The sequence below is a fragment of the Comamonas sp. GCA5 genome, from assembly GCF_036541385.1.
GTDB lineage: Bacteria > Pseudomonadota > Gammaproteobacteria > Burkholderiales > Burkholderiaceae_C > Comamonas > Comamonas aquatica.
In genome coordinates this window covers 1-55,986 of record NZ_JAZHFR010000015.1, presented here as the reverse complement: position 1 = coordinate 55,986, position 55,986 = coordinate 1, and the positions used below count along the sequence as shown (strand labels likewise).

Annotated in this window: 48 protein-coding genes and 5 pseudogenes; 29 read left to right on the top strand and 24 right to left on the bottom strand. The window is 66.6% G+C overall.

Annotated elements, in window-relative coordinates; all coding sequences use genetic code 11:
- Positions 1 to 980: GGDEF domain-containing protein (locus SJH88_RS05975; protein ID WP_274753888.1), on the top strand; the 980-nt coding region annotated here is incomplete at its 5' end.
- A gap of 48 nt (positions 981 to 1,028) precedes the next feature.
- On the opposite strand, the gene xdhB is transcribed toward SJH88_RS05975, so the two are convergent.
- On the bottom strand, positions 1,029 to 3,356 hold the full coding sequence (gene xdhB / locus SJH88_RS05970) for a xanthine dehydrogenase molybdopterin binding subunit (protein WP_274753887.1): 2,328 nt from the start codon (positions 3,354 to 3,356) through the stop codon (positions 1,029 to 1,031).
- Positions 3,353 to 4,858: a xanthine dehydrogenase small subunit gene (gene xdhA, locus SJH88_RS05965; protein ID WP_274753886.1), complete on the bottom strand. Its 1,506-nt coding sequence runs from the start codon at positions 4,856 to 4,858 to the stop codon at positions 3,353 to 3,355. The genes xdhB and xdhA overlap by 4 nt, the downstream gene beginning before the upstream one ends.
- Before the next feature lie 243 nt (positions 4,859 to 5,101).
- Here xdhA and SJH88_RS05960 point away from each other — a divergent pair, with 243 nt between their 5' ends.
- The 9 genes and pseudogenes from SJH88_RS05960 (at position 5,102) to SJH88_RS05920 (ending at position 15,453) form a co-directional block, all read left to right on the top strand.
- A complete protein-coding gene (locus SJH88_RS05960) occupies positions 5,102 to 5,896 on the top strand; it encodes a hypothetical protein (protein ID WP_274753885.1) in 795 nt (264 codons plus the stop codon).
- A gap of 78 nt (positions 5,897 to 5,974) precedes the next feature.
- Positions 5,975 to 6,898 (top strand): LysR family transcriptional regulator, encoded by a 924-nt coding sequence (locus tag SJH88_RS05955; protein WP_042414104.1) that lies wholly within the window; start codon positions 5,975 to 5,977, stop codon positions 6,896 to 6,898.
- A gap of 84 nt (positions 6,899 to 6,982) precedes the next feature.
- Complete coding sequence (locus tag SJH88_RS05950; protein WP_274753884.1) at positions 6,983 to 8,578, top strand: ABC transporter ATP-binding protein; 1,596 nt, start codon at positions 6,983 to 6,985, stop codon at positions 8,576 to 8,578.
- Positions 8,571 to 9,656, top strand: a complete 1,086-nt coding sequence (locus SJH88_RS05945) for an ABC transporter permease (RefSeq protein ID WP_043384411.1) — start codon at positions 8,571 to 8,573, stop codon at positions 9,654 to 9,656. The genes SJH88_RS05950 and SJH88_RS05945 overlap by 8 nt, the downstream gene beginning before the upstream one ends.
- Positions 9,656 to 10,576 carry an ABC transporter permease gene (locus tag SJH88_RS05940; RefSeq protein ID WP_042414096.1) on the top strand — a complete coding sequence of 307 codons (921 nt, stop codon included), beginning with the start codon at positions 9,656 to 9,658 and terminating at the stop codon, positions 10,574 to 10,576. The genes SJH88_RS05945 and SJH88_RS05940 overlap by 1 nt, the downstream gene beginning before the upstream one ends.
- Before the next feature lie 112 nt (positions 10,577 to 10,688).
- Positions 10,689 to 11,846, top strand: coding sequence for a BMP family ABC transporter substrate-binding protein (locus tag SJH88_RS05935; RefSeq protein ID WP_274753883.1), 1,158 nt, complete (start codon positions 10,689 to 10,691; stop codon positions 11,844 to 11,846).
- A 314-nt stretch (positions 11,847 to 12,160) separates the two neighbouring features.
- A complete protein-coding gene (locus SJH88_RS05930) occupies positions 12,161 to 13,309 on the top strand; it encodes a BMP family ABC transporter substrate-binding protein (protein WP_043384419.1) in 1,149 nt (382 codons plus the stop codon).
- Positions 13,310 to 13,439: 130 nt separating this feature from the next.
- Positions 13,440 to 14,386: pseudogene (locus SJH88_RS05925) on the top strand (aromatic ring-hydroxylating dioxygenase subunit alpha).
- A 2-nt stretch (positions 14,387 to 14,388) separates the two neighbouring features.
- Positions 14,389 to 15,453 carry an adenosine deaminase gene (locus SJH88_RS05920; protein WP_274753882.1) on the top strand — a complete coding sequence of 355 codons (1,065 nt, stop codon included), beginning with the start codon at positions 14,389 to 14,391 and terminating at the stop codon, positions 15,451 to 15,453.
- A gap of 153 nt (positions 15,454 to 15,606) precedes the next feature.
- On the opposite strand, the gene SJH88_RS05915 is transcribed toward SJH88_RS05920, so the two are convergent.
- A complete protein-coding gene (locus tag SJH88_RS05915; RefSeq protein WP_045267190.1) occupies positions 15,607 to 16,056 on the bottom strand; it encodes an HIT family protein in 450 nt (149 codons plus the stop codon).
- 193 nt (positions 16,057 to 16,249) lie between these two features.
- On the opposite strand from SJH88_RS05915, the gene SJH88_RS05910 reads away from it, so the two are divergent.
- The 3 genes from SJH88_RS05910 to dcd all read left to right on the top strand — a co-directional run bounded on the left by SJH88_RS05910 (position 16,250) and on the right by dcd (position 19,476).
- Positions 16,250 to 17,350: a BMP family ABC transporter substrate-binding protein gene (locus SJH88_RS05910; protein WP_274753881.1), complete on the top strand. Its 1,101-nt coding sequence runs from the start codon at positions 16,250 to 16,252 to the stop codon at positions 17,348 to 17,350.
- Between the two features lie 196 nt (positions 17,351 to 17,546).
- A complete protein-coding gene (guaD, locus tag SJH88_RS05905; RefSeq protein WP_274753880.1) occupies positions 17,547 to 18,845 on the top strand; it encodes a guanine deaminase in 1,299 nt (432 codons plus the stop codon).
- Positions 18,846 to 18,909: 64 nt separating this feature from the next.
- Positions 18,910 to 19,476: a dCTP deaminase gene (dcd, locus tag SJH88_RS05900; protein ID WP_042414074.1), complete on the top strand. Its 567-nt coding sequence runs from the start codon at positions 18,910 to 18,912 to the stop codon at positions 19,474 to 19,476.
- Positions 19,477 to 19,537: 61 nt separating this feature from the next.
- Here the strand turns inward: dcd and SJH88_RS05895 are convergent, their stop codons facing one another.
- Together SJH88_RS05895 and SJH88_RS05890 are read right to left on the bottom strand one after the other, a co-directional pair.
- Positions 19,538 to 20,419, bottom strand: a complete 882-nt coding sequence (locus tag SJH88_RS05895; protein ID WP_274753879.1) for a GGDEF domain-containing protein — start codon at positions 20,417 to 20,419, stop codon at positions 19,538 to 19,540.
- Positions 20,420 to 20,427: 8 nt separating this feature from the next.
- Positions 20,428 to 21,228, bottom strand: a complete 801-nt coding sequence (locus tag SJH88_RS05890; protein WP_274753878.1) for a PDC sensor domain-containing protein — start codon at positions 21,226 to 21,228, stop codon at positions 20,428 to 20,430.
- A 372-nt stretch (positions 21,229 to 21,600) separates the two neighbouring features.
- Between SJH88_RS05890 and ypfJ the strand changes: the two genes are divergently transcribed.
- Positions 21,601 to 22,461, top strand: coding sequence for a KPN_02809 family neutral zinc metallopeptidase (gene ypfJ / locus SJH88_RS05885; protein WP_210929231.1), 861 nt, complete (start codon positions 21,601 to 21,603; stop codon positions 22,459 to 22,461).
- A gap of 224 nt (positions 22,462 to 22,685) precedes the next feature.
- Positions 22,686 to 24,104: a DEAD/DEAH box helicase gene (locus SJH88_RS05880; protein ID WP_274753877.1), complete on the top strand. Its 1,419-nt coding sequence runs from the start codon at positions 22,686 to 22,688 to the stop codon at positions 24,102 to 24,104.
- Between the two features lie 76 nt (positions 24,105 to 24,180).
- On the opposite strand, the gene SJH88_RS05875 is transcribed toward SJH88_RS05880, so the two are convergent.
- On the bottom strand, positions 24,181 to 25,026 hold the full coding sequence (locus SJH88_RS05875; RefSeq protein ID WP_274753876.1) for a symmetrical bis(5'-nucleosyl)-tetraphosphatase: 846 nt from the start codon (positions 25,024 to 25,026) through the stop codon (positions 24,181 to 24,183).
- A 226-nt stretch (positions 25,027 to 25,252) separates the two neighbouring features.
- On the opposite strand from SJH88_RS05875, the gene SJH88_RS05870 reads away from it, so the two are divergent.
- Positions 25,253 to 25,543 (top strand): H-NS histone family protein, encoded by a 291-nt coding sequence (locus SJH88_RS05870; protein ID WP_045268003.1) that lies wholly within the window; start codon positions 25,253 to 25,255, stop codon positions 25,541 to 25,543.
- 223 nt (positions 25,544 to 25,766) lie between these two features.
- Positions 25,767 to 26,977: pseudogene (locus SJH88_RS05865) on the top strand (FAD-dependent monooxygenase).
- Between the two features lie 137 nt (positions 26,978 to 27,114).
- On the opposite strand, the gene SJH88_RS05860 reads toward SJH88_RS05865, so the two are convergent.
- Positions 27,115 to 28,311: an MFS transporter gene (locus SJH88_RS05860; protein ID WP_274753889.1), complete on the bottom strand. Its 1,197-nt coding sequence runs from the start codon at positions 28,309 to 28,311 to the stop codon at positions 27,115 to 27,117.
- Positions 28,312 to 28,477: 166 nt separating this feature from the next.
- Between SJH88_RS05860 and SJH88_RS05855 the strand changes: the two genes are divergently transcribed.
- Positions 28,478 to 29,014, top strand: coding sequence for a methylated-DNA--[protein]-cysteine S-methyltransferase (locus tag SJH88_RS05855; RefSeq protein ID WP_274753875.1), 537 nt, complete (start codon positions 28,478 to 28,480; stop codon positions 29,012 to 29,014).
- A 98-nt stretch (positions 29,015 to 29,112) separates the two neighbouring features.
- On the opposite strand, the gene SJH88_RS05850 is transcribed toward SJH88_RS05855, so the two are convergent.
- The 3 genes from SJH88_RS05850 to SJH88_RS05840 all read right to left on the bottom strand — a co-directional run bounded on the left by SJH88_RS05850 (position 29,113) and on the right by SJH88_RS05840 (position 31,239).
- Complete coding sequence (locus tag SJH88_RS05850; RefSeq protein ID WP_274753874.1) at positions 29,113 to 29,772, bottom strand: 3'-5' exonuclease; 660 nt, start codon at positions 29,770 to 29,772, stop codon at positions 29,113 to 29,115.
- Positions 29,773 to 29,816: 44 nt separating this feature from the next.
- Positions 29,817 to 30,467 (bottom strand): arylformamidase, encoded by a 651-nt coding sequence (kynB, locus tag SJH88_RS05845; RefSeq protein WP_274753873.1) that lies wholly within the window; start codon positions 30,465 to 30,467, stop codon positions 29,817 to 29,819.
- A gap of 154 nt (positions 30,468 to 30,621) precedes the next feature.
- Positions 30,622 to 31,239, bottom strand: coding sequence for a LysE family translocator (locus tag SJH88_RS05840; RefSeq protein WP_274753872.1), 618 nt, complete (start codon positions 31,237 to 31,239; stop codon positions 30,622 to 30,624).
- Between the two features lie 65 nt (positions 31,240 to 31,304).
- On the opposite strand from SJH88_RS05840, the gene SJH88_RS05835 reads away from it, so the two are divergent.
- A complete protein-coding gene (locus SJH88_RS05835; RefSeq protein WP_274753871.1) occupies positions 31,305 to 32,228 on the top strand; it encodes a LysR family transcriptional regulator in 924 nt (307 codons plus the stop codon).
- Between the two features lie 105 nt (positions 32,229 to 32,333).
- Here SJH88_RS05835 and SJH88_RS05830 read toward each other — a convergent pair whose 3' ends face one another.
- The 4 genes from SJH88_RS05830 to SJH88_RS05815 all read right to left on the bottom strand — a co-directional run bounded on the left by SJH88_RS05830 (position 32,334) and on the right by SJH88_RS05815 (position 35,847).
- A complete protein-coding gene (locus SJH88_RS05830; RefSeq protein ID WP_274753870.1) occupies positions 32,334 to 33,695 on the bottom strand; it encodes an amino acid permease in 1,362 nt (453 codons plus the stop codon).
- 103 nt (positions 33,696 to 33,798) lie between these two features.
- The gene (locus tag SJH88_RS05825; RefSeq protein WP_274753869.1) at positions 33,799 to 34,605 is read right to left on the bottom strand and encodes an AraC family transcriptional regulator; all 807 of its coding nucleotides are present in this window, start codon (positions 34,603 to 34,605) and stop codon (positions 33,799 to 33,801) included.
- Positions 34,606 to 34,613: 8 nt separating this feature from the next.
- Positions 34,614 to 34,994 carry a LysE family translocator gene (locus SJH88_RS05820; RefSeq protein WP_274753868.1) on the bottom strand — a complete coding sequence of 127 codons (381 nt, stop codon included), beginning with the start codon at positions 34,992 to 34,994 and terminating at the stop codon, positions 34,614 to 34,616.
- A gap of 532 nt (positions 34,995 to 35,526) precedes the next feature.
- Positions 35,527 to 35,847, bottom strand: coding sequence for a YkgJ family cysteine cluster protein (locus tag SJH88_RS05815; protein ID WP_274753867.1), 321 nt, complete (start codon positions 35,845 to 35,847; stop codon positions 35,527 to 35,529).
- A gap of 170 nt (positions 35,848 to 36,017) precedes the next feature.
- Here SJH88_RS05815 and SJH88_RS05810 point away from each other — a divergent pair, with 170 nt between their 5' ends.
- The 3 genes and pseudogenes from SJH88_RS05810 (at position 36,018) to SJH88_RS05800 (ending at position 38,487) form a co-directional block, all read left to right on the top strand.
- A complete protein-coding gene (locus tag SJH88_RS05810) occupies positions 36,018 to 36,341 on the top strand; it encodes a FeoA family protein (protein WP_274753866.1) in 324 nt (107 codons plus the stop codon).
- Positions 36,338 to 38,269: pseudogene (gene feoB, locus SJH88_RS05805) on the top strand (ferrous iron transporter B). The gene SJH88_RS05810 and the pseudogene feoB overlap by 4 nt, the downstream one beginning before the upstream one ends.
- 17 nt (positions 38,270 to 38,286) lie before the next feature.
- Positions 38,287 to 38,487: a hypothetical protein gene (locus tag SJH88_RS05800; protein ID WP_274753865.1), complete on the top strand. Its 201-nt coding sequence runs from the start codon at positions 38,287 to 38,289 to the stop codon at positions 38,485 to 38,487.
- 115 nt (positions 38,488 to 38,602) lie between these two features.
- On the opposite strand, the gene SJH88_RS05795 is transcribed toward SJH88_RS05800, so the two are convergent.
- The 4 genes from SJH88_RS05795 to SJH88_RS05780 all read right to left on the bottom strand — a co-directional run bounded on the left by SJH88_RS05795 (position 38,603) and on the right by SJH88_RS05780 (position 41,595).
- The gene (locus SJH88_RS05795) at positions 38,603 to 38,953 is read right to left on the bottom strand and encodes a YkgJ family cysteine cluster protein (RefSeq protein ID WP_042414025.1); all 351 of its coding nucleotides are present in this window, start codon (positions 38,951 to 38,953) and stop codon (positions 38,603 to 38,605) included.
- A gap of 166 nt (positions 38,954 to 39,119) precedes the next feature.
- Positions 39,120 to 39,446, bottom strand: coding sequence for a hypothetical protein (locus tag SJH88_RS05790; protein ID WP_156781670.1), 327 nt, complete (start codon positions 39,444 to 39,446; stop codon positions 39,120 to 39,122).
- Between the two features lie 12 nt (positions 39,447 to 39,458).
- Positions 39,459 to 40,382, bottom strand: a complete 924-nt coding sequence (argF, locus tag SJH88_RS05785) for an ornithine carbamoyltransferase (RefSeq protein WP_042414024.1) — start codon at positions 40,380 to 40,382, stop codon at positions 39,459 to 39,461.
- 16 nt (positions 40,383 to 40,398) lie between these two features.
- Complete coding sequence (locus SJH88_RS05780; RefSeq protein ID WP_042414020.1) at positions 40,399 to 41,595, bottom strand: aspartate aminotransferase family protein; 1,197 nt, start codon at positions 41,593 to 41,595, stop codon at positions 40,399 to 40,401.
- A gap of 235 nt (positions 41,596 to 41,830) precedes the next feature.
- Between SJH88_RS05780 and SJH88_RS05775 the strand changes: the two genes are divergently transcribed.
- Positions 41,831 to 42,157, top strand: a complete 327-nt coding sequence (locus SJH88_RS05775) for a DUF3579 domain-containing protein (protein ID WP_043384473.1) — start codon at positions 41,831 to 41,833, stop codon at positions 42,155 to 42,157.
- 81 nt (positions 42,158 to 42,238) lie between these two features.
- Here SJH88_RS05775 and SJH88_RS05770 read toward each other — a convergent pair whose 3' ends face one another.
- From SJH88_RS05770 to rpsT, 3 genes and pseudogenes are all read right to left on the bottom strand, one after another.
- Complete coding sequence (locus tag SJH88_RS05770) at positions 42,239 to 43,615, bottom strand: MATE family efflux transporter (protein ID WP_274753864.1); 1,377 nt, start codon at positions 43,613 to 43,615, stop codon at positions 42,239 to 42,241.
- A gap of 104 nt (positions 43,616 to 43,719) precedes the next feature.
- Positions 43,720 to 45,422: pseudogene (mqo, locus tag SJH88_RS05765) on the bottom strand (malate dehydrogenase (quinone)).
- A 335-nt stretch (positions 45,423 to 45,757) separates the two neighbouring features.
- Positions 45,758 to 46,051 (bottom strand): 30S ribosomal protein S20, encoded by a 294-nt coding sequence (gene rpsT / locus SJH88_RS05760; protein WP_042414209.1) that lies wholly within the window; start codon positions 46,049 to 46,051, stop codon positions 45,758 to 45,760.
- A 243-nt stretch (positions 46,052 to 46,294) separates the two neighbouring features.
- Between rpsT and murJ the strand changes: the two genes are divergently transcribed.
- Both murJ and SJH88_RS05750 read left to right on the top strand, forming a co-directional pair.
- On the top strand, positions 46,295 to 47,857 hold the full coding sequence (gene murJ, locus SJH88_RS05755; protein WP_274753863.1) for a murein biosynthesis integral membrane protein MurJ: 1,563 nt from the start codon (positions 46,295 to 46,297) through the stop codon (positions 47,855 to 47,857).
- Positions 47,858 to 47,914: 57 nt separating this feature from the next.
- Positions 47,915 to 48,763 carry a SirB1 family protein gene (locus tag SJH88_RS05750; RefSeq protein WP_270148486.1) on the top strand — a complete coding sequence of 283 codons (849 nt, stop codon included), beginning with the start codon at positions 47,915 to 47,917 and terminating at the stop codon, positions 48,761 to 48,763.
- Between the two features lie 138 nt (positions 48,764 to 48,901).
- Here SJH88_RS05750 and SJH88_RS05745 read toward each other — a convergent pair.
- Together SJH88_RS05745 and purM are read right to left on the bottom strand one after the other, a co-directional pair.
- A pseudogene (locus SJH88_RS05745) lies at positions 48,902 to 49,962 on the bottom strand (AI-2E family transporter).
- 23 nt (positions 49,963 to 49,985) lie between these two features.
- Entirely contained in the window at positions 49,986 to 51,038 is a 1,053-nt protein-coding gene (purM, locus tag SJH88_RS05740; RefSeq protein WP_274753862.1) for a phosphoribosylformylglycinamidine cyclo-ligase, read from the bottom strand.
- A gap of 374 nt (positions 51,039 to 51,412) precedes the next feature.
- Between purM and hda the strand changes: the two genes are divergently transcribed.
- The 4 genes from hda to folK all read left to right on the top strand — a co-directional run bounded on the left by hda (position 51,413) and on the right by folK (position 54,925).
- On the top strand, positions 51,413 to 52,111 hold the full coding sequence (gene hda / locus SJH88_RS05735; RefSeq protein WP_162858932.1) for a DnaA regulatory inactivator Hda: 699 nt from the start codon (positions 51,413 to 51,415) through the stop codon (positions 52,109 to 52,111).
- 62 nt (positions 52,112 to 52,173) lie between these two features.
- The gene (locus SJH88_RS05730) at positions 52,174 to 52,875 is read left to right on the top strand and encodes a histidinol-phosphatase (protein WP_045267166.1); all 702 of its coding nucleotides are present in this window, start codon (positions 52,174 to 52,176) and stop codon (positions 52,873 to 52,875) included.
- Positions 52,872 to 54,428 carry a polynucleotide adenylyltransferase PcnB gene (pcnB, locus tag SJH88_RS05725; RefSeq protein WP_045267165.1) on the top strand — a complete coding sequence of 519 codons (1,557 nt, stop codon included), beginning with the start codon at positions 52,872 to 52,874 and terminating at the stop codon, positions 54,426 to 54,428. The genes SJH88_RS05730 and pcnB overlap by 4 nt, the downstream gene beginning before the upstream one ends.
- Positions 54,428 to 54,925 carry a 2-amino-4-hydroxy-6-hydroxymethyldihydropteridine diphosphokinase gene (gene folK / locus SJH88_RS05720; RefSeq protein ID WP_274753861.1) on the top strand — a complete coding sequence of 166 codons (498 nt, stop codon included), beginning with the start codon at positions 54,428 to 54,430 and terminating at the stop codon, positions 54,923 to 54,925. Before pcnB ends, folK begins: the two co-directional genes overlap by 1 nt.
- Before the next feature lie 305 nt (positions 54,926 to 55,230).
- Here the strand turns inward: folK and SJH88_RS05715 are convergent, their stop codons facing one another.
- Positions 55,231 to 55,689, bottom strand: coding sequence for a RidA family protein (locus SJH88_RS05715; RefSeq protein ID WP_274753860.1), 459 nt, complete (start codon positions 55,687 to 55,689; stop codon positions 55,231 to 55,233).
- Positions 55,690 to 55,986: the final 297 nt, after the last annotated feature.

Genomic DNA, 55,986 nt, shown 5'->3' with positions numbered 1-55,986 from the left:
CCCACCGCCACGGCGAGCCCGGCGGCGCGGTGGCCGAGGCTGACACCCCGCCCGTGGCCGGCACGCTGGCCATGCTGGACACCGTGCCGGTGGCCATGCTGCTGGAGCAGGACGGGCGGGTCCAGGTGGCGACGCCGCAGGTGGGCGTGATCCTGGGCTATTTCCCCTCGGAAGGGGCGGTGCTGGCGCTGGACCAGCTGTTTGAGAACCCGCAGGCGCTGGCGGCGGTGCGCCATGCCCTGGTCGACCTGGGCGGCTTCGAGGGGCTGGTGCAATTGCGCAAGAAGGACAGCGACTGGGTGTGGGTGGAGGTGCTGGCCTGGACCCCCGATCGCGCCCCGGACAGCACGGTCTGGCGCCTGCGTCTGCCTTGGCGCCAGGGGCGCAGCGTGCCCTCCTGGCCGGTCGAGGCCCATGCCTGGCGCGACGGGCTCACCGGCCTGCCGAACCGCGAGGCCTTCATGTGGAGCCTGCAGTCCTGGGTGACGGACAGCCTGCAGCCGCCCAAAGCCCTGGCCGACAGCGCGGTGGCACGCGTGCCCACCCAGGGCTGTCTGCTGTTTATCGATGTGGACCACCTGGGCATGATGAACGAGGTCACCTCGCGCGACATGGGCAACAAGATGCTGCGCCACATCGGCCGTCTGCTGCACAGCCACGTCCAGCCGCTGGGCGATGTCGCGCGGCTGGGCGGGGATGAGTTTGCCGTGCTGCTGCCGGGTCTGAGCCTGGCCCATGCCCAGGGCGTGGCCCAGGCCCTGTGCGATGCCGTGTGGCGCTGGCAGCCCAGTTGGGGGGGCGAGCGCCACTGGATCAGCGTCAGCGTCGGGGTGGTGGCCGTGGATGCCTTGCGCCATGCCCCGCAGGAGGCGGTGCGCGGGGCCGACATGGCCTGCTACGAGGCCAAGCGCCGCGGTCGCTGCCAGGTGGCCGTGGGGCAGGTCAGCACGCTGCAGGCCGTCAGCCGGCCCGTGGCCTGAGGGCGGCGTCCGCAGCGCACCACGCTGGCTGGGGTGGGCGTGCAGCGTTCAGCGCTGCAGGGCCTGCAGCACATGCTCGGCCGTGGCCGGGGCCTGCAACTGGACCACGCCCCGCTTGCCCTGGCGTTCGCGCGCGCTGGCGATGGCGTGGCGCAGGGCTTCGTAGACGCTGATGGCCAGCATGAACGGCGGCTCGCCCACGGCCTTGCTGCCGCCGACGTTGTCCTCCCGGTTCGGCTCCTGGTAGAGCTGGACCTGGAAGTGCTCTGGAATGTCGCCCGTGGCCGGGATCTTGTAGGTGCTGGGGGCGTGCGTGGTCAGCACGCCCTGGTCGTTCCAGACCAGCTGTTCCGTGGTCAGCCAGCCCATGCCCTGCACGAAGCCGCCTTCGACCTGGCCGATGTCGATGGCCGGGTTGATGCTGCGGCCGGCGTCGTACAGCACGTCGATGGCCAGCACCTTGGATTCGCCGGTCAGCGTGTCGATGGCCACCTCGGCGCAGGCCAGGCCATAGGCGAAGTAATAGAAGGGGCGCCCGGTCAGCGTGGTCTTGTCGTAGTGGATCTTGGGCGTGCGGTAGAAGCCATCGCTCCACAGCTGGATGCGGTTGGCATAGGCCTCCTTGACCACGGCCCGGAAGTCGCGCGCGCCCTGGGGCGTGTGGATCTGGCCGCCCGCAAAACTAACGGCGCCGGCCCCGCAGCCGTCCAGCCCGGCGACGAAGGCCGCCAGGTTGCCGCGCACCTTGCGCGCCGCGTACTGGGCGGCGCGGCCGTTCAGGTCGGTGCCGCTGCTGGCCGCGGTGGCGCTGGCGTTGGGCACCTTGCTGGTGTCGCTGGCGGTGACCTGCACCGCCGACAGGGGCACGCCCAGTTCGTCGGCCACCACCTGGGCCACCTTGGTGTTCAGGCCCTGACCCATCTCGGTGCCACCGTGGTTCACCTGCACGCTGCCGTCGGTGTAGACATGCACCAGCGCCCCGGCCTGGTTGAACAGCGTGGCCGTGAAGCTGATGCCGAATTTGACCGGCGTGATGGCGAGGCCGCGCTGCAGCACCGGGTTCTGGGAATTCCAGGCCGAAATGGCCTCTAGCCTTTGCTGGTAGCGCGCATCCTGCTCCAGTTTTTTGGTCATCGGGTGCAGGATGTTGTCCTCCACCGTCATCTGGTAGTGGGTGACGGCGCGCGGCGAGCTGGCGTCGGCGTCGTAGTAGTTGCGCTGGCGCACGGCCAGCGGGTCCAGGCCCAGGGTGCGGGCGATGTCACCCAGGATGGTCTCGATGACGATCACGCCCTGCGGTCCGCCAAAGCCGCGGAAGGCCGTGTGGCTCTGGGTGTGCAGCTTGCAGCGGTAGGAGCTGATGCGCACGTCCGACAGGAAATAGGCGTTGTCGGCGTGGAAGATGGCGCGGTCGGCCACGGGGCCGGACAGGTCGGCGCTGAAACCGCAGTTGGCGGCCATCTGCAGCTTCAGGCCGGTGATCAGGCCCGTATCGTCAAAGCCCACGTCCCAGTTGTAGGCGAACGGGTGGCGCTTGCCGGTGATCATGAAGTCGTCGTCGCGGTCCAGGCGCAGCTTGATCGGGCAGCCGAACTTGCGCGCCGCCAGGGCCGACCACACGGCCAGGTGCCCGGCCTGGGTTTCCTTGCCGCCAAAGCCCCCGCCCATGCGGCGGCACTGCACGGTGACGGCGTGGTTGCCGATGCCCAGGGCGTGGGCCACCCATTCCTGCACCTCGCCCGGATGCTGGGTGCTGGAGTAGACCCACCACTGGTTCTGTTCCATGGGCAGCACATAGGCGATCTGGCCTTCCAGGTAGAAGTGCTCCTGGCCGCCCACTTCCAGCGTGCCCTGCAGGCGGTGGGGCGCACGCGCCAGGCCGGCATCGGCGTCGCCGCGCGTCACATGCACGGGCGGCAGCACATAGTGTTCGGCCTCCAGCGCCTGCTGCACCGTCAGGATGGTGGGCAGGGGGCTGATGTCCGGCTGGACCTGGCGTGCCGCGCGGCGCGCGGCCATCACGCTGTCGGCCACGACCAGGCCGATCACCTGGCCGACGTACAGCACCTGGTCCCGCGCAAAAATCGGTTCGTCATGGCCGAAGGCGGCCAGGATGGGGTCGCCGGGAATGTCGGCCGCCAGCACCACGCCGCGCACACCGGGCATGGCCAGGGCCGCGCGCGTGTCCACGCCGTGCAGCGTGCCGTGGGCCACCCGGGACAGGATGGGGGCGGCATATAGGGTGCCGCGCACCTCGGGCATGTCGTCCAGGTAGGGCGCCTGGCCCAGCACCTGGGCGCGGGCGCTTTCGTGCAGGTGGGATTGGCCGACCGCGCCCTGCGCGGCCGTGTTCAACAGGGTGTCCGGGGCGTTCATGCGCTCACCTCCACGCGAATGTCTTCCAAAGAGGCGCCGGCCTGGCCCTGGCTTTCCAGCCAGAAGCGCTGCAGCAGGCTGGCCAGCAGGTGCTTGCGGTAGCTGCCGCTGGCCCGCATGTCCGAGATGGGGCTGAACTCCGCCTGCAGCACGGACGCGGCGGTCTGTACGGTGGCGGCAGTCCAGGGCTGGCCGGTCAGGGCGGCCTCGGTCTGCACGGCGCGGGCGGGCACGGCCGCCACGCCGCCGGCGCCGATGCGGGCGCTGGTCACCGCGCCGTGCTCGACGGTCACCTGCAGCACCAGGCAGACGGCGGAGATGTCATCGTCCTGGCGCTTGCTGACCTTGTAGGCGCGCAGGTGGCGGGTTGCGCTGCCGGGCGGCGGCAGCGGCACGTCGATGCGCACCAGCAGCTCGTCCGGGGCCATGACGTTCTGGCGATAGCCGGTGTACAGAGCTTCCAGGGGCAGGCTGCGGCCCCCGCGCACGCTGGCCAGCACCACCTGGGCGCCGAGCGCGATCAGCAGCGGCATGGAGTCGCCGATGGGCGAGCCGTTGGCCACGTTGCCGCCCAGCGTGCCGCTGTTGCGCACGGGCAGGCCGGCAAAGCGCGCGGCAAAGCGGTGCAGTTGGGGCCACTGCGCCTGCAGGGCGGCGAAGGCCTCTTCCAGCGTGGCGGCGGCGCCGATGCGCAGCCAGCCCTCGGTCTGCGTAATGGCCCGCAGCTCGGCGGCGGCGGTCACGTCCAGCACCCGGCTGAAGCGGCGGTGCTGCTTGGTGACCCACAAGCCGACGTCGGTGCAGCCGGCGACGATCTGGGCGTCGGGGTGGTCTGCACGAAGTTGTAGCAGCTCGCGCAGGCTGCTTGGGCGTTGGTAGCTGTTTTCTGCCTCAATCGCAGCATCCTTAAGCGCCAGCTGCTCCAGTTTTTGCAGAACGGCCGGGGCGTCGACCGTGGCCGGGGGCAGTTGTGCCATGTCGCGGGCGGCCTCCAGGATCGGGCGGTAGCCGGTGCAGCGGCACAGGTTGCCGGACAGGGCCTCCTGCGCGCCCTGGCGGTCCAGCGCCGCGCCGCGGGCGTGGTTCTGGTACATGCCGAACAGGCTCATCACAAAGCCCGGGGTGCAAAAGCCGCATTGCGTGCCGTGGCACTGGGCCAGGGCCTGTTGCACGGGGTGCAGCTGCTGGCCAGCCGGCAGCTGGATGTCCGGGTCCTGGGCCAGGTCCTCCACGGTCCACAGGGCCATGCCGTCGACCGAATGCGCCAGGCGGATGCAGCTGTTGATGGCCTTGTAGTGCAGCCGGGGCTGGCCGTCGGCGTCCAGCGTGCGCTCGCCCAGCACCACGGTGCAGGCGCCGCAGTCGCCTTCACCGCAGCCTTCCTTGGTGCCGGTGCAGTGCAGGTCTTCGCGCAGCACCTCCAGCAAGGTGCGGTCCGGCGGGATGTCATGCAGCGTCACGGGCTGGCCGCGACGCAGGAAATGGAGAGGACGTGGAGACATAGTCTTGCAATTTGACGGTGTTTTTGTTCATTAAGCCATCCGGGTCTTGCCGCGACATATAGACTTCCGTATGTAGTCCATGCGATTGCAGCCATAGTGCGCCCGGCCAGGGCCGGTGCACACCGCGGGCCCGATGTGTATACAAAAGTTCCAAGCAATTTCCGTGCAACGAGCTTTGGGCGGCCTGTACACCCCTGCAATTGCTAAACTGCACCACCAATTTTCTGGACCTTTTGCCGCAACATGAATTTTTCTGACTTCTTGCGACGCGCCAAAAGTTCCCTCAAGTTCTGGTCTGCACCTGCACAACCTGAACCTGCCCCCACACAATTTCACATCGACGAAGTTTCCGAGCGGGTCGCCAAGCTCAAGGTCCCCGAGCCCAAAGAGCCGACGCAGTTCCACTCCTTGGTCAAACTGGCCCCCATTCCTGTGCCCCGCGAGGTGCGCTGGGAGAGCCAGGCGATCTATCTGGGGGCATGGGCAGGCACGGCGGCATTGGCTTGGGGGGGCTTTCAGGTGCCCACCGACTGGCTGCTGTGGTATGGCGCCGCGGCCGTGCTGGCGTTTGCTGTGCTGTTCCGCCTGGAAGGCCCGCGCACCCGTGCCGAGCGCCTGCAGCGCGAGGCCGAGGTGCAGCGCTGCCACGAGGTCTATCTGCAGGCCGAGGCGCACCTGAAGGCCGTGCTCAACGAAGGCTTCAACGAACGCATGGAAGAGTTCACGACCGTGCGCGCCGCCTACGATGAAGCCTGCCGGGTGCTGCGCACCGCCGACACCCCGAAGCACAGCAAGCTGATCGCCGCCCTGGCCAATCCCCTGCGGACCGAGAAGACCGCCGAGGAAGAGCTGATGGAGCAGATGTCGCAGATGGAACGCACCATGCTCCAGCTGGTGGATGAGATGGAGGATTACTCCGACACCCACAAGGTGGCCATCGACGCAGCCATCATGGCCCGCCACAACGCCCGGCTGGCGTACTGGCAGGCCAAACTGGACGAAGCAGCCCTGACCGGCGAGGCCGTGCAGCAGCATTGAACACCACCGAATAATCCCTGCCCCCTGGGCGCCACCGCCTTGGCATACTGGGTCGCTTTCGCGGCCCATCGTTCTTTCATGCGAGAAACCACGCCCTTTGAAAAGATTGACCTGCACCTGATCCGCGTGCTGCATACGGTGATTGCCGAACGCAGCGTATCGCGGGCGGCAGTGCGTCTGGGCATGCACCAGCCGGCGGTGTCCACGGCGCTCAAGCGCCTGCGGGACCTGTCGGGTGACCCCATCCTGGTGCGTTCGGGCGGGGGCATGCAGCCCACCGATGCCGCGCTGCGCATGCTGGAGCCTGCGGCCGCCATCCTGCAGTCGGCGGAGCACCTGTTCACGGATGCGCGGGCCTTCGATCCGCGCAGCTCGGCGCGCACCTTCCGCATCGCCGCCAGCGACTACCTGGACCCGCAGTTCCTGCCCAAGCTGGTGGCCCTCCTGAAAAAGCAGGCGCCGCTGTGCGCCGTGGAACTCCAGGCGCTGAGCCAGGGCGTGGACTACAGCGGCCAGCTGGCCCAGGGCGAGGTGGACGTGGTGATCGGCAACTGGCCCCAGCCACCGACCGAGCTGCGCATGGCCCAGCTGTTCTCCGATGAACCCGTGTGCCTGGTCAGCCAGTCGCACCCGGCCGTGCGCCGCGGCTGGACAGCCGAGGAGTGGCTGGACGCCGAACACATCGCCCCGATGCCGACCCACCCCGGGGCCAAGGGCGTGATCGACGAAGCCCTCAATGCCCAGGGGCTGCACCGCAACATCGCGGTGCGCTGCGCCCATTTCGGCCTGATGCCGCAGATGGTGGCATCGAGCTTGCTTGTGCTGACCACCGGGCGCCAGTTCTGCGAGCGCTATGCCGCGCAGCTGCCACTGGCCATCCTGCCGGTGCCAGTGCCCTTGCCGCAGATGCGCTACTACCAGCTGTGGCACGACCGCACGCACCACTCGAGTGCCGGCACCTGGCTGCGTGAGGCCGTGAAGAATACCGCTCTTTTGCTATGAGATAGATAGCTATCAGCCAACGCCAAATCTGCGGTTACGCAGTATTTGTTATTAGGATTTTTTTGAACTGAGACAATCTCGCGCATGACATCCCCTCAATCCCTCCCCACGCCCGGTGACGCGCCACCGCGACTGCAGCTGGTGGGCATCACCAAACGATATCCGGCCGTGGTGGCCAACGATGGGGTATCGCTGACGGTGCAGCCCGGCGAAGTGCACGCGGTGCTGGGTGAAAACGGCGCTGGAAAGTCCACGCTGATGAAGATCATCTACGGCACTGTCAAGCCCGATGAAGGCCAGGTGCTGTTCGACGGCCAGCCGGTCTACATCCGTAATCCGCAGGAAGCGCGCCAGTTGGGCATCGCCATGGTGTTCCAGCACTTCAGCCTGTTCGACACGCTGACCGTGGCCGAGAACGTGTGGCTGGGCCTGGACAAGTCGATGTCCCTGGCCGAGGTGACGCGCCGCATCCAGTCCAAGGGTGCCGAGTACGGCATGGACATCGACCCTTCGCGGCCCGTGCACACCCTGTCGGTGGGCGAGATGCAGCGCGTGGAAATCATCCGTGCCCTGCTGACCGACCCGCGCGTGCTGATCCTGGACGAGCCCACCTCGGTGCTCACGCCCCAGGCGGTGGAAAAGCTGTTTGTGGTGCTCAAGCAGTTGGCCGCTGAAGGCTGCTCCATCCTCTACATCAGCCACAAGCTGCACGAGATCCGCGAGCTGTGCACGGCCTGCACCGTGCTGCGTGGCGGCAAGGTCACGGGCTACTGCAACCCGCAGGAGGAAAGCAATGCCTCGCTGTCGCGCCTGATGATCGGTGCCGAGCCTCCCGCCCTGCAGCACCGCGCGGTGCAGGCCGGCGCCGCCGTGCTGCGCGTGCAGGGCCTGAGCCTGGCCAAGCAGGACCAGTTCGGGGTCGACCTGGTCGACATGCATTTCGAGGTGCGTGCCGGCGAGGTGGTCGGCATTGCCGGGGTCTCGGGCAACGGCCAGCAGGAACTGCTGTACGCCCTGTCCGGCGAGGACACGCGGGCCGAGGCCGGCATGGTCCAGGTGGCCGGCCAGGCGGCTGGGCACATGAACCCACGCCAGCGCCGTGCGCTGGGCCTGCATTTCGTGCCCGAAGAACGCCTGGGGCGCGGCGCCGTGCCGGCCATGGGCCTGGCGCACAACATGCTGCTGACGCGCGATGACGCGGTGGGGCAGGGCGGCTGGCTGAGCATTGCCAAGCTGGAAGCGCATGCGGCCGACATCATCCGCCGCTTCGGCGTCAAGGCCGGCGGCCCGAACGCCCTGGCCAAGTCGCTGTCGGGCGGCAACCTGCAGAAGTTCATCGTTGGTCGCGAGATCGACGCCAAGCCCAAGCTGCTCATCGTCTCGCAGCCGACCTGGGGCGTGGACGTGGGCGCAGCGGCACAAATCCGCGGTGAAATCCTGGCCCTGCGCGATGCGGGCTGCGCCGTGCTGGTGCTCAGCGAGGAGTTGGACGAATTGTTTGAAATCAGCGATCGCCTGCACGTGGTGGCCAAGGGGCAGCTCAGCCCGTCGCTGGACCGTGCGGAGGCCACCTTGCAGTTGGTGGGAGAGTGGATGAGTGGTTTGTGGAATGCCGACGTGCAGCAGCACCTGGCGCAGGTGGAGGCGCAGTCGCGCAATGGAGGGGCCCAGCATGTTTAAGCTCGAACCCCGTCCCCAGGTGTCCAGGTTCTGGACCTATGGCGCGCCGATCCTGGCCTTGCTGATCACGGTGGCTGTCGGCGTGTGCCTGTTCGCAGCCCTGGGCAAGGACCCGGTCAAGGGCCTGCAGGCCTTTTTCTGGGAGCCCATCAAGACCAGCTACGCCCTGGGCGAGCTGGTGATGAAGGCCACCCCCCTGCTGCTGATCGCGCTGGGCCTGGCCGTGTGTTTCCGCTCCAACATCTGGAACATCGGCGCCGAAGGCCAGTTCGTGATCGGTGCGGTCACGGCGGGCGGCGTGGCGCTGCTGGCCGACAAGACCACAGGCCCCTGGATCGTGCCGGCGATTTTGCTGGCCGGTGTGCTGGGCGGCATGGTGTGGGCAGGCATCGTGGCCTTGCTGCGTGACCGCTTTAACGCCAACGAGATCTTGGTCAGCCTGATGCTGGTGTACGTGGGGACCCTGGTGCTGGGCTATCTGGTCTATGGCCCCTGGAAGGACCCCATGGGCTACAACTTCCCGCAGTCCAAGGCCTTCGAGCGCGTCACCCAGATTCCCAAGCTGATTGAGGGCACGCGCGTGCACATCGGCACGCTGCTGGCGCTGGCAGGGGCTGCGGGCCTGTGGGTGTTCCTGTTCCGCACCAAGGCCGGCTTCGCCCAGCAGGTGGGGGGCATGGCCCCGGCCGCGGCACGCTATGCCGGCTTTTCCTCGCGCCGCGCGTTGTGGACGGCGCTGCTGATCTCCGGGGGCGCGGCCGGTCTGGCGGGTGCGCTGGAGGTGGCGGGCCCGATCGGCCAGCTCACGCCCTATGTGCCGGCCGGCTACGGTTTTGCGGCCATCATTGTTGCCTTCGTGGGGCGTTTGCACCCCGTGGGCATGATTTTCTCTGCCATTTTGATGAGCATGTTCTACATCGGCGGTGAGCTGGCGCAGTCGCGCCTGGGCTTGCCCAAATCTCTGACGGGTGTCTTCCAGGGGCTGCTGCTGTTTGCCCTGCTGGCTTGCGACACCCTGATCGCGTACCGCGTGCGCTGGGTCGGTGCCAAGTCGGGCGCAGTGAAGGGAGCCCAGTGATGGATGCCTACGCATTGCTGTTTGCTTCCACCCTCAGTGCGGGCACCGTGCTGGCGCTGGCGGCCCTGGGCCTGCTGATCAACGAAAAGGCCGGGGTGATCAACCTGGGCGCCGAAGGCATGATGCTGTGCGCGGCACTGGCGGGCTTTGCCGCCGTGGTGCACACCGGCAGCACGCTGGTCGGCTTTCTGGCCGGCATGGGGGCCGGGGCCCTGCTGGCGGCCATCTTTGGCGTGCTGGTGATCTGGCTGAACACCAACCAGTCGGCCACCGGGCTGGCCCTGAGCCTGTTTGGCGGCGGCTTCTCTGCATTTGCAGGCCTGAACTATGTGCAGGCCAAGATGCCCGAGACCCCCAAGTTCGCCATCCCCTACCTGGCCGACCTGCCCGTGGTGGGGCCCGCGCTGTTCCGCCACCACCCCCTGGTGTACGGCGCCATCGTGATCGCGGCGCTGCTGGTCTATTTCCTGTACCGCACGCGTGCCGGCCTGGTGCTGCGCTCGGTCGGCGAGTCGCCCGAGTCGGCCCACGCCCTGGGCTACAACGTGCGCATGATCCGCCTGGGTGCGGTGATGGCGGGCGGCGCGCTGTGCGGTCTGGCGGGGGCCTATGTGTCGACCGTCTACACCCCGTTGTGGGTCGAAGGCATGGTGGCCGGCCGCGGCTGGATTGCGCTGGCGCTGACCACGTTTGCCACGTGGAGGCCCGGTCGCATTTTGCTGGGCGCCTACCTGTTTGGCGGCGTGACCATGCTGCAGTTCCACCTGCAGGCTACCGGCGTGCACATCGCCAGCCAGCTGCTGAGCATGCTGCCGTACATCGCCACCATCGTGGTGCTGGTCCTGATTTCACGCAATCCGGCATGGATTCGTGCGAACATGCCGGCTTCGTTGGGCAAGCCTTTTTACCCCGGCTCTTAAACAGGGCCTTACATCAACGACGCTGGTGTCTGCTGCCCTCGGCAGTGGACACGCAAAGCGCGCAGCGGGCTGCTTCAGCCCGCTTTCTACATCAACGTCGAGGAAACACTCCATGTCCAAACTGCACAAACGCACTGTGCTGAAGATGGTGGCACTGTCTGCTGTCTCCGTGGCCACCCTGGCCGCCTGTGGCAAGAAGGAAGAAGCTGCACCAGCTCCTGCCGCCGCACCGGCCGCCCCAGCGCCGGCCAACGCCGAGCCCCTGAAGGTCGGCTTCGTGTATGTGAGCCCGATTGGCGACGGCGGCTGGACATTCCAGCACGACCTGGGCCGCAAGGCCATCCAGGAGAAGTTTGGCGACAAGATCGTCACCAGCTTCGTGGAAAGCGTGGCCGAAGGTCCGGACGCCGAGCGTGTGATGCGCGACATGGCCGCACAGGGCAACAAGCTGGTGTTCGCCACCAGCTTCGGCTACCAGGAGTTTGTGCAGAAGCTGGCCCCCGAGCTGCCCGGCGTGAACTTCCAGCACGCCACGGGCTACAAGCAGGCGGCCAACAGCGCCACCTACGATGCCAAGACCTTCGAAGGCGCCTACATGGCCGGCATCGTGGCCGGTGGCATGACCAAGACCAAGACCATCGGTGTGGTCGCGTCGGTGCCAATTCCTGAAGTGGTGCGCAACATCAACTCCTTTGTGCTGGGTGCGCAAAGCGTCGATCCCTCGATCAAGGCCAAGGTGGTGTGGGTGAACTCCTGGTTCAGCCCACCCCAGGAAGCCGAAGCGGCCACCAGCCTGATCAACGGCGGCGTGGACGTGATGTACCAGAACACCAACTCGCCCGCCGTGCTGAAGACGGCGGAAGAGCGCGGTGTCTACGCCTTCGGCAAGGACGGCGACATGAGCGCCTACGCGCCCAAGGCCCACCTGGGCTCGGCCGTGATCAACTGGGCGCCTTACTACACCAAGGTGGTGCAGGACGCGCTGGACGGCAAGGTGGAGAACGGCCAGAACTTCTGGTGGGGCGTGAAGGAAGGCGCGATGGATCTGGTCAAGATCTCGGACGAGGTGCCCCAGAACATCAAGGACAAGGTGGCTGAAGTGCGCCAGGGTCTGAAAGACGGCACGTTCCAGATCTGGAAGGGCCCGCTGAAGGACAACACCGGCAAGGAACTGCTGGCCGATGGCCAAGTGGCCGACATGCCCTTCATCACCAGCATCAAGTTCTACGTCCATGGCGTGGAAGGTACCGTACCCGGTACCGGCAAGTAAAGCGGCCCACTGCACGGCGATCTGCGCCGTGCAGCAGATACCCAGGCCTCCGTTTGTCGGAGGCTTTTTTGTGGGCGACAGGCGGTGGCATGCATCTTGCGGTGCGCTCTGAATGCAACGCTTGCCGTCTGCGTGCCGGATCGCTGGATGGATTTCGACACACCGGCATTAGGATGTGATGGGCTTTTGAAAAAGTGCACTGGTTTTGTGCAACCATCACGCCCTCAGCAAACGGTGGCATGCCTGCGGGCAAGCCACCGTGCGCTGCAGACGCTGCTGCAGTGGTTTGCTACTCCCCTACATAAGGACGATTCATGACTGACCTGAACAAACGTTCCCTGTTCAAACTGGCCGCCGTGTCGGCGCTGACCGTGACAGCCCTGGCGGCGTGCGGCAAGAAAGAAGAAGCCGCTCCCGCACCTGCGGCAGCCCCTGCGGCCGAAGCGCCTGCCAAGGCCGAGCCCTTGAAGATCGCTTTCGCCTACGTGGGTCCCGTGGGGGATGGCGGCTGGAGCTTCGCGCACGACACCGCCCGCAAGAAGATGCAGGACGCGTTGGGTGACAAGGTTCAGACCAGCTATGTGGAGAGCGTGCCCGAAGGCCCCGACGCCGAGCGCGTGCTGCGTGACCTGGCCAGCCAGGGCAACAAGCTGATCTTCGGCACCACCTTCGGCTACATGGATTCGCTGCAGAAGATCGCCCCCGACTTCAAGGACGTCAAGTTCGAACACGCCACCGGCTACAAGACCGCCGAGAACGTGCGCACCTACGACAGCCGCACCTACGAAGGTGCCTACATGGCCGGTGTGATCGCCGGTGGCATGACCAAGTCCAACACCCTGGGCGTGGTGGCATCGGTGCCAATTCCTGAAGTGATCCGCAACATCAACTCCTTCACCCTGGGCGCGCAGTCGGTCAACCCCAAGATCACCACCAAGGTGGTCTGGGTCAATGAATGGTTCAGCCCACCCAAGGAAACCGAAGCCGCCACCAGCCTGATCAATGGCGGTGCCGACATCCTGTTCCAGAACACCGATTCGCCCGCCGTGCTGAAGACGGCCGAGGAAAAGGGCAAGCGCGCCTTCGGTTGGGATTCGGACATGACCGCCTACGGCCCCAAGGCCCACCTGGGCTCGGCCATCATCGACTGGTCGCCGTACTACATCAAGGCCACCAACGATGCACTCAATGGCACCTGGACCACGGGCAGCAGCTGGTGGGGCGTGAAGGAAGGCGCAATCGACCTGGTCTCCGTGGCCGCCGACGTGCCCGCCGAACTCAAGGCCAAGGTGGACGAAGTCAAGGCCGGCCTGAAGGCAGGCACCTTCCAGATCTGGAAGGGCCCGATCGCTGGCAATGACGGCAAGGAAATCCTGGCCACCGGCGCTGTGGCCGACGACGCTTTCCTGTCCGGCATCAACTTCTACGTCAAGGGCGTGGAAGGCAAGGTGCCCGGTCAGTAAGGACTGGCATTCGGGCCTGGATCGGGCTCGGATATTGCAAAGGCTGCCCACGGGCAGCCTTTTTCTTTGGAAAGATGCCGTCCATGACGATGAATGTGACCCCGATGATGGAAAAAACCAATGGCACCCTGTGGCGCTGTCCCAGGCCGTGACCGATGCGCCGGTGCCCGTGCGCCTGCTGGATGAAGACCTGGTGCTGTGGCGCGATGCCCAAGGCGCTGCCCAGGCGTTTGTGGACCGCTGCCCGCACCGCGGCGCGCGCTTGTCGCTGGGCCGTGTCCAGGGCGGCCAGCTGGAGTGCCCCTACCACGGCTGGCAGTTCGCCAGCAGCGGCCAGTGCGTCAAGGTGCCGGCCGTGCCGGCCTTCACCCCGCCCCCGCAGCACTGCGTGAAATCTTTTGGCGTGCAGGAAGCCCATGGCCTGATCTGGGTGCAGTTGGAGGCGGCCGAGGTGCCGCTGCCGGTGTTCGAGGCCGAGGACGACGCGCGCCTGCGCAAGGTGAACTGCGGGCCCTACGACGTGCAGGCCAGCGCGCCGCGGATTATTGAGAACTTCCTGGACATGTCGCACTTCGGCTTCGTGCACGAGGGCTGGCTGGGCAGCCGCGATGCGACCGAGATGGCGCCGTACCAGGTCGAGAACACCACCTGCGGCGTGAAGGCCACCAACTGCAAGGCCGTGCAGCCGATGTCCAACCTGCACTCCACCAAGCCGGCCGAAGTGCACTACACCTACGAAGTCACCGCGCCCTTTACCGCACTGCTGACCAAGATTCCCGAAGCCGGCAGCAGCAAGGACGGCTGGCGCGAGGCGATCGGCCTGTTCATCTGCCCCGTGAGCCCCACCACCAGCCGTGTGTGGTTCCGCCTGGCCGTGGCAGACTTCGAATCCAGCGATGAACAGCTGCAGGCCTTCCAGCACACCATCTTCACGCAGGACCAGCCGGTGCTGGAGTCGCAGCAGCCCAAGGCGCTGCCACTGGACCCGCGCGCGAGCTGCATTCGGCGGCCGACCGCATGTCGTCCGCCTACCGTCGCTACCTCAAGACCAGCGGCGTGACCTTTGGAGTTTGCTGACCATGAGCTATGCCATTCCCGACGCCGTCCAGCACATGGCTGCGGCCCACGTGCCCGCGCTGCTGCGCACCATGCCCAAGGCCGAGCTGCACATGCACATCGAAGGCTCGCTGGAGCCCGAGCTGATCTTTGCCCTGGCCCAGCGCAACCAGGTGGCGCTGCCGTACGCCAGCGTGGAAGCGCTGCGCGCGGCCTATGCCTTCACCGATCTGCAGAGCTTTCTGGACATCTACTACGCCGGTGCCAGCGTGCTGCTGCAGGAGGTTGATTTCTACGACATGGCGATGGCCTACCTGGCGCGCGCCGCCGCCGACCACGTGGTGCGCACCGAGATCTTCTTCGACCCCCAGACCCACACCGAGCGTGGCGTGCCCATGGCCACCGTGATCCATGGCCTGTCGCGCGCCTGCAAGGACGCCGAGGCGCGCTGGGGCATCAGCGCGGTGCTGATCCTGAGCTTCCTGCGCCACCTGAGCGAGGAGGCCGCCTTCGAGACGCTGGAGGCCGCCCTGCCGTACCGCGAGCACTTCATCGGCATCGGCCTGGACAGCTCGGAGCGCGGCAACCCGCCCGAGAAATTCGAACGCGTGTTTGCCCGCTGCCAGGCACTGGGCCTGCACCTGGTCGCCCACGCGGGCGAGGAGGGGCCACCCGCCTACGTCTGGGGCGCGCTCAACGCCCTGCAGGTGGAGCGCATCGACCACGGCGTGCAGTCCGAGCAGGACCCTGAACTGATGCGCCACCTGGCCGCCACGCGCATGCCGCTGACGGTGTGCCCGCTGTCCAACCAGAAGCTGTGCGTCTTCCCCGACCTGCGCGACCACAACCTGCCACGCCTGCTGGCGGCGGGGCTGAACGTGACCGTCAACTCGGACGATCCAGCCTACTTTGGCGGCTATGTGAACGACAACTACCTGCAGCTGTTTGCCGCCACCGGCATGGGTGCGGTGCAGGCCTACCAGCTGGCCCGCAACAGCCTGGAGGCGACGTTTGCCAGCCCGGCCCAGCAGGCTGCCTGGGTGCAGCAGCTGGACGACTGCGTGGCGCAGCTAGCCCAGGCGTCCTGAGGCGACGCGGCATCGGGCGTGGTCTGCCGTGGCGGCACAGGATCCGCGGTGCGCAGGCCTTGCTGAAAACATAGCGCACAGCGCTTGAAGAACAAGGGGTTGAGGTGCACAAGCACCTCAACCCCTTGATTCATCTGCGCAGCCTGCTATGGCTTATGCAGTGGCCTGCAGGGCCGCCTGCAACTGCGCGGCATAGGTCTGCAACGCCTGGGCGCCCGGTTCCTTGCGCGGCCAGGCCAGGGCCACGCCATCGCCTGTGTGGCGCGGCAGCACATGCAGGTGGAAGTGGAACACCGTCTGCCCGCCGGCGGCACCGTTGGCCTGGAACAGGGTGATGCCATCGGGGGCGAACGCCGCCTCGGCCGCGGCGGCCACGCGCTGCGCGGTCTGCATCACGGCGGCGGCTTCCTCGGGGGTCAGGTCCAGCACCGTCACCGCATGGCGCTTGCTGGCGACCAGCACATGGCCGGGGTTGACCTGGCCGATGTCCATGAAGGCCACGGTCAGCGCGTCCTCATAGACCTTGGCGGCGGGGATGTCGCCGGCCACGATCTTGCAGAAGATGCACTGGCCGGGGGGCGAGGTGTCCACAAACATGGGCATGGCAAGGGGCTCCTGAAAATAGGGAAAAGGGTTCTTGCCGCCATCGTAGCCAGCCCACCCCGGGTGCCGCCAGTGTGGTTAGCCCCCGGCACGCAGGGGTGGGCAATCGGCGCTAGAATCCGCTCCCTTCGCGCACCGCCTTGCTCCAGTGGCGCGTGAATTCATTGCTTCTGGAGCCATGTAGAGGAACACCATGTACAAAAACCTCGCAGCCACGCTCGTGGCCGCCTGCGTTATCGCCCCGTCTCTGGCGCAACCCGCCGCCACCCCTGCCACCCCCAGCACCGCGCCCCTGAAAGCCGCCTTTGTCTACGTCACGCCTGTGCTGGACGCCGGCTGGACGCGCCAGCACGAAAACGGCCGCCTGGAAATGCAAAAGGCCCTGGCCGGCAAGGTGCAGTCCACCGCCGTGGCGAACGTGCCCGAAGGCCCGGATGCCGAGCGCGTGATCCGCGACTTGGCGGCCAACGGCCACCAAATGATCTTTACCACCAGCTTTGGTTACATGGACCCGACGCTGCGGGTCGCCAAGGAATTCCCCCAGGTCAAGTTCGAGAACGTGACCGGCTACAAGCTGGCGGACAACGTGGCCACCGGCAACGCGCGCAACTACGAAGGGCGCTATTTGTCCGGCATCGCTGCCGGCCGCATGAGCAAGACCGGCGTGGCCGGCTTTGTGGCGGGCTTCCCCATCCCCGAAGTGCTGCAGGGCATCAACGCCTTCACGCTGGGCATGCGCAGCGTCAACCCCAAGGCCCAGGTCAAGGTGGTGTGGCTGAACGCCTGGTTCGACCCACCGCGCGAGCGCGACGCCGCCATGACGCTGATGGACCAGGGCGCCGACGTGCTGTCCTTCCAGGTGGCGACCACGGCCGTGATGGCCGCCGCGCAGGAGCGCGGCAAGATGGCGATCGCCTTCCACTCCGACATGCGCAAGGACGGGCCGGACGCACAGTTGCTGGCCGTCACCCACCAGTGGGGCGGCTACTACACCCAGCGCGCCAAGGCCGCGCTGGAGGGCCGCTGGAAAAGCGCCGACACCTGGGGCGGCGTGAAGGAGGGCATGGTGCGCGTCGAGGCCTTCGGCCCCAAGCTGCCCGCTGCCGTGCGCGACGAGGTGCTGGCACGCCAGCAGCAGATGGCCCAGGGCAAGCTGCAGCCGTTTGCCGCACTCCAGGCCGACGTGAAGGACAACCAGGGGCAGGTCCGCATTCCCAAGGGCGCGCAGCTGACCGACACCCAGCTGCGCCAGATGGACTGGCTGGTGGACGGCGTGCAGGGCAGCGTGCGCTGAACGCGGCGGGCCTGCCATACTGGGGCGGGCCGCGGCGGTGGGTGGCAAATCCCTATGCCGCGGGCCCCAGGTTTGCTTGAAAATAAGGAGCATCTGGCGCGCTTTCCATATAGGGTTTGGCATGTTTCATGCATGAATTCCTGGGAAGCCCCGCGCTGACCGCCCCTGAACCCGTTTGTTGCCCCGCTCCGTGCCCATGCCCACCCAGATCTACCGCAGTGCCTTGCTCCGCTTTGCCGACGACGGCAGCCCCCTGTACGACAGCGATGGCCTGCTGGCCGTGGCGCCGGATGCCCAGGGGCAGCAGCGGGTGCTGGCAGCCGGCAGCTGGCAGGCGCTGCAGGCGCAGTTCGTGGGGCTGCCGGGTACGCAGGTGGTCCACCTGCCCGGCAAGCTGCTGGCCCCGGGCTTTGTGGACATGCACATCCACTACCCGCAGACCGATGTGATCGGTGCGCCGGCCGATGGCCTGCTGCCCTGGCTGGAGCACTACACCTTCCCGCACGAGGCGCGCTTCCACGACCGGGCCTATGCCGACGGCGTGGCGCAATTTTTCCTGGATGAGCTGCTGCGCAACGGCGTGACCACGGCGCTGACCTTTGCCACCTCGCACCCCGCATCGGTGGATGCCATCCTGACGGCCGCGCAGCAGCGCGGCATGCGCATGATCGCCGGTAAGGTGCTGCAGGACCGCCACAGCCCCGATGGCGTGCGCGACGACACCGAGCAGGGCCTGATCGACACCGACACCCTGATCCAGCGCTGGCACGGCGTGGACCGCCTGGGCTACGCCATCACGCCGCGCTTTGCGCCCACCAGCAGTGAGGCCCAGCTGCGCGGCGCGGGCGCGCTGGCCGCCCAATACCCGGACGTGTGGGTGCATTCGCACGTCTCCGAAAACCTGGACGAAATCCGCTGGGTGCGCGAGCTGTACCCGCAGGCGCGCAGCTACCTGGACGTCTACCACGGCTTCGGCTTGATGCGCGAGCGCGCCGTCTACGCGCACTGCATCTGGCTGGATGCCGCCGACCGCGCCCTGCTGCGCGAGACCGGCACGGCCGCTGCCATCAGCCCCACCAGCAACCTGTTTCTGTCCAGCGGTTACTTCGACTACTTGCAGGCCGATGCCGCCGGTTTCAGGTACGGGCTGGCCAGTGACGTGGGCGGGGGCATGAGCTTTTCGCCCTTCCGCACCATGCAGGCTGCCTATGTGGTGGGGCGCGAGCAGCACAGCAAGCAGGGCCTGAGCCTCAAGCCCGGCCAGCTGTGGTGGCAGCACACCGCTGGCGCGGCGCGTGCCCTGGGGCTGGAGGGGGTGATCGGCAACCTGCAGCCCGGTTGCGAGGCCGACTTCGTGGTCCTCAATCCGGCCTGCACGCCCCTGTTGGCGCGCAAGACGCAGCAGGCGCAGTCGCTGGACGAACTGCTTTTTGCCATGATCGTGCTCGGGGATGACCGGCTGATTGAGCAAACCATTGTTTCTCAAGCAAAATAGGGACCTTGCGCTGGTTGTATAGCCGCATGGCGCTATCAAAAAACAAGCGAACAGGATTTTTCCAATGAGCATCAAGAGCGACAAATGGATCCGCCAGATGGCGGAGCAGCACGGCATGATCGAGCCCTTCGAGCCCGGCCAGGTGCGCCAGGTCGACGGCAAGAAGGTCATCAGCTACGGCACGTCCAGCTACGGTTACGACATCCGCTGCGCGCGTGAATTCAAGGTCTTCACCAACATCCACAGCACCGTGGTGGACCCCAAGAACTTCGACGAGAAGAGCTTTGTCGATATGGAAGGCGACTACTGCATCATCCCGCCCAACAGCTTTGCGCTGGCCCGCACGGTGGAGTATTTCCGCATCCCCCGCGATGTGCTGACCGTGTGCCTGGGCAAGAGCACCTACGCGCGCTGCGGCATCATCGTCAACGTGACACCCTTCGAGCCCGAGTGGGAAGGCTATGTGACGCTGGAGTTCTCCAACACCACGCCGCTGCCGGCCAAGATCTACGCCGGTGAAGGCTGCGCCCAGGTGCTGTTCTTCCAGGGCGACGAGCAGTGCGAGATGAGCTACAAGGACCGCAACGGCAAGTACCAGGGCCAGCACGGCGTGACCCTGCCGCGCACCTGAGCCGGCCGCACACGGCCTGCCCCCGCCCAGCCGACCTCTGGTCGGCTTTTTTGCGCCTGCGCTAGTCCTGGCGGCAGGCGCGGTTGCGGCCGGTGCGCTTGGCCTGGTACAGGGCATCGTCGGCGCGGCGCAGCATGTCGGTCAGGCCGTCGGCGTCGCCCGCTTGCAGGCTGCTGACCCCGGCGCTGGCGGTGATGTGCCCGACCTGCGGAATCGGCGTTTCCTCGATGGTCTGCAGCAGGCTGTGGCCCGTGCGCAGCGCATCCTCGCCATCGGTGTCGGGCAGCAGCACCACAAACTCCTCGCCCCCGAAGCGCGCCACGATGTCCGCCTGGCGCAGGCGTTTGCGCAGCAGGTGGGCCAGGCTGGTCAGCACCAGATCGCCGGCATCGTGGCCGAACTGGTCGTTGATGTGCTTGAAGAAGTCGATGTCCAGGGTCAGCACGCTCAGCGGGCGGCCACTGCGGATGGCCAGTGCCAGCGCCACCTGGGCCTGGGTCTCGAAGCCGCGGCGGTTGAGCAGACCCGTCAGCGGGTCGGTGCTGGCCTGGCATTCCAGCTCGGCATTCGCCTGCTGCAGCTCCAGGGTGCGGATGCGCACCTGCTCCTGCATTTCCTCGTTGGCCCGCAGCAGCTTGTGCGTCATCTCGGACAGCGCCTGAGACAGCTGGTGCACTTCCCGATTGCTGCGCAGCAAAGGGATGCTCTTCATGTCGTGCGTGGTCGGCACATGGGTGGCGGCCAGGGCCAATTGTTTCAGGTCGTCGCTGACATGGCGGGCCAAGCGCCAGGCAATCCAGGCGGTGAGCAGGCCAGTCACCAGGCCCAGGGCCAAGGCGATCCGCAGCACACGGTTGGCATCGGCGTATGCCGTTTCCATCGGCTGGCGCGCCACGATCCACCAGCCCAGGTCGTTCTCATCGCTGGGGGGCTGCAGGCGCAAGGCCGCCGTCAGATAGGGTTGGGGGCGGTCTTTCCAGGTGACCAGTTGGGGACGTGGGCTTGTATGGTCCAGGGCTTGTGGGTAGGTCTGCCCCAGCGCCAGGTAGGGTGCGATCGCCCGCCGGGGGCATAAATGAGGGCGCCCGTGCGGTCAAAGATGAAGATGGACTGCTGGCTATGTTTGGCCGGTCCCTGCAGCAAGCGGTCCATCGCGCCCTGCACCCAGTCCCAGTTGGCGTGGATGCCGAGCACCCCCAGGCGTTTGCCGCTGTCGGATTGGTAGATCGGGGTGACGAAATCTACAAGACGCAGGGGCTCCCCGGTCGCGCTGCGGGGCAGCAGGTTCTGCAGCAGCTTGGCCGGGTGCACGTCACTGATGTAGGGGCCCCGCAAGGCTTCCTGAAACCAGGGGCGTTCGCTGACATTGGTGCCCTGCAGCAGGCCGCCCGTAGCGTTCTGTACCTGGCCATGGATGTCGGTGACACCAATCCACACGTTGTAGGGGTTCAAATGCTGCATGCGTTGCAGCAACTGCGCCACGGAGGGTGAGTCCAGCCCCTCTTCCCACAGCTCGGGAGAGCTGGCCAGCACCTGCGCCCTGCGGATTTGCTGCTGCAGGTCCTGCTGCAGCAGGTTGCCCGCGTTGTGGGCCACGATGCCCAGTGCGGTGCCCGCCTGGTGCTGTAACCGGATCTTGAGGACCTCGCCCGCCAGGAAACACACGACCATGGCCAGGGCTGCAGAGAAACTGCCGAAGACCAAGGCAATCTGGGTGCGCAGGCTGCGGATCGGGAGGGGGGGCTCTACCATTGTCTGTGGCGGAACAAGCGGGAGAGTAGGGATGGCTCGGTTATACCGGTCCCGCTCCAGAAAATAAATGCAAACAGCGGTGAACTGTGCGTGAAAGCGGGATTACCCGGGGTCAGTCTGGCAGCAACCGCCTACACGCCATAGGGGGAATCGCAGTCTGTCTGTCCGCACTGTGCTTTCCTGGCATAGCCTGCGATCCGGGTTCGCAGGCCGATGCAGACCATGCTGGCCGTGGCACAGATGGCATGGTGGCCGTGGCAAGGTTGCTGATTGACAGAGGGGGCGCCGGCCCGCACGGGCCTGTACCACCAGGGAAGCCGTGCCGGGTATGCTGCGTACGGGATAGCCCGCAGACGATGAGAGGAACAGCCAATGAAATGGGAAGGCAATCGCCAGTCCGACAACGTGGAAGATCGCCGCGGCGACGGTGCGCCAATGCTGGGAGGGCGCAGCATCGGGATTGGCACCATCGTGGTGGCCTTGATCGGCGGCTGGGTGCTGGGCATCAATCCGCTGACCTTGCTGGGCGTACTGAGTGGCGGGGGCAGCGTAGTACAGGCACCGGCGCCAGCCCAGGCGCCGCCGGCCCATGACACCATGGCCCAGTTCGTGTCCACGGTGCTGGCTGACACGGAAGACGTTTGGGGGCCGATTTTTCAGCAAGGCGGCGGGGCCTACCGCGAGCCGCGGCTGGTGCTGTTCCGCGGTGCCGTGCCCACCGCCTGCGGCACCGGGCAGGCAGCCATGGGGCCTTTTTACTGCCCTGGTGACCAGAAGGTCTACATCGACCTGTCTTTTTACGACCAGCTCAAGAACCAATTGGGCGCGCCGGGCGATTTTGCCCAGGCCTATGTGATTGCCCACGAGGTGGGCCACCATGTGCAGCATTTGCTGGGCATCAGCGGCCAGGTGGAGCAGATGCGTGGCCGTGTCAGCCAGGTGGCCTACAACCGCCTGTCGGTGAAGCTGGAGCTGCAGGCCGATTGCCTGGCCGGGGTCTGGGCCCACCATGCCGACCAGCAGCGCCAGATTCTGGAGCAGGGCGACATCGAGGAGGCCATGAACGCGGCGGCCAAGATCGGTGATGATGCGCTGCAACGTGCGCAGACCGGGCAGGTGGTGCCTGACAGCTTCACCCATGGCACTAGTGTGCAACGCCAGCGCTGGTTCCGCACCGGTTTGCAGTCGGGCTCAGTGCAGGCCTGTGATACCTTCTCCGCGGCCAGCTTGTAGTGCTCACTTGCTGTGGCAGCCATGCCTGCATGGTGGCGGCGATTCTGGGTCATGCGCGTATTCAGCCATCGACCTTTGCCATGGAGACGGCCCGTGTGCACCGGGCGCAACGGCTCCAATCCTGTGATCCTTGAGGTTGAAAACTGACGGAATCCGCGAGATCACGCTGGATTTAATGACCTCACAAGGTGGTTTCTGTACTCGGTGCGACAATAGCAGGCTCAATGACAAGCTCTTTTTCCTCTTTACTCTTGGCGGAGCCTCTGGCACGCGCCGTGGCCGAAATGGGCTACGAGTCCATGACCCCCATCCAGGCCCAGGCAATTCCGGTGGTTTTGACCGGCAAGGATGTGATGGGAGCAGCGCAAACCGGCACCGGCAAGACCGCTGCCTTTTCGCTGCCGCTGCTGCAGCGCTTGATGCGGCACGAGAACAGCTCGGCCTCGCCAGCGCGCCATCCCGTGCGTGCCCTGGTGCTGTTGCCTACGCGCGAACTGGCTGACCAGGTGGCGCAGCAGATTGCGCTGTATGCCAAGCACACCAAGCTGCGCAGCACCGTGGTGTTTGGTGGCATGGACATGAAGCCCCAGACCCTGGAGCTGAAAAAAGGCGTCGAGGTGCTGGTGGCCACGCCGGGGCGTCTGCTGGACCACATCGAAGCCAAGAACGTGGTGCTCAACCAGGTCGAGTACGTGGTGCTGGATGAAGCCGACCGCATGCTGGACATCGGTTTCCTGCCTGATCTGCAACGCATCCTGAGCCACTTGCCCAAGGCACGTACCACTCTGTTGTTCAGCGCGACCTTCTCGCCAGAGATCAAGCGCCTGGCCGGCAGCTACCTGCAAGATCCCGTGACCATCGAGGTGGCGCGTCCCAACGAGACAGCGTCCACGGTGGAGCAGCGTTTTTACAGCGCCAACGACGACGACAAGCGCCGTGCGATTTGCACCGTCCTCAAGGACCGCGGGATTCGCCAGGCGTTCATCTTCTCCAACAGCAAGCTGGGCTGTGCGCGCCTGACGCGCGCCCTGGAGCGCGATGGCTATCGCGCTGCGGCCCTGCACGGTGACAAGAGCCAGGACGAGCGTCTGAAGGCCCTGGAAGCCTTCAAGCAAGGGGAAGTCGATCTGCTGGTCTGTACCGATGTGGCGGCGCGTGGCCTGGACATCAAGGATGTGCCGGCCGTGTTCAACTACGACGTGCCGTTCAACGCCGAGGATTACGTGCACCGGATTGGCCGCACGGGCCGTGCCGGGGCTTCTGGCCTGGCCGTGACCATGGTCAGCAGTTCGGACACCCGGTTGGTGGCCGACATCGAGAAGCTGATCAAGAAGAAGATCAACGTCGAAGCGATTGAGTTGCCCGATGCGCGCCGCTTCCGCGAGCGCGATCCACGCCGGGATGTGGCTGGACGCGAAGAGGTGCAGCGCAGCGCCTCCATGCCCAGCACACGCCCGATGCGCGGTGCTCGCCCTGTGCGGAGTGCACCGGCCGATCCTTTCTTTGACAAGCCCTACGAGGCCAGCGACGCCCACACGCCATCCTGGGATGCCGCCGGCAGCACAGGCCCCAAGGCGGTGACCCCTGGCCTGAAGACCAAGCGCAAAGTGGCCGCCCTGTTCAAGCCTGCGGGCAGCTACTAACGCTGCCGTTGGCAGCAGAATGAAAAAGCCACGCTTTTTAGCGTGGCTTTTTTGTGGGTGAACGTTTGCCCGTGGCTCACCCAGGTTGCTGCGCTTGATCGCAGTGCACCTGGTGCAGATGGCGCTCGGTGAAATCATGGCCGATTTCCATGGCGCTGAGACAGCCGCCCCAGACGCAGCCGGTATCCAGTGCCATCAGGTTGGGGCGGTTGATCAATCCCAGGGTCGACCAATGGCCGAATGCGACCATGACATCGCGTGTCCGGCGGTCCGGGCATTCAAACCAGGGCACCAGGCCGACCGGTGCCGCTTCGGCCGATTCCGAACTTTCAAAATCCATGGCACCACCGGGTGTGCAAAACCGGATGCGGGTCAAGGCATTCACAATCACGCGCAGCCGGTCATGGCCTGTCAGCGTGGCATGCCATTGATTCGGCGTATTGCCATACATGTGCTGCAGAAACTCCGGCAATCCCTCGCTGCGAATATGGTCGTGGACTTCCTGCGCCAGGGCCATCACGTCTTTCAGGCTCCATTGCGGCAAAACCCCGGCGTGGACCATTAACAGCTGCTGCCCCTGGGGATTTTCCAGGCACCGGGCCAAAGGTTGTTGCGCCACCCACTCCAGTAAATCCTGGCGGTCATTGGCATCCAGAATGCTTTGCAAAGTATCGCGCCGCCCGGGTTTGCGCACCCCATGCGCACTGGCCAGCAAATGCAGGTCGTGATTGCCCAGCAGGGGTTTCACCGCATCGCCATATTCCATGCAGCGGCGCAGAACGTCGGCGGAAGCCGGGCCTCGATTGATCAGGTCGCCCAGCAGGTACAGGGTGTCGCGGCTCGGGGAAAAATCGATGTGTTGCAGCAGGCGGATCAAGGCGCTGTCGCAGCCCTGGATATCGCCAATCAAGTAAGTAGACACTTTTTAATCCGAAAAATATGGAATGCCAGCGGCCGTTCAGTGACAGATGGCATCAATCTTATGGTGCTAGAGACTCACCGGGGGTGAATATGCCGTGAATCCAAACGTGAATGTGGTAAATACGTAGTTGTGAATGCGCTTCAGTCGCTGTTGCAGGCTGCAGAAATGCATTCAATCATTTTTTGGGTATCTATAATCATTTTCATCAACGAAAGGATGCATGCAAATGACCTCTTACCAAGACCTGTTGAAGCAACGTGACGAACTGGAAAAACAAATCCAGGATGCCCGCAAGCGCGAGCTGATGGACGCTGTGGCCAAAGTGCGGTCGCTGGTGGCTGAATATGGGTTGACGGCCGAAGATGTTTTCCCCCCTGCGCGTGCTGCACGCAGCGGTGGTGCTGGCAGCAAGGTCCCGCCCAAATATCGCCATCCTGAAACTGGGGAAACCTGGACCGGCCGTGGCAAGCCTCCAAAATGGATTCAAGATCAGGACCGCAGCAAGTTTGAAATTTGATTCAAGCCCGCATCAGCGGGCTTTATTGATTTTAAATATTCCATAGATTTTTTATTTAATGCGGTTGGGGTATTTTCAACCCCGTGCCTTGCGGACGCCACTAAATCTGGGGTGTGGTGCCTGCGCTGCGTTCCGCATGAATTGTGGTGTCGGTTTGCTGGACGTCAGAGATTGCCGCGCCGGCTCGCCCGCTGCGCACGGTTTCGGCGCCACAATTTAGCGCATGAGAAAACAAGTATTGATTGCTGGTGGCGGCATCGCAGGGATGGCTGCCGCTCTGGGCGCATCGCACGCGGGTTGGGACGCACGCTTGTTTGAGCGGGCACAGGAATTCTCCGAGGTGGGTGCCGGCGTGCAGTTGGGGCCCAACGTGGTGCGCCGCCTCCAGGCCTGGGGGCTGCAAAAGGCCCTGCACGCCGTGGCGTCCGTGCCCCAGCAACTGGTGGCCCGCTGCGGCCGCAGCGGCAAGGTGCTGGCGGGCGCGCCGCTGGGGCAGAGCATGGTGGACCGCTATGGTGCGGCCTATGTCACCATCCACCGCGCCGACCTGCACAGCCTGCTGTGGTATGCCGCCAGCGAGCGCGCGGATGTGTTCATCAATCCTGGCCAGGAAGTGGTGGAGGTGCTGGGCACCGAGCGCGTGACCACCATCCGCACCTCGCTGAACAAGGAGATCGAGGGGGACGCCCTGATGCTGGCCGACGGGGTGTGGAGCAAGCTGCGTGGCCCGCTGCTGGGCGATGCCAGCCGGCCCCGGGTGTCGGGCCATCTGGCGTACCGTGCGCTGCTGCCCATGGCCGATGTGCCCGCCGGCTGGCGCAGCAACGAAGTGACCGTGTGGCTGGGCCCGCACATGCATGCCGTGCACTACCCCGTGCGCCGGGGGAGATGATGAACATCGTGGTCATCATCGAGGGCCCGGCCCCCGAGGACATGGAGCACTGGGACCACGCCGCCAATGCCCAGGCCCTGGAGCAGGCGCTGCAGGGCTGCTCCAGCATCCTGCAGGACCTGGTGCGCAGCGTGCCTGCGGCCGACAAGGCGTGGCGCCTGTGGCCGCTGTCGGACCGTGCGCCCTTGCAGGGGCCCGAGGGCATGGCCCAGGGCCTGGTCGGGCTGATTGGCGATGCCGCCCACCCGATGCGCCCCTACTTGGCCCAGGGCGCTGGCATGGCCATCGAGGATGCGGCCGAGCTGCAACGCGCCCTGGCCATGGACGACCTGGACGTGGCGCTGCGGCTGCGCCGTTATGCCCTGAACCGTTGGGAGCGCAACGCCCGCGTGCAGGCGCGCTCCATCCGCAATGGCAACATCTTCCACGCCACCGGACCGGTGCGCTGGGGGCGTGATTTGTCCATGCGCCTGCTGGGTGCCCGCCTGATGGATGTGCCCTGGCTGTACCGCGGGGATGGATCCAGCGCCAGCAGCTTGTAAAACGGGCGAAGGCGCGGGTGGGGCCTGTGGCTGGCGTGAGGGGCCTTACGTGCCCCGGTAGAGCGCCAGTCCTGGGCAGACCATGCAGGTGTCAGTCCCAGGCCTCCACCCCAGGTGGGTTGCTCATAACTCCGGACTCAGGCAGCCGTGGCCTTGAGCAGCGGCGAGGCCGGCAGCAGGCGGTAGGCGGTGGAGGCACAGGCCAGCCACAGGGCAATCGTCATGGCCACGGCGGTGTAGGCTTCCCAGCCCTGGCGCGTGGCCCAGGCGGCCACCACGCCGGTGAACCACTGCATCAGCGCCACGCCCAGGAACATGGACATGGTGAACAGCGACAGCGCCCGCCCGGTCATGTGGTTGGGGTAGGAGGCGCGCACGTCCGCGTACTGCAGCAGGCTATAGCCCGACAGCAGGGCCATGGCAACCAGGGTCAGCACATTGGCCAGCGGGTGGTGCCACAGCGCCAGGGTCACGAACAGCGCGGCCATCAGCAGCGACAGCCAGCCCAGCCAGGTGCGGCGGCGCAGCGTGCCCGGGTCCAGGCGGCCGAACATGGCGGGCGTGAACAGCGAAATCAGCGACACGCCGAACGCCACGTGGCCGCTGCTGACCAGGCTGAAACTGTGGCGGTCCATCAGCAGGGGCCCTAGCCACAGGCCGCGCAGCGACAGAAAGGCCGCGTAGCAGGACATGCCCAGCACCAGCATGCCCCAGGTGTGGGGCAGGGTCAGCAGCTCGGCCAGGCGCACAAAGGCCTGGCCCCAGGATTCCTTGTTCGTGCTGGGCGCCTGCGGCAAACGCGGCTCGTGCACCATGGCGAAGATCAGCAGCCAGGACGCCACGCACAGCCCGCACAGCAGCCAAAAGCCGCTGCGCCAGCCGCCCAGCTCCACCACCCATGCCAGCGGGGTTCCGGTGAACAGCAGGCCCAGGCCGCCCACGCCCATGGACAGGCCCGAGAAGAAGGCAAACCGGTCGGCCGGAAAGTGGCGGGCGATGAAGATGGTGCAGGCCAGGAAGGCGGGCGAGCAGCCCACGCCGATCAGCAACTGGCCTAGCATCAGCCAGCCGTAGCTGGGTGCGGCGGCCGACACGCCCGCCCCCAGCGCGGCCAGCGGGAAGGCGGTGAGCACGGTGCGGCGCAGGCCGTACAGGTCCATGCCGATGCCCATCAGCAGCTGGGCCACACCAAACGACAGGCCGAATAGCCCGGCGAACGCGCCCAGGGAGCTGGCGCTGATGCCGAAATCCTGCTGCAGCCCCTGCGCCAGGATGGCGGTGATGGTGCGAAACGCCTGGCTGAGCGCAAAACCGCTGAGCAAGGCCAGCAGCATGACCCAGAGCTGGCGGTGCGTGTGTGTCTGGGCGGTGGTGGGTGGGGTGGTCACGGGCTACATCTCTCCTGGGCGCAAGCGTAGCGGCAAGCCGGCGCACGCGCTGTCTCCTGTGGGTAGGGGCTTGCCCTTGGCGCACGGGGTCGGCTGGCCTACAGTGCACGGCATGCCCACCCGCCCGACGCCCTCCACACCGCCCACCCCCCTGGTTTTGCACTACACGGTGCGCAGCTGTCCGCAGGGGCAGGTGCTGGTGGCGGCCACCGGCCAGGGGATTGCGGCCGTGCTGCTGGGCGATGACAAGGCCAGTCTGGTGCAGGAGCTGGCGCAGCGCTATCCGCAGGCGCAGCTGGCGACGGGCGGAACGCCGTTGCACCACTGGAGCGATGAGGTGCTGGTGGCGCTGGCCCACCCGGCGCAGGCGCACAGCCTGCCGCTGGACGTGGTCGGCGGCACGGACTTTCAGCGCCGGGTCTGGGCAGCGCTGCAGCGCATTCCCGGTGGGCAGACCTGCACCTACACCCAGCTGGCCCAGGCGTTGGGCCAACCACGGGCCGTGCGCGCCGTGGCCAGTGCCTGCGCGGTCAACCCGGTGGCGGTGCTGGTGCCCTGCCACCGCGTGCTGCGCAGCGATGGCGGCCTGGGCGGCTACCGCTGGGGTCTGGCGCGCAAGCAGCAATTGCTGGCGCAGGAAGCGGCTTGAAACAAGGAGCGGCCGGCGCTGGATGGCAGGGCGTTTCAGCCAGAAAACACCTTAAAAGCCTTGAAGCGGCTGCGCTACCCGCTACAGAACATGAAGGCTCAGCCCGCCGCCGTGATGTCCATCCCCGGCAGCGTCGGCTGGGTTTGCTGCTGGGCACTGCGCTGCAGCAGGGCCGCCACGTGGGCCCTTTGGCAGCTTTGCAGGCTGCACAGCAGGGCGTGGTGCGGATCGGGAATGTGCCAGTGCCGCTGCAAATCGCTTTGCATGCGCAGCAGCAGGTGGGCCGTCATCTCGGCATCGGCCAGCGCGCGGTGGGCCTTGTCGGCCGGCGGCAGCTGCAGGTGGCGCACGATGCGGCCCAGCGAGTGGCTGGGCGCCTCGGGGTAGAGGCGGCGCGACAGCAGCACGGTGCAGGCAAAGGGCTGCGTGGCATCGCAGCCGGCGCGCTGCAGCTCATCCACCCAGAACTTGCGGTCAAAGGCCGCGTTGTGCGCTACCAGGGGCGTGCTGCCCACAAAGGCGGCAGCCTCGCGCATGACAGCATCGGCCGGCGGCGCGGCACGCAGCATGGCGCTGCTGATGCCGGTGAGTTGGGTGATGTTCCACGGCATGCTCTGCCCGGCATCCATCAGGCTCTGAAAACGGTCGACGATGCGCCCGCCTTCCACCAGCACGATGCCGACCTCGGCCGCGCGCGCGCCGTGGGCGGGGCTCATGCCCGTGGTTTCAAAGTCCAGGATGGCAATGCGTTGTTGCATGGTTTTTGATAGCTGTCTGCGCTCGTCTAGCCTGAGCTCAAGGCCTATTTTGGTCCCAAAGCGCGCAGCACGGCCCGCACGGGTGAGGCCTCGGCCTCCATCAGCTTCAGGGGCAGGGCGATGAGCTCGTAGTCGCCCTCGGGCACGGCGTCCAGCACCAGGTTTTCCAGCACGCGCAGCTGGCGCCTGCGTGCCACCTGGTGGCTGTGCAGCGCGTGGCTGTCGGCGGGGTCGATGCTGGCGGTGTCGATGCCGATCAGCTGCAGCCCCAGGTCCGCCAGGCGCGCCAGCACCTCGGGTGTGATGCCGCTGAGCAGCGGGTCCCAGCCCTGCGGTGCCTGCCGGTAGGTGCGCACCAGCAGGCGCGGCGGCAGGTCGGGCGTGATGGCGTGGGCCAGGTGCTGCCATTGCACCTGCGGCCCGCAGCCGATGGCATGCACCACGCGGCAGGGTCCCAGGTAGGGCGCCAGGTCCAGCGCGCCGGCGGCGGCGCCCTGGGCGTCGTAATGCAGCGGTGCATCGGCGTGCGTGCCTACGTGCGGCGACAGGCTGAGGGTGCTGAGGTTGACCACGCTGCCCTCGGCCATGCTGGCGCTCCAGCGTTGCCGGTAGGGCGCATCCCCCGGATAGACAGGGCTGGCGCGGTGCACGGGGGCGGAAATGTCCCAGATGGACGGGGCGTTGGTGGTGGGCATGGTGCGGGCGGCTAGGGGGCTATTGCACCACAGCTGGGTCGTGGGGGCGCTTGGCGCGGCCCACAGGCACTTGCCCTTTGAGGGTCGTGGGGCCACGGGGCGTCTGATATGTCGGGGTGGTGGCCGGTGCAGTCCCTGCGCAGGCCGCGCCGGCTCAGCGCGACCCGCGGGCCACGGCCAGCAGCAGGCCCAGGCCGACCAGCAGCCCGCCAAAGGCCCGGTCTATCCAGTGGCGCACGGCCAACAGCCGCGCCCGCACTGCGCCGGCTGAAAAGCACAGCGCCACCAGACTGAACCAGGCCGCATGGGCCAGCGCAATGAAGGCGCCATAGCCGATCTGCACCGCCAGCGGCGTGTCCGGCTGTACCACCTGCATGAACAGGCTGACGATGAACACGGTGGTCTTGGGGTTCAGCACATTCGTCAGAAAGCCCGTGCGCAGCGCGGCGGCATCCGACAGTGCCGCGGCGGCGTGGTCGGCCTGCGGGGTGCTGGCCCGGGTGCGCAACATCTTCACGCCCAGGTAGATCAGGTAGGCAGCGCCGACCAGCTTGAGCACTTGGAACAGCACCATGGACTGCTGGATCAGCAGCCCCACGCCGACCAGGGTGTAGGTGACGTGGACCAGCACGCCCAGGGCGATGCCCAGCGCCGTTCCGACCCCGGCGCGGCGCGACAGCAGCAGGCTGTTGCGCGTGACCATGGCGAAATCCGGGCCGGGGCTGATGACGGCCAGCAAGGTGATGGTGATGACAGCTATCCATTCGGTCATGCTCTATCCTGTGAATCAATGCGAATAGCCTGCATGCTAGAAGGCTGACACGGGATGGCATAACGATGATTTCTGACAAAGATGGTGAATTGGAATCACCAATCCATGGCGCCCGACTGCCCTCGCTGCTGGCGCTGCGCTGCTTCGAGGCGGCGGCGCGCCTGGAGCACTTCAGCCGTGCCGCCGACGAGCTGCACCTGACGCATGGCGCCGTCAGCCGGGCCGTGCGCCTGCTGGAGGAGGAGCTGGGCGTGGCCCTGTTCGAGCGCCGCAGCCGGCGCGTCTACCTCACCGACGCGGGGCGCACGCTGGCGCGGGCTGTGGGCCAGGGGCTGGATCTGATGCGCCAGGCGGTGGCGGAACTACGCGCCAGCGCCCGCCAGCAGCGGCGCTGGGTGCTGTCGTGCGAGCCGACCCTGCTGATGCGCTGGCTGATTCCGCGCTGGCCGGACTTCCAGGCCCGGCACCCGGGGGTGGAGGTGCACCTGGTCGCCGGGGGCGGGCCGTTTGCCTTTGGCAGCGGTATGGATTTGGCCATTCGCCGCAACGATTTCCCCTGGCCGCCCGGCTGCCATGCCGCGCCCCTGTTTGCGGAGCAGGTCGGGCCGGTCTGTCGCCCGGACAAGGTGGCGGCCTGGTTTGGCGTGGCACCGGCACAGGCCGGGTGCCCACCCGGTGTCCCCCGCCTGCATACGCGCACGCGACCCGGGGCCTGGGCGCAGTGGTCAGCGGCGGCCGGCCAGCCCTTGCCCGAGGGCGTGGGGCAGACCTTCGAGCATTTCTACTTCAGCCTGCAGGCGGCCGTGGCGGGGCTGGGGGTGGCCATCGGCCCCTGGCACATGGTGCGTGACGACCTGGACAGCGGGGTGCTGGCGGCGCCGCTGGGTTTTGTCGAGGACGGATCGCGCTACTGCCTGCTGGCGCCCCAGCCCATCCAGCCCGGCAGCCTGCAGGCCGATCTGCTGGCGTGGTTGCGGGCCCAAGCCTAGCGCAGTGCAGGACGACCCTGGGCTGTCGCAGCGGCGCGGCTGTCCGGGCGTGCGGGCTGCCGTGTGACTGTGCCCTGCGCCGCGCAGCGGGTGGGGGTGACGGCTTCAGCGGCGGTGCAGGCGCCAGTAGACCAGGGCCAGTACCAGCAGCCAGGGCAGGCCGAAGACCAGGGTCAGGCGAAAGGCGGGCGTGAACAAGGTGGTCAGCAGCACGGCGCCCATCAGGGTGGCGCCCAGCAGCGTCAGCCAGGGGAAGCCCCACATGCGGAACGGCACGCGGTCGGCGCCTTCGCGGTCGCGGCGGCGGCGGAAGGCCAGGTGGGTGACAAACACCATGAACCACGCAAACATGGCGCCGAACATGGCGATCGACATCATCCACATGAAGGATTGCTCGGGCCAGAAGGCATTGATCACCATGGCCACGGCCGCGCCCAGGCTGGACACCAGGATGGCGGCCACGGGCACGCCGCTGGCGTTGGTCTGGCCGAAGCGGGCGGGCGCATGGCCGGCGCGCGCGAGGCTGAACATCATGCGTGAGGTGGTGTAGAGCTGGCTGTTCATGGCCGACAGGGCCGCCACCAGCACCACAAAGTTCAGCACCCCGGCGGCGTAGGGGATGTCGATGATCTCCATCACGCGCACAAACGGGCTGGTCTGGGTGGCGGCTTCGGTCCAGGGCACGATGGCCAGCATCAGCGCCAGGGTCAGCAGGTAGAACAGCACCAGGCGCAGCACGGTGGTCTTCATGGCGCGCTGCACGGCCTGCTGGGGGTGCTGGGCCTCGCCGGCGGCCACGGCAATCGCTTCCACGCCCAGGTAGCTGAACATGGCCACGATCACGCCCAGCCACATGCCCCACAGGCCCTTGGCCCAGAAGCCGCCGCCCAACTGGTAGTTCTCCAGCCCGATGCCGGGAATCCGCGCCCCGAAGACCACGTAGCTGCCGATCAGCACAAAGGCCACGATGGCGGCGACCTTGATGGCCGAGAACAGGTACTCGGCCGCGCCATAGACCTTCACGCTGCGCAGGTTGATGCCGATCAGCAGGGCCGAGAACACACCCACCCAGATCCACTGCGGCACCTGCGGGAACCAGTAGGCCATGTAGATGCCGACGGCGGTGACCTCCATGCCCACGGCCAGCACCAGCGCGGCCCAGTAGGCATAGCGCACCACAAAGCCGGCCAGCGGACCCAGGTAGTACTCGGCATAGGCGCCGAACGAGCCCGAGGTGGGGTGGGCCACGGTCATCTCGCCCAGGCAGCCGATCAGCAGCAGGGCGATGAAGGCGCCGATGGCATAGCTGACCAGCACGGCCGGGCCGGCAAAGCCGATGGCGAAGGCGCTGCCCATGAACAGACCGGTGCCCACGGCGCCACCGATGGCGATCATCACCATCTGCGCGCTGGTCAGGTGTTGTTGCAAGCCGGTTTCGCGGCGTTGGATGTCGTGGAAATCGGCCATGCGCCAGCTCCGTCCTGTGTTCAAGCAAAGCCTGCAAGTATCGGCGTTATCGCGCCTGGCGATGGTGCTGCTCGCGGATTTCCGCAGTAGGCACTGGGGTGGGTCAATGCGCCTGGGGTTGGGCGTAGCGCCCTGGCGTCAGCGCGTGGTGGGCCTTGAAGCTGCGCTGCAGGTGGGCCTGGTCGGCAAAGCCCATGGCGTGGGCGGCGTCGGCCAGCGCCACGCCCTGGGCCAGCAGGTGGCGCGCGCCGTTCAGGCGCAGGTTCAAGCGGTAGGCGCCGGGCGTCACCCCGGTGGCGGCCTTGAAGTGGCGGATGAAACGCGAGGGGCTCATGCCACCGGCGGCGGCCAGGTCCTGCACGCTGGGGGCCGCGTCCGGGTGCTGGTGCTGGTGCTGGTGCAGGCACTGCAGGGCCTGCTGCACCGCCGGTTCTCCCATCGCCGGCGCCGGGCCGGGGCGGACATGGCACAGCTGGTTGGCGTGCAGCCATTGCAGCAGCTGCGCGGTCCAGCCCGCAGCGTCGCCTGCGACTAGGGCCTGGCACAGCCGCTGCATGGTGACGGTGCTGGTGGCGCTGCGCAGGTGGCGTTGCACAAACTGCAGTCCGTCCACACCCAGTTGGTCGTGCAGCCACCCGGCCTGCACATACAGCATGCGGTAGGACCAGCGCGTGGGCTGCGCCGGGTTGCTGGCGTGCCAGATGCCGGGCTCGATCAGCACCACATCCCCCGGGACCAGGGCCTGTGGCCCCTGCTGGTGCTGGAACTGGGCCGTGCCGGCGTCCACCAGGCCGAACGAATACTCGGCATGCATGTGCAGCCGGTAGCAGTGGGGTGACTGGCGGCTGGTGCGCAGCTCGGCCCAGGGCAGGGCCGGGTGGCGGTGGAACTGGTGCACGGGCGCGGTCATGGGCGCCATCATGCCAGCATGCCCAGCACGCTGACCACCAGCAGCGCCGCCAGCGCGCGGTGCAGCCATTGCTGGCGCTGCGGCGTGCGCAGCCACTGCGTGAGCACGCGGCCCAGCACCGCCCAGCAGCCCACGCCCACGAGGCAGGCGAGCAGGGAGATGGCGCACAGGGCCAGCAGGGCGCCGGGCCCGGACGCCGATGCGGGCAGGGCGAACACGCCGACGGCCGACAGGGCAAACAGCCAGGCCTTGGGGTTGAGGGTCTGGATCGCGACCCCCTGGACAAAGGACGGCCACAGCGCGGGGGCATGGTGCCCCGTGGCGGGGCCGGGGTGGTCGGCCGGTGCCCGCGCCAGCTTCCAGGCCAGCCACAGCAGGTAGCGGCGCACAGGGCTTGTGCGGCGCCGGCCCAGCGTGGCAGCGCCTGCGTTAGCTGGCTGGCAAACAGCCCCATGCCCGCGACGATCAGCGCATAGCTGAGGCTGGCGCCCAGCACATACAGCAGCGCTGCCAGGCGCAGGCCCTGGCTGCCGTGGCGCAATGCCAGCACGTTGACCGGTCCGGGGGTGACGGCGCCCACCAGGGCAAAGCTGGCCATGGCCAGCAGCGTGGGCAACAGGGGGAAGGTGGATGGCAGGTTCACAGCCCGGCACTGTGCCGGGGTGTGGCGGCCGTGTATTGAACGCAATTGCGCCGAGCGGGGTGTTACAGGTCGCCCGCGTTGTCGCTCAGGGTCTGTTCCATGCACAGCACGGCCACCAGCAAGCCACCGACGATGAGTCCACTGGCAATCAGCATCCACAAGGTGAACATGGCAGCCTCCGCTGGGGAGTGGGCGATGTGGGCAGTGTGCGCTTGCCGCGTGTCCCTTGTCTGCGCGTGGCCTGCCTGAGGTGGTGCAGGCCAGGAGATTACATAGTCTTACAGTAATCCGCGCTCCAGCGTCGGCAGTCCATGGCGCAGGCGCACACGGTTGCAGGCATCAGAGCCGGCGGCAAATTCCCGGCAGGGCGAGGGGCGCCACTCGTAGATGCCGCAGGCGGCCTGCTCCCCGACCTTGCCCGTCAGCGCGGCGCAACGCGGCCGGGCATGGTCGGTGCCGCGCATGCGGCAGGTGAAGTCGGTGACAGCCTCGATCAGGCCGCGCGGCACGCGCCCGCCGTTCTCTTCGGATTCGTAAACCGAAAAATCGACACGGAACGAGGCGCAGCAGGCGCCGCAGGACAGGCAGGGGTGGGTCATGGGCACGTCAGAAGGCTGGGAGCTGCGCATTGTCTCCGGGAAATGCGGTGCCCTACAGGGCGCCGGGACAATCGGGGCAAAGTCCCTTGGCGGAAGTCTGGTTCATGCCGTGGACTTGGACAGCGGGGGTGTCAGAAAGACAATAAGAATCAAAATCAATTAAAACTCGTATGCACACTTCTTCTTCGGCAGCACCGGCACCGGTGGCTGCGTCTGCGCGCCCGGGTGGTTCTGCCGCCCTGGTCAGTCTGGATTCTCTGGCCTTGAGGGTGCCTGCCCGTGTGGTGGATTGGGCCTCGGCCACCACCGAGCATGAGCAAGGACTGCTGCTGCGCCTGATGGAAATCGGCTTTCTGCCTGGAGAGTTGGTGCGCGTGGTGTCCGCCGGCTTCCCCGGTGCCGATCCCTTGGCCGTGCGCATCGGCCAGGCCACGTTTGCCCTGCGTCGCCATGAGGCGTCGATGGTGCTGGTACAGCCGGAGGCCAACGCATGAACGCGCGTGAATCGACGGTGCACCTGGGGCGTGCCGCCACGCCCAGCGACGCGGCTCCCCTGCGCGCAGCGCTGCTGGGCAACCCCAACTGCGGCAAGACCGCCTTGTTCAACCTGCTGACGGGCGCGCGCCAGAAAGTGGCGAACTACGCCGGCGTGACCGTGGAGCGCAAGGAGGGCTGGTTGACCACCCCCGGCAAGCGCCGCGTGCGCCTGCTGGACCTGCCGGGCACCTACAGCCTGGATGCCCACAGCGAGGACGAACGCATCACCCGCGACATCCTCACCGGCGAACATGCCCGCGAGGCCCCGCCCGAGTTGCTGGTCTGCGTGACCGATGCCACCCACCTGCGGCTGAACCTGCGCCTGGTGCTGGAAGCCCGCGCGCTGGGGCTGCCCATGCTGCTGGTGCTGAACATGAGCGACATGGCGCGGCGCCAGGGCCTGCAGATCGACACGGCCCAGCTCAGCGCCCTGCTGGGTGTGCCGGTGGTCGAGAGCGTGGGCGTGCACCAGGCTGGGGCCAGGGACTTGCTGGCCTGGCTGGACAGCGAGGCCGCGCACCGCCTGCAGCCGCCGGTGGCGGACCCCCGCTTTCCCATCGAGGTGGGGCGCAACACGCGCGAGCAGTTGCTGGCCCTGCACCAGCAGGTGGCCCAGATCATGCAGGCAACGGTGCAGGAGCCGGCGCAGCCGACCCAGCGCGATGACCGCATCGATGCCGTGGTGCTGCACCCGCTGTGGGGCACGCTGCTGCTGCTGGTGACCCTGTTCCTGATCTTCCAGGCCGTGTTCAGCTGGGCCGAGCCCCTGATGGACGGCATCGAAGGCAGCGTGGCATTTGCGGGCGAGTGGTTGTCGGGTGCCATGCCGGAAGGGGTGCTGCGCAGCCTGCTGGTGGATGGCGTGATTGCCGGCACGGGCTCGGTGCTGGTGTTCCTGCCGCAGATCCTGATTCTGTTCTTCTTCATCCTGGTGCTCGAGGACTCGGGCTACCTGCGCGCGCGCGTTCCTGCTGGACCGCATCATGGGCACGGTGGGGCTGTCCGGGCGCTCCTTCATCCCCTTGCTGTCCAGCTTTGCGTGTGCGGTGCCGGGCATCATGGCCACGCGCTCCATCCCCAGCTGGCGCGACCGCCTGCTGACCATCATGATTGCGCCGCTGATGACCTGCTCGGCGCGCCTGCCGGTGTATGCGCTGCTGATTGCGGCCTTCATCCCGGACCAGACGGTGGCCGGCGTGTTCAACCTGCAGGGGCTGGTGCTGTTTGCGCTGTACATCGGCGGCATCCTCAGCGCCATGGCCGTGGCCTGGGTGGCCAAGCTGGGGCGCAGCAACCTGGCCCGCACCCCGCTGCTCATGGAGCTGCCGGCCTACCGCTGGCCCAGCGTGCGCAGCCTGGTCATCGGCCTGTACGAGCGCGCCATGATCTTCCTGCGCCGCGTGGGCGGCATCATCCTGACGGTCAGCATCGTGCTGTGGTTCTTGGCCAGCTACCCCGGGCGCCCGAGGGCATCACCGAAGGGGCGATCCGCTACAGCTACGCCGGCCAGATCGGCCACTGGCTAGAGATGGTGCTGTCGCCCATCGGCTTCAACTGGCAGATTGCGATCGCCCTGGTGCCGGCCATGGCGGCGCGGGAAGTCGCGGTCAGCGCCCTGGGCACGGTGTATGCATTGTCGGCCACCGGCGATGATGTGGCCGAACAGCTGGGCACGCTGATTGCGCACAGCTGGTCGCTGGCCACGGCCCTGTCGGTGCTGGTGTGGTTCGTGTTTGCGCCGCACTGCATTTCTACGCTGGCCATGGTCAAGCGCGAGACCAACGGCTGGCGCTACCCGCTGATCATGGCGGGCTATCTGTTCGGTCTGGCCTATCTGGCCAGTTTTGTGACCTACCGCATCGCCGTGGCGCTGGGTTGGGGTTGAACGAAAGGAACGCAGGTATGTGGCAAGAATGGATCGTGGGCGTGGTCGTGGCGCTGGCCGCGGTGTCCCTGCTGTGGCGTTACCTGCCGCGGCGCTGGCGCCAGCAAGCCGGGCGCTGGGTGCCGGCCCTGGCCCCAGTGGCCAGCCAATCGGCGGGTTGCGGGGGCTGCAGCGGCTGCGAGGGGGAGCGTTGTGCCCCGGCGGTGAAAAAGCCCTGAGGCCGGCGCCGGCCAGTGGCCGGCGCTGACCTGCCCAGCCCACCGAAGGCCTGGGGTGCTGTCAGCGCCCCAGGCCTTGCTTGTTTCTGCACGGCGCAGTCTGGGAGCTGGTGGCTCAGCCCGCTTCCTGCCAGCGTGTGATCTCGTCCTCGGTCAGGGGCGGCAGGTCGAACTTGGCGCGGGTGTCGTGGCAGCCATACGAGGCGAAGGGAAAGTCCCGGCAGGGGCGCGAGCGCTGTTCGTAGATGGTGCAGCCGATGCAGTCATTGCCCAGGTCCCCCAGAGCCACGCAGCGCACGGGGTGGCGTTCCGTGCCGTTCATGCGGGCGCGGTTGCCGTTCACTTCGTGGGCCAGGTGGTCGGGCACGGTACCGCCCATGGATTGCAGCTCGTAGATGGAAAACTCGACGCGGTAGTTCTGGCAGCAGACGCCGCACTTCAGGCAGGGGTGGATGGCTTCGGACATGGTGGGGAAGCGGGGGGCTCGGGGGTGTTCTTCGATAGGCAGGCAATGGGCAAGGGCGCACGGCACGGGGTGGCCCTGCGCAGGCGGGCGGTGTGGCGGCAAGCAAGACACAGACCCGCCCACGGCAGGCGCAAGGCGTGCAGTGTGCGAAAGGAGCAACGAGGCCCTAGGTGTGACCGAGGAGGTAGCGCGGCGTCTTCAGCAGGTGGCTGCAGGCGATGGCGTGCAGGGCACTGCGGCGGCGGGACATGCGGCGCAGATCCAGGCTGCGGCTGCCGCTGACGGAGCAGGAGAAGGGTTGTTGCGCCCGCAGCCGCATCACGGTGCTGCGGGGCTTGAATAAAAAAAGAGCTGCCAGCGCTGATCCTGCTTGGCTTTTCACGCGAAAGATGTGTGAAAGCTTTTGCAGGCGCGCGCAAGCAGCTCCTGTTTTGGTGAGTGGCGTGCAGAACCTGTTCAGAGCATGCATCACTTCACTCACCGGGTGGGCCATGGGCGTGGGGCGTCAGCCGGGCTGCTGGCCCAGCAGCAGGTACTCCATGAGCGCCTTTTGCACGTGCATGCGGTTTTCAGCCTCATCCCAGACCACGGACTGCGGCCCGTCGATGACGTCGGCTTCCACCTCTTCGCCGCGGTGGGCGGGCAGGCAGTGCATGAACAGGGCTTGCGGCTGGGCGGCGGCCATCATTTCGGCATCCACGCACCAGTCGGCAAAGGCCTTGCGGCGCTCCTCGTTCTCGGCCTCGTAGCCCATGCTGGTCCACACGTCGGTGGTGACCAGGTCGGCGCCCTGGCAGGCTGCGAGCGGATCCTTGAACACCTTGTAGCAGCCGGGGTTGACGGGCTTGCCGTTGAAGGCCAGCTGCTCGTCCACCTCGTAGCCGCCGGGCGTGCTGACATGGACGGTGAAGCCCAGCAGATCGGCCGCCTGCAGCCAGGTGTTGGCCATGTTGTTGCCATCGCCCACCCAGGCCACCACCTTGCCCTGGATGGGGCCGCGGTGCTCGATGAATGTGAAGATGTCGGCCAGGATCTGGCAGGGGTGGAACTCGTTGGTCAGGCCGTTGATCACGGGTACGCGCGAGTGGGCGGCGAAGCGCTCGATCTTGTCCTGGCCGAAGGTGCGGATCATCACCAGGTCGGTCATGCGGCTGATGACGCGCGCGCTGTCCTCGATGGGTTCGGCGCGGCCCAGCTGGCTGTCGCCCGTGGTCAGGTGGACCACGGAGCCGCCCAGCTGGTACATGCCGGCCTCGAAGCTGACGCGCGTGCGTGTGCTGGCCTTCTCGAAGATCATGGCCAGCGTGCGGTCGCTGAGCGTGTGGTGCTTTTCGTAGTTCTTGAACTTCTTCTTGATCAGCGCCGCGCGCGCCAGCAGGTAGGCATACTCGTCGGCGGTGAAGTCACTGAATTGCAGGTAATGCTTCATGCGGGATTCCTTGGGTTCAGGCGGCCAGCAGGGCTTGGACCAGGGGCTTGAGCTTGGTGACGATCTCGTCGGCTTCGGCCTGGCTCAGGATCAGCGGCGGCACGATGCGGATCACGGTGTCCGAGGTCACGCTGATCAGCAGGCCGGCTTCGGCCGCTTCGCCAATCAGCTGGCCGCAGGGCTTGGTCAGCTCCACGCCAATCATCAGGCCCTGGCCGCGCACTTCGACAAAGCCTTCCAGGCTGCTCAGGGCGGCGTGCAACTGGGCCTTGAGGTAGTTCCCCACTTCGGTGGCGTGTGCCAGCAGGCCGTCCTCTTCCATGATGCGGATGGTTTCCACACCGGCGCGCATGGCCAGCGGGTTGCCGCCGAAGGTGGAGCCGTGGTTGCCCGCCTTGAGCACTTCGGCCGCCTTGTTGTGCGCCACCACGGCGCCGATGGGCACGCCCGAGCCCAGGCCCTTGGCCAGGGTCATCACGTCCGGCACGATGCCGGCCCACTGGTGGGCAAACCACTTGCCGGTGCGGCCCATGCCAGCTTGCACCTCGTCCATGATCAGCAGCCAGCCCTTGGCATCGCACAGCGCGCGCACCTGCTTCAGGTACTCGGCGCGCATGGGGTGCAGGCCACCTTCGCCCTGGATGGGCTCCATCATCACGGCGACGATGTTGGGGTTGCCTTCGGTGGCTTCCACCAGCGCCTGGTAGTCATTGGGAGCCACGCGGGTGAAACCCTCCAGCAGTGCACCAAAGCCATTGCGCACCTTGGGGTTGGCCGTGGCCGACATGGTGGCGATGGAGCGGCCGTGGAAGGCGTGGTCATAGACCACGATCTCGGGCTTGGCAATGCCCTGGTCCACGCCGTACTTGCGGGCGATCTTGATCGCGGCCTCGTTGGCTTCCAGGCCGGTGCTGCAGAAGAACACATTGGTCATGCCCGCGCGGTCGGTCAGCAGCTTGGCCAGGGTTTCCTGGCCAGGCACGTGGTAGTAGTTGCTGGTGTGGATCAGCTTGGCGATCTGGTCCTGCAGGGCCGGCACCAGCTTGGGGTGGTTGTGGCCCAGGGTGTTGACGGCGATGCCGCCCAGTGCGTCCAGGTATTCCTTGCCGTTCACATCCCACACGCGGCAGCCTCGGCCTCGCTCCAGCGCGATCGGTACGCGGCCGTAGGTGGGCATAACGTGGGGCGAGGCAGCCTCAATGTGAGCGGTCATGAATACATCTCCTGACATGGCAGTCGTGGCACAACTTTTGCGAGCTTTCGCAAAAGACAAACGCCGATTCTAGGGCCCTGCAAGTAGTACCGCGTGGACTGTTTCCATATTTGGAAAACAGCAGGGTTGGCAATTCCGTGCGTCACGCCCATGTCTTGTATAAGAGTTAGAATCGCACCGTCGGTGTTCAGGCGGTGATCCCGTGGCGCACCTTTTCTTACGCAGATGTATCTTGATGGTTTCCCCAAGCTCCAAAGAATTGTTCATCCAAGGCGTGACCTTGGAGGGAAAAACCTTTCGTCCCAGTGATTGGGCCGAGCGTTTGGCGGGGGTGATGAGCCAGTTTCGTCCCGGTGGTGCCCAGCGCGGCAGCCACCTGGGCTATTCGCCATGGTGCACCCCCACCACCATGAATGGCGTCAAGTGCATCGTCGTCCACCGTGACCTGCAGGCCCATGAGCCCATGGCCTGGGATTTCGTGCTGAATTTCGCCCGGGACAACCACCTGCAGGTGGTCGAGGCCTGTCTGATCCCCGACGAGGCGCCTGGCCGCAAGCGCTGATCGTGGTTGGAGGGGGGTGGCCCCGTGCATCTGAAGGCTTCCGAAGGGAAGCTTTTTTGTTTCTGAGGCTAGTGGGCGGACTCAAGGCCCTGGCGGTGCGCTGCCCAGCAGGCGGGTCTGGCGCCAGTGGCCCCAGCGGTAGTAGGCCAGGGACAGCAGCAGGGACGCCAGGGCGCTGAGCGGGAAGCTCCACCACAGCGCCTCCAGCCCCCACAGTGGTTGCAGCCCCCAGACCAGGGGCAGGCGCACGCCCCACAGGGCCACGGCCAGGATGGCCAGCGGCACCAGCACCGCACCCGTGGCGCGCACCACGCCGGCCAGCACACCGCTGATGCCCAGCAGCACGAACGAGCCCAGCACGATGCGGTTGAGGTGGCGTGCCGGCTCCAGGGCGGCGCTGCCCTCAGGCAGGAACAGGGCCAGCACCGGGCGATCAAAGGCCAGGACCAGGGCCACGCAGGCACCGGTCAGCAGCAGGTGGCAGGCAATCCCGGCACGCGCCGTGCGCGCCACCCGCGGCCAGTGGCCGGCGCCCACGTTCTGCGCGGCGATGGTGGTGCAGGCCGAGGCCACGGCAATCGCCGGCATCTGCACATAGGTCCACAACTGCAGTGCCGCGCTGTAGGCGGCCGAGGCCTGGGCGCCGTGGGCGTTGACCAGGCCCAGCATCAGCACCAGGGACAGCGCCACCAGCAGCATCTGCAGGCCCATGGGCAGGCCCTTGGTGACTAGGCAGCGCACCAGCGCGGGATCGGGCCACAGGCGGTGACCCTGGCGCCAGCCATGCCACAGCGGCACGCGCCGCCAGCGCAGCCAGGCCAGCAGCCCCGCCAGGCCCAGGCTGTTGGCCACCAGGGTGGCCAGGGCCGAACCGGCCATGCCCCAGGCGGGCAGCGGGCCTGCGCCGAAGATGAACAGGGGATTGAGCGCAGCATCGCCCAGGGCCACGGCCAGCAGTGCGATGAAGGGCGTGCGGCTGTCCCCCGTGCCGCGCAGCGCGGCGGCGACAAAGATCAGCAGCAGCATGGGGGGCAGCGCCAGAAAGAGCACCCGCAGGTAGTCCACGGCCAGGGTGGCGGTGGCGGGCTCGGCGCCCATGGCGCGCAGCAGCGGGGCTGCCAGCGGCCAGCCCAGGGTGGCCATCAGCAGGGCCGCACCCAGGAACAGGCAGGCGCTGGTGCCCGTGGTGCGCCGCGCCAGCGCCCAGTCGCCCGCGCCCACGGCCTGGGCGACCAGCAGGTTGGTGGCCTGGCTGATGCCGAAGACCAGGGCAATCAGCACGAACAGCAGGTTGTTGGCGTGCACCGCCGCCGACAGTGCGGCCTCGCCCAGGTGGCGTCCGATCCAGAAGGCGTTGACCGAGGTGTTGAGCGACTGCAGCACATAGCCGCCCCACAGTGGCAGGACAAAACGCAGCAGGGCGCGGCCGATCGGGCCGTGGGTCAGCAGGCGGGACATGGCAAAGCGGGAAGCCGGTGGCGTCCGTCACCCCAAGAAAAAACCCCGCGCGACAGCGGTCGGCGGGGTGGCACCGGCAGGGCCGGTGTGTGGGGTGGCGGCAATCAGAGTGCCTGCATTTCCTTGTTTAGCTGCGTGGGGTGCTGGGCAGCAGACGGAGCGGCGGGGGCAGCCGCTGGTGCCTCGGCCTTCTGGCCCACGGTCAGTGGCACGTCCAGGTAGGGCAGCTTCAGGGCCGAGCTGGTCATGCGGCGGATCTCGTTGGTGTAGGCGGCGTCTTCGTTGATCTTGCGACCGTACGAGGGCACGATCTGCTGGATGTGGGCCTTCCACTCGGTGCTGGCCATCTGCTCGGGGAAGGACTTCTTGAGCAGGTTCAGCATGATGTGGGGGGCGGTCGAGGCACCGGGCGAAGCACCCAGCAGGGCGGCGATGCTGCCGTCTTCGGAGCCCACGATCTCGGTGCCGAACTGCAGCACGGCGCCCTTTTCGGGGTCACGCTTGATGATCTGCACGCGCTGGCCGGCGGTGATCAGCTTCCAGTCCTCGCGCTTGGCGTGCGGGAAGTACTGCTGCAGCACCTGCTGGCGGTCTTCGTCGGTCAGCTCAGCCTGTTGCAGCAGGTACTGCACCAGGTCCAGGTTGTGGATGCCCACGCGCAGCATGCCCATCAGGTTGTCGTGGTTGACCGAGGAGAACAGGTCCCACCAGGAGCCGTTCTTGAGGAATTTGGTCGTGGCCAGGGCGAAGGGGCCAAACAGGACCACGGGCTTGCCGTCGAGCTGGCGGGCATCCAGGTGGGGCACGGACATCGGGGGCGAACCGGTGGAAGCAATCCCATAGGCCTTGACGTCGTGGCGGGTGGTCAGCTCGGGGTTCTCGATGGCCAGGAACTGGCCACCCACGGGGAAGCCGGCGTAGTTCTTGGACTCAGGGATGCCCGAGGCCTGCAGCAGTTTGAGCGCGGCGCCACCGGCACCCACGAACACGAACTTGGCCTTGACGGTTTTTTCCTGGCGATTGTTGGCCAGGTCGGCCACGGTCACGTTCCAGGTCTTGTCGGCGTTCTGGCGCAAGGCGGTCACTTCGCTTTGCAGGTGCAGCTGGAAGTTGTCCGTCTTCTGCAGCGAGGCCATCAACTGCTGGGTCCAGGCGCCGTGGTTCACGTCGGTGCCCAAGGGCATGTAGGTGGCGGCGATCTTCTGGGCCGGGTCGCGGCCTTCGATCATCAGCGGGGCCCACTGCTTGATCTTGGCGTGGTCCTCAGAATACTCCATGCCATAGAACAGGGGGTGCTGCACCATGGCTTGCTGGCGCTTCTTCAGGAATTCGATGTTGTCGTCACCCCAGACAAAGCTCATGTGGGCCGTGGGGTTCACGAAGGTCTCGGGCGACTGCAGGTGGCCGCGGCGACCTGGTGGGCCCAGAACTGGCGCGTCACTTCAAACTGTTCGGCAATGCCCACGGCACGCTTGGTCTCCACGCTGCCGTCGGGCAACTGGGGGGTGTAGTTCAGCTCGGCAAAACCCGAGTGGCCGGTGCCGGCGTTGTTCCAGCCGTTGGAGCTTTCCAGGGCCACGCCGTCCAGGCGCTCGAAGACCTCGATCTTCCAGTTGGGTTGCAGCTCTTGCAGGTAGGTGGCCAGCGTGGCGCTCATGGCGCCGGCACCCACCATCACCACATCGACGGGTTGCTCGTTCTCGGGCTTGGGCACGGAGCGGGGGAACAGCGGCCAGGATAAAAACAACAGTGCGGCCAGGACCAGGGTCGAGACGACCCCCAGTCCTATTTGGATGGATCTTTTCATGATTTTTAGAGGCTGAACGACTAAAAAAGCCTGCGCACAGGGGGCAGGCTTTTGCGATGGGAGAGAAGGTGTGCTGCTATAGGTCCTATAGAAGACACAAGACTTTTCAGCCTCGGATTATCAAGGAATGATCAAAATTTGATGCTAATCAATTGGTATTAGTACCTATGTGATAGTCGTTTCTGCATTGTGCATGGCGTGCGCGGTGCGACCCCGGGGCATGCATCGGACGCGGAAACAAAAAAACCGCCGTGAGGCGGTTCTTTTGTTTCGCTGGCAGCGCACCCGAAGCAAACGGCGGAAGGCAGTGCCTTCCGGGCGATGCCTAAGGTTAATTAGGCGGCAGTGGCCAGGGCCTTGACCTTGGCGGACAGACGGCTCTTGTCGCGAGCGGCCTTGTTCTTGTGGAAGATGCCCTTGTCGGCGATCGAGTCGACCACAGCTTGCATCTTTGCAAACAGTTCGGTGGCCTTCACCTTGTCGCCGGCCAGCACGGCCTTCTCGACATTCTTCACCACGGTGCGGTACTTCGAACGCAGCGAAGTGTTGGCTGCGTTCAGCTTGACGTTCTGGCGTGCGCGCTTGCGGCCGGAGGCCAGGCGGGGGTTCTTTTTGGCTTTGGTTGCCATGATGTATTCCTTGAGTTGTCTGGGGATGATGCCAGCGAAGCCCGTGATTATAGCAATGCTTGGGCGCTTGTGCAGGATGGCTGCGCTGACCGGAAATGGTGCATCGAATTTCAACTTGGTGCACTTGCGCACCAAGTTGGGTTGAAGGCGGTGTGGCGGGCTGCAGGCCAGCGCCGCGCGGCTGTTGCAAGTTTGTGGGCCCTGCCACACTTTGTCGCGGGTGGGCGTGGCTACACTGGGCGGGTGTCGTTATTCAAAGCCGCCTCCACCGTTTCGTTGTTGACTCTGGCCTCGCGGGTCACGGGTCTGGTCCGTGACCTCATCATGGCCTCCATGTTCGGCGCCAATGCGCTGACCGATGCCTTCAACGTTGCCTTCCGCATTCCCAACCTGTTTCGCCGCCTGTTTGCCGAGGGGGCATTCAGCCAGGCTTTCATTCCGGTGCTGGCAACCACCAAGACCCAGGATGGGGAGGAGCGCACGCGCGCCCTGGTGGCGAATGTGGCCACGGTGCTGTTCTGGGTGCTGCTGCTGACCTGCGTGGTCGGTGTGGCCGGGGCCCCGGTGCTGGTGTGGCTGCTGGCCAGCGGGCTGGATGGTAGCCACGCGCACGAGGCCGCGGTGCTGATGACGCGCTGGATGTTCCCGTACATCGGCTTCATGTCGCTGGTGGCGCTGTGCGCCGGTGTGCTCAACACCTGGAAGCAGTTTGCCGTGCCGGCGGCCACGCCGGTGCTGCTCAATGTCTGCATGATCGCGGCCGCCGTCCTGCTGGCGCCCTGGCTGGGGCGCCACGGCATGGAGCCCATCTACGCCATGGCGGCGGGGGTGATGCTGGGCGGTGTGCTGCAGTTGGCGGTGCAGCTGCCCGTGCTGAAAAAACTGGGCTTGCTGCCACGCATCGGTCTGTCGCCGGTGGCCGTGCGTGCAGCCTGGCGCGATGGTGGGGTGCGCCGCATCCTGGCGCTGATGGCACCGGCCCTGCTGGGGGTGGGCGTGGCCCAGGTCAGCCTGATGATCAATACGCAGATCGCGTCCTACCTCACCCCGGGCAGTGTGACCTGGCTGTTCTATGCCGACCGTTTGATGGAATTTCCCACAGCGCTGCTGGGGGTGGCGCTGGGCGTGGTGCTGACGCCGCAACTCGCCTCGGCCAAGGCTGCGGGCGATGCGCAGCGCTACTCCGGCATGCTGGATTGGGGCCTGCGCCTGGTGGTGCTGCTGGCGGTGCCGTCGGCCGTGGCCCTGCTGACCTTTGCCGAGCCGCTGGTGGCTACGCTGTTCCACCGTGGCGCGCTGCAGGGCAGCGATGTGTCTCAGATTGCCGTGGCGCTGGTCGGCTACGGGGCCGGCCTGCTGGGGCTGGTGGCCATCAAGGTGCTGGCACCGGGCTACTTTGCCAGCCAGGACATGCGCACGCCGGTCAAGATCGCTATGGCGGTGCTGGTGCTGACGCAGGTGCTGAATGTGGTACTGGTGCCATGGTTGGCCCATGCAGGCCTGGCGCTGTCGATCGGTTTGGCGGCGCTGGTGAACGCGCTGTGGCTGCTGATCGGGCTGCTGCGCCGTGGCGCCTACCAGCCGGGTCCGGGCTGGGTCAAGTATGGGCTGCAGGTGCTGGCGGCTTCCGCCTTGCTGGGGGGCTTTTTGCTGTGGGGCCAAGGGCATTGGAACTGGCAGGCGCTGGGTGCGCACGAGTGGCAGCGCGCAGGCCTGATGGCGCTGATGCTGGGCGGTGCGGGCATGGTGTACTTCGGGGTGCTGCTGGCGACCGGCTTGCGCGTGCGCACCCTGCTGCGCCGCTGAGGCGGGCGGTGCAACTGCCGTGGGTGAGGCTTTGCAAATCGCGCTAGAGTGCGGCCCATGTCGCTGAATTTTGAAGCCCCCAGTGCCCTGGAGCATTTTCGCTGCCTGGTGCGTGAGGATCTGGACTTGCCGCTGCTGGAGGCCGCGGCCAGTCTGGCGCTCGATGCCGAGCCGGCGCTGGACCTGCAGGATGTGCTGTTCCAGGTCGATAGCCTGGCTGCCCGCTTGCGGTCCGCGTTGCCGCAGGGCGCCAGTGCACTGCAGCGCACCGTGGTGCTGAACGAGTTCTTCTACGACAAGCTGGGCTTTGGCGTGAACGCCAACGATTTTGCCAACCCGGCCAACAGCTTTGTGCACCGCGTGCTGGCGACGCGCAAGGGCATCCCGATCTCCCTGGCCGTGCTGTGGCTGGAGCTGGCCGCCGCCATCGGCCTGAAGGCGCAGGGCATTTCCTTCCCCGGACATTTCCTGATCAAGGTGCATGTCGACGAGGGCCTGATCATCCAGGATCCGTTGACGGGCCGTGGCCTGACCCAGGACGCCCTGCAGGAGCGGCTGGAGCCTTTTCGCGAAGGCTGGGGGCTGGCGCAGGACGAGATGGCGCCGTTGCACCTGTTCCTGGTGCCGGCCAGCAGCCGTGAAATTCTGGAGCGCATGCTGCGCAACCTGCAGACCATCCATGCCCAGGCCGAGGAGGCACCGCAACTGCTGGCGGTGCTGCACCGGCTGATCGTGTTGCGCCCGCAGGAATACAGCCACTACCGGGACCGCGGGCTGGTGCTGGCGCAGTTGGGCCAGCGCGACGCGGCCTTGCAGGATCTGCAGACCTATGTGCGCCATGCCCCGGCGCCGCACGATCTGCCGCTGATCGAGGCGCGCATCGAGCTGTTGCGGGCCGAGCCCTGAACGCCTGTCAGGCGCGTGCGGTTCCCACGCCTGGCGCCGTTGGAATAAAAAACAGAGCGTCCAGCGCTCTGTTTTTCTATGTTTCGATGCGAAATCGATGGGAAAGCCGCTTTCAATCAGCGCAGGCTGCTCTCTATTTCAGACCAGCCGTGCGGCTTCCAGTTCCTTCTTCAGGTAGGCGTAGAACAGCGGAGCTGCCACCAGACCGGCCGGCCGAAGACCGATTCGGCAATGAACATCACCGACAGCAGCTCCCACACGGCCATGTGGGTGCGCTGGCCGACCACCTTGGCGTTGATCACGTATTCGGCCTTGTGGATCAGGATCAGAAAGCCCAGGCAGACGGCGGCGGCCACGGGCGAGACGGACAGGCCCACCACCGTCAGCACCACGTTGCAAAACAGGTTGCCAACGATGGGGATCAGGCCCGCCACAAAGGTCAGCAGGATCAGTGCCGGCGTATACGGCAGCGCAATCTCGAAGGTGGGCAGGATCAGCAGCAGGAACAGGGCGGTCAGCGTGGTGTTGAACAGCGCAATCCAGAACTGCGCGGCCACGATCTGGCGGAAGGCCTCGCCCAGCAGCATGACGCGGCGCTGCAGCGCCTGCGTCAGCGGTGCCCGGGGCACCAGGCGCGGGCGCACGGCCGCCAGCGCGCCGATCAGCAGGCCCACGTAGGCGTGCAGCAGGCCGCCCAGCCAGGCCTTGCCGGCCGAGGCCAGGGCACCGGCCTTGGTGGCCAGGTAGGTGGCGATCGTCTGCTGGATCTCGGCCGAGCCCTGGGGCAGCAGGGCTCCCAGGTCATTGGGCAGCTTCTGGCGCAGTTCCAGCACGGTGTTGGCCAGGTAGTCCAGCAGCTCCTTGTACTGGTGCGGAATGTCGGTCAGGTAGCCGCGCGAATGGGTCAGGGCAATCGCAATCCACAGCAGCGGCCCCAGGATCACCAGGGTGGCGGCCGTCGCTTGGGCCCAGCGGTCAGGGATCGGTCCAGGCGGGCGCCGGTCGATGCGCGCCAGCAGGCTGGACAGCGCGCGCGTCAACAAAAAGCCCAGGCATGCACACAGCAGCCCGGGCAGAAGCTTTTGCCACATGACCAGCAGCAGCGTGCAGGCCATGAGCAGGTAACTGGCGATCATCACGCCGCGGGACGGCGTTACGGGGGGCTGACAAACGGTCGGAAGTTGGTGCTGGTTCCCCATGGATGATCGCTCTGGATGAAAGACTACTTGACTTGGACGGGTGCGCCTTCTGTGCGTGCCGTAATGTTACCGATCGTGTAGACCGTTTCACCCAGTTCACGCAAAGTTGCTGTGGTGGCCTCGGCCGCCTCGGGGGCCACCACCACCACCATGCCGATGCCGTTGTTGAAGGTGCGGTTCATTTCCACATCGTCGATGCCGGCGGTCTTTTGCAGCCAGGCGAACAGCTCGGTCTGGGGCCAGCTGCCGGCCTGCAGGTCGGCGCCCGTGCCTTCGGGCAGCACGCGGGGGATGTTCTCCAGCAGGCCGCCGCCGGTGATGTGGGCCAGGGCCTTGATGGGGTGCTGGGCCAGGGCCGCCAGCACATTCTTCACGTACAGGCGGGTGGGTTCCATGATGGCGGCCTTGAAGGGCTTGCCGTCCAGGGTGGCGGGCACGGTGCCCTGGCTTTCGGCGCGCTCGATGCACTTGCGCACCAGCGAGAAGCCGTTGGAGTGCACGCCGGTCGAGGCCAGGCCCAGGACCACGTCGCCGGGCTTGACGTTCTGGCCGGTCAGGATCTTGGACTTTTCCACGGCGCCGACGGCAAAGCCGGCCAGGTCGTACTCGCCATCGGGGTACATGCCGGGCATTTCCGCGGTTTCACCGCCGATCAGGGCGCAGCCGGACAGCTCGCAACCCTTGGCAATGCCGCCCACCACGGCCGCGGCCGTGTCCACGTCCAGCTTGCCGCAGGCAAAGTAGTCCAGGAAGAACAGGGGTTCCGCGCCTTGCACCAGCACGTCGTTGACGCTCATGGCCACCAGGTCGATGCCCACGGTGTCGTGCATGTTCCACTCGAAAGCCAGGCGCAGCTTGGTGCCCACACCGTCGGTGCCGGACACCAGCACGGGCTCCTGGTAGCGCTTGGGCACTTCGAACAAAGCACCAAAGCCGCCAATGCCGGCCATCACGCCTTCGCGCATGGTCTTCTTGGCCAGCGGCTTGATGCGCTCGACCAGTGCGTCGCCTGCGTCGATGTCAACGCCGGCGTCTTTGTAGGAAATGGGGGTGGATGGGGAGGCAGAGGAGCTCATGAGAAGGATCTGTGCAGGGTGTGGTGCCCGATGTGGGGGCAGGAACGCCCATGATTTTAAGTGCAGTCCCTCCGGAATGTCCGCATGCCGCCCCAGGGATGCGGGACATCTGGGGGTGTGAGAGCTGGCTGCGCCGGCCTGTGGCACAGTGCGGTCCAGGCGTGCGCGGGGCCTGCGCCTGCCAGCGGGGCGGAAGCTGATTAAAATATGTAAACGCGATGCCGGGACCGGCTGGCATGCGGCCGTGGTCTTGCGCATGCAGGGCGTTTCCTGCTCTTTCCTCCCCCTATGTCTACGTTCCTGCTCCCGATGGCTGAGTTTGTGCCCATGCGCTTGCTGTGCAGCAAGCGGGACGTGTCGACGGCATGCTCTCTATGAAGCAACTGGCGCTGGATATCGGCTTGCCCACGGGGCCTTCTCTGGCGCGCTTTTACGCCGGTCGCAATGCGCCGGTGGTCGATCACCTCCAGGCCTGGATCAGCGATGGCTTTGGCCCTGCGCCGCGTGCGCCGGTGCCCACCTACCTGTGGGGTGATTCCGGCTCCGGCAAGACGCACCTGCTCAAGGCAGTGCGCGAAATGCTGCTGGAGCAGGGGGCCCAGGTGGGCTGGATGGATGCCAGCACCGGTTTTCCGCCGGAGTTTGACGAGCGCTGGTCGGCCGTGCTGATGGACGATGTGCAGCTGTTCACGCCCATGCAGCAGGCCCGTGCCTTCAACTGGTTTGTGAATGCCATCAACCCGCCCAGCGGTTCGCCCCGCTGGATTTTGTCGGCCGGCGACGCGCCGCCGGCGGGCATGGAGGTGCGCGACGATCTGCGCAGCCGCCTGGGCTGGGGCCATGTGTTCCAGCTGCAGGTGCCCAATGAGGAAGAGCGCCGCGAAGTGTTGAAAACCGAGGCGGCCGCCCGGGGCGTGACCCTGAGCGCCGATGTGGTGGATTACATGCTCAAGCGCTTTTCGCGCGACCTGGCCAGTCTGATGCAGCTGCTGGACATGCTGGATGAGTTTGCACTGCGCAACAAGCGTGCGATCACCATCCCCTTGCTCAAAACCATGCTGGAGACCGAATAGCCCAGCGGCACGCTGGTGCCGCATGCCATGGCTGTATGTCTTCGCTCCCTTTGAATGAATCTATGAACCCTGCAACCCCGTCCCAGCGCCCGCGACTGGCCTTGTTTGATCTGGACCACACGCTGATCCCCATGGATTCCGACCATGGCTGGGGCGAGTTTGCGATTGCCATCGGCTGGTGCGACCGCACCGAGTTTGGGCGCCGCAACGACGAGTTCTTCGCGCACTACCAGGCGGGCACGCTGAATGTGCCGGACTATGTGCGCTTTGCCACCGAGGCCATCGTGCAACGCGGCGCCGCCGCCGCGCAGGCGGCGCACCAGCGCTTCATGCAGGAGGTCATCACCCCGGCCATCCTGCCCCAGGCGCAGGCCCTGGTGCGTGCGCACCAGCAGGCTGGCGACCTGGTGGTCATCACCTCGGCGACCAACGAGTTCGTCACGCGCCCCATCGCCGCCGCCTTCGGCGTGCAGGAGCTGCTCTCGACCGAGCTGGAGCGCGACGCGACGGGTTGGTTCACGGGCGGCGTGCAGGGCGTGCCGAACATGCGCGAAGGCAAGGTGGTGCGCATGGATGCCTGGCTGGCGGCGCGCGGCCTGTCCTGGGAGGGCGTGGAATCGACGTTCTACAGCGATTCCATGAACGACCTGCCCCTGCTGGAGCGTGTCAACCACCCCGTGGCCACCAACCCCGAGCCCCGTCTGCGAGCGATTGCGCAGGAGCGCGGCTGGCGCGTGCTGGACCTGTTTACTGAAAACCCATGATCAAGACCATCATCGACAAATTGCTGGGCAAAGAGCCCGCCGCCCGTGCGCGCAAGTCGCGCTTCGGCAAGCGTGAAGAGGTGCCCGCCAGCGTGCACGGCATCGATCCGCAACTGGTGGACCAGCGGGCGGTGGATGTGGTGCGCACCCTCAAGGATGCGGGCCATGAGGCCTACATCGTCGGCGGCGCGGTGCGCGACCTGCTGCTGGGGCTGCGCCCCAAGGACTTCGACGTGGCCACCGATGCCACGCCCGAGCAGGTCAAGCACCTGTTTCGCCGTGCCTTCATCATCGGCAAGCGCTTTCGCATCGTGCACGTGGTTTACGGCCGGGGGCGTGAGCACGAGGTGATCGAGGTCTCGACCTTCCGTGCCTTCATGGACAACAGCCAGGCCGAGCAGGTCAGCGGCAACGAGCGCACCAGCAAGCTGGCCCTGGCCAGCATGAAGCACGCCGTGGACGCCAGCGGCCGCGTGCTGCGCGACAACGTCTGGGGCCCGCAGGACCAGGATGCCACGCGCCGTGACTTCACCGTCAATGCCATGTATTACGACCCCGAGACCCAGGTCGTGGTGGACTTCCACAAGGGCATCCAGGACGCGCAAAAGAAAGTGCTGCGCATGATCGGCGACCCGGCCACGCGCTACCGCGAAGACCCGGTGCGCATCATCCGCGCCGTGCGCTTTGCCGCCAAGCTCAGCCCCCTGGGCTTCAAGTTGGAGCCCAAGACCGCCAAGCCGCTGCTCGAATGCGAGCCGCTGCTGCGCGAAGTGCCGCAAAGCCGTTTGTTTGACGAAATGCTCAAGCTGTTGCAGACCGGCCACGCGCTGGCGTCGATCGAGCAGCTCAAGAAGCTGGGCCTGGAGCACGGCATTTACCCCCTGCTGGATGTGGTGGTGGAGCGTGCCGGGCACCCGTTCGTGCAGGCGGCCCTGGCCGACACCGACCGCCGCGTCGGCGAAGGCAAGCCCGTGGCGCCCAGCTTCATGCTGGCCTGCGTGCTGTGGCAGGACGTCAAGCAGGGCTGGGAGCGCCGCCTGAAGAAGGGCTACCACGCCTTCCCGGCGCTGAACGAGGCGATCGACGAGGTGTTCGACCAGCGCATCGGCGACGTGTCGGGCCGTGGCAAACTGGCCGCCGACATGCGAGAGATCTGGGTCATGCAGCCACGTTTTGACAAGCGCACCGGTTCGACCCCGTTCGGCATGGTGCTACAGGCGCGCTTCCGCGCCGGCTTCGACTTCCTGCGTCTGCGCGCCGATGTGGGCGAGATCGAGGAAGACCTGGCCGAGTGGTGGCAGGAGTTCCAGGCCGCCGACGATGCGCGCCGCGAGGACCTGGTGGCCCAGGTGCGCGAGGAGCAGCGCCAGAAGCAAAAGGCGGCACAACCCGCCGCACGCCGCGCGCCCCGCAAGGCGGAGGACGTGCAGGAGGCCTCGCCCCTGGACACCATCGTCAGCGAAGGCGATGCGCCCGCCAAGAAGCGCCGTCGCCGCCGCCGCAAGCCTGCCGGCGGTGCCGACATGGCATCCTCCGGCGGCAGCGCCGAGTGATGGCGGCCGAACGGGTCTATATCGGCCTGGGGGCCAACCTGGGGGATCGCGGTGAGGCCTTGCTGCAGGCCCTGCACCGCATGGCGGCCCTGCCGCAGACCCGGCTGTGCGCCGTGTCTTCGCTCTACAGCAGTGCCCCGGTGGAGGCCGCGGGGCCGGACTATCTGAACGCCGTCGCGGCCCTCGAGACCGACCTGGCGCCCGAAGCCTTGCTGCAGGCCTTGCAGGCGTTGGAGCTGGCCGCCGGGCGCGAGCGCCCCTACCGCAATGCGCCGCGCACCCTGGACCTGGATGTGCTGCTGTGGGGCCAGCGCCAGCTGGCCGCGCCGGCACTGACGGTGCCGCACCCGCGCATGTACGAGCGCGCCTTTGTGCTCCTGCCTTTGCACGAGTTGGACGCCCACCTGGTCACGGCCGCGCAATTGACCGCAGTGGCCGGTCAACGCATTGCCGTGGCACAGGATGCCCGCTGGGCCGCCAGCGCCGTGTCGGCCTGAGCACAGCGTTGCAGGGTGGACCCGGGCGGTTTCGTGTGGCCGCCAGGGCCCAGGCTGGGGCCACCTGGGGCTGGTGCCTCAGCTTTTGATTCTCTGTGACGGATCGCGCGCGGTCTGTGTGCCACCTGCTGCGCGCCAGCGCTGCGCAGCGTGGTACCCGTTCTGCCGCGGGGTCTGGATCAGGCAGTTTTCAGATCCGAACGGCACACCTTAAAAAAATGAGCTGACAGCGCTTGTATTGCTTGGTTTTTCATATGTTTTCTATCGGAAATCCAGGCAGCGCAAGCGCAGGCAGCTCTCATACATCAAGCGATTTCTGCGATCAGCTCGATTTCCACGCAGGCGCCCATGGGGATTTGCGCCACGCCGAACGCGCTGCGGGCGTGCGAGCCCTTGTCCCCGAAGACCTCGGCCAGCAGCTCGGAGCAGCCATTGGTCACCAGGTGCTGCTCGGTGAAGCCAGCGGTCGAGTTCACCAGGCTCATCACCTTGACGATGCGCTGCACGCGGTTCAGGTCGCCGCCGCAGGCCGCCTGCAGCGTACCCAGCAGGTCGATGGCGACGGCGCGGGCCGCTTGCTTGCCCTCGGCGGTGCTGATCGCCGCACCCAGCTGGCCGGCCCAGACCTGGCCGTCCTTCTTGGCGATGTGGCCGCTCAGGAACACCAGATTGCCCGTCTGCACAAACGGCACGTAGGCGGCGGCGGGAATGGCCACGGGGGGCAGGGCAATCTTCAGGGCTTGCAGGCGGTCGTAAACGCTCATGACGGTCTTTCTGGAGAGGGTTGTTGAATGGCGGGCGAACTGTGCAGCCGGCTTTGCCGGTGTGGCGTTTGCCCCGCATGCTGCGCAGTATGCCAAGACCGCCGTCCCCCTCGCAGCAACATCCTCCCGGCATGTGGTGGATGCTGGGCGTGGTCGCGGGCACGGCCACCCAGCTGCAGCAGGCGGCCTTGTTGCCGTGGCCGGTCTATGCCGGGTGGCTGGCCGCGGCCGTGCTGCTGGGCCCGCTGCTGTGGCGCCGGCCGGCATGGCGCTGGGGCGTGGCTGCTGTGGGGCGCG

Coding starts and splice junctions, on each gene's coding strand:
- xdhB (WP_274753887.1), bottom strand. CDS start 3,356: ATGAACGCCCCGGACACCCTGTTGAACACGGCCGCGCAGGGCGCGGTC.
- xdhA (WP_274753886.1), bottom strand. CDS start 4,858: ATGTCTCCACGTCCTCTCCATTTCCTGCGTCGCGGCCAGCCCGTGACG.
- SJH88_RS05960 (WP_274753885.1), top strand. CDS start 5,102: ATGAATTTTTCTGACTTCTTGCGACGCGCCAAAAGTTCCCTCAAGTTC.
- SJH88_RS05955 (WP_042414104.1), top strand. CDS start 5,975: ATGCGAGAAACCACGCCCTTTGAAAAGATTGACCTGCACCTGATCCGC.
- SJH88_RS05950 (WP_274753884.1), top strand. CDS start 6,983: ATGACATCCCCTCAATCCCTCCCCACGCCCGGTGACGCGCCACCGCGA.
- SJH88_RS05945 (WP_043384411.1), top strand. CDS start 8,571: ATGTTTAAGCTCGAACCCCGTCCCCAGGTGTCCAGGTTCTGGACCTAT.
- SJH88_RS05940 (WP_042414096.1), top strand. CDS start 9,656: ATGGATGCCTACGCATTGCTGTTTGCTTCCACCCTCAGTGCGGGCACC.
- SJH88_RS05935 (WP_274753883.1), top strand. CDS start 10,689: ATGTCCAAACTGCACAAACGCACTGTGCTGAAGATGGTGGCACTGTCT.
- SJH88_RS05930 (WP_043384419.1), top strand. CDS start 12,161: ATGACTGACCTGAACAAACGTTCCCTGTTCAAACTGGCCGCCGTGTCG.
- SJH88_RS05920 (WP_274753882.1), top strand. CDS start 14,389: ATGAGCTATGCCATTCCCGACGCCGTCCAGCACATGGCTGCGGCCCAC.
- SJH88_RS05915 (WP_045267190.1), bottom strand. CDS start 16,056: ATGCCCATGTTTGTGGACACCTCGCCCCCCGGCCAGTGCATCTTCTGC.
- SJH88_RS05910 (WP_274753881.1), top strand. CDS start 16,250: ATGTACAAAAACCTCGCAGCCACGCTCGTGGCCGCCTGCGTTATCGCC.
- guaD (WP_274753880.1), top strand. CDS start 17,547: ATGCCCACCCAGATCTACCGCAGTGCCTTGCTCCGCTTTGCCGACGAC.
- dcd (WP_042414074.1), top strand. CDS start 18,910: ATGAGCATCAAGAGCGACAAATGGATCCGCCAGATGGCGGAGCAGCAC.
- SJH88_RS05890 (WP_274753878.1), bottom strand. CDS start 21,228: ATGGTAGAGCCCCCCCTCCCGATCCGCAGCCTGCGCACCCAGATTGCC.
- ypfJ (WP_210929231.1), top strand. CDS start 21,601: ATGAAATGGGAAGGCAATCGCCAGTCCGACAACGTGGAAGATCGCCGC.
- SJH88_RS05880 (WP_274753877.1), top strand. CDS start 22,686: ATGACAAGCTCTTTTTCCTCTTTACTCTTGGCGGAGCCTCTGGCACGC.
- SJH88_RS05870 (WP_045268003.1), top strand. CDS start 25,253: ATGACCTCTTACCAAGACCTGTTGAAGCAACGTGACGAACTGGAAAAA.
- SJH88_RS05860 (WP_274753889.1), bottom strand. CDS start 28,311: ATGCTGCTGGCCTTGCTCAGCGGTTTTGCGCTCAGCCAGGCGTTTCGC.
- SJH88_RS05855 (WP_274753875.1), top strand. CDS start 28,478: ATGCCCACCCGCCCGACGCCCTCCACACCGCCCACCCCCCTGGTTTTG.
- SJH88_RS05850 (WP_274753874.1), bottom strand. CDS start 29,772: ATGCAACAACGCATTGCCATCCTGGACTTTGAAACCACGGGCATGAGC.
- kynB (WP_274753873.1), bottom strand. CDS start 30,467: ATGCCCACCACCAACGCCCCGTCCATCTGGGACATTTCCGCCCCCGTG.
- SJH88_RS05840 (WP_274753872.1), bottom strand. CDS start 31,239: ATGACCGAATGGATAGCTGTCATCACCATCACCTTGCTGGCCGTCATC.
- SJH88_RS05835 (WP_274753871.1), top strand. CDS start 31,305: ATGATTTCTGACAAAGATGGTGAATTGGAATCACCAATCCATGGCGCC.
- SJH88_RS05830 (WP_274753870.1), bottom strand. CDS start 33,695: ATGGCCGATTTCCACGACATCCAACGCCGCGAAACCGGCTTGCAACAA.
- SJH88_RS05825 (WP_274753869.1), bottom strand. CDS start 34,605: ATGACCGCGCCCGTGCACCAGTTCCACCGCCACCCGGCCCTGCCCTGG.
- SJH88_RS05815 (WP_274753867.1), bottom strand. CDS start 35,847: ATGACCCACCCCTGCCTGTCCTGCGGCGCCTGCTGCGCCTCGTTCCGT.
- SJH88_RS05810 (WP_274753866.1), top strand. CDS start 36,018: ATGCACACTTCTTCTTCGGCAGCACCGGCACCGGTGGCTGCGTCTGCG.
- SJH88_RS05800 (WP_274753865.1), top strand. CDS start 38,287: ATGTGGCAAGAATGGATCGTGGGCGTGGTCGTGGCGCTGGCCGCGGTG.
- SJH88_RS05795 (WP_042414025.1), bottom strand. CDS start 38,953: ATGTCCGAAGCCATCCACCCCTGCCTGAAGTGCGGCGTCTGCTGCCAG.
- SJH88_RS05790 (WP_156781670.1), bottom strand. CDS start 39,446: ATGGCCCACCCGGTGAGTGAAGTGATGCATGCTCTGAACAGGTTCTGC.
- argF (WP_042414024.1), bottom strand. CDS start 40,382: ATGAAGCATTACCTGCAATTCAGTGACTTCACCGCCGACGAGTATGCC.
- SJH88_RS05780 (WP_042414020.1), bottom strand. CDS start 41,595: ATGACCGCTCACATTGAGGCTGCCTCGCCCCACGTTATGCCCACCTAC.
- SJH88_RS05775 (WP_043384473.1), top strand. CDS start 41,831: ATGGTTTCCCCAAGCTCCAAAGAATTGTTCATCCAAGGCGTGACCTTG.
- SJH88_RS05770 (WP_274753864.1), bottom strand. CDS start 43,615: ATGTCCCGCCTGCTGACCCACGGCCCGATCGGCCGCGCCCTGCTGCGT.
- rpsT (WP_042414209.1), bottom strand. CDS start 46,051: ATGGCAACCAAAGCCAAAAAGAACCCCCGCCTGGCCTCCGGCCGCAAG.
- SJH88_RS05750 (WP_270148486.1), top strand. CDS start 47,915: ATGTCGCTGAATTTTGAAGCCCCCAGTGCCCTGGAGCATTTTCGCTGC.
- purM (WP_274753862.1), bottom strand. CDS start 51,038: ATGAGCTCCTCTGCCTCCCCATCCACCCCCATTTCCTACAAAGACGCC.
- hda (WP_162858932.1), top strand. CDS start 51,413: ATGAAGCAACTGGCGCTGGATATCGGCTTGCCCACGGGGCCTTCTCTG.
- SJH88_RS05730 (WP_045267166.1), top strand. CDS start 52,174: ATGAACCCTGCAACCCCGTCCCAGCGCCCGCGACTGGCCTTGTTTGAT.
- pcnB (WP_045267165.1), top strand. CDS start 52,872: ATGATCAAGACCATCATCGACAAATTGCTGGGCAAAGAGCCCGCCGCC.
- folK (WP_274753861.1), top strand. CDS start 54,428: ATGGCGGCCGAACGGGTCTATATCGGCCTGGGGGCCAACCTGGGGGAT.
- SJH88_RS05715 (WP_274753860.1), bottom strand. CDS start 55,689: ATGAGCGTTTACGACCGCCTGCAAGCCCTGAAGATTGCCCTGCCCCCC.